Origin of the sequence: Bacillus rhizoplanae (assembly GCF_917563915.1) — a bacterium.
GTDB classification, from domain to species: Bacteria; Bacillota; Bacilli; order Bacillales; family Bacillaceae_G; genus Bacillus_A; species Bacillus_A rhizoplanae.
Genome location: NZ_CAKJTI010000015.1, coordinates 1 through 57,671, shown reverse-complemented (window position 1 = coordinate 57,671; position 57,671 = coordinate 1). Strand labels below are relative to the sequence as shown.

The following is a 57,671-nucleotide window of genomic DNA, read 5'->3' as shown; positions in this document are numbered from 1 at the left end:
GCTTCCTAATACAAGCACTAATTCTGTTAAGTCTTCTGGACCTTCTCCTTTTAGCGTATCAATTGCTTCCTTCACCTCAAGAGCATTACCAATCGCAAAGCCAAGTGGTTGTGACATATCTGAAATAACAGCCATTGTTTGACGGCCAACATTATTTCCGATTCGAACCATTGCATGTGCTAATTTTTTCGCCTCCTCTTCTGTTTTCATAAATGCTCCTGCTCCTGTCTTAACATCAAGAACAATTGCATCAGCTCCAGCTGCAATTTTTTTACTCATAATCGAACTTGCGATTAATGGAATCGAATTCACAGTTCCGGTAACATCACGTAGTGCATATATCTTTTTATCGGCAGGTGTTAAATTACCTGTTTGTCCAATAACTGCAACCTTATCACGATTCACTAAATCAATAAATTGCTCTTTCGTAATCTCAACATGGAATCCTTCAACTGCTTCTAATTTATCAATCGTACCACCTGTATGCCCTAGACCACGTCCAGACATTTTTGCAACTGGTACATCTAAAGCAGCTACTAATGGTCCTAAAACCAATGTTGTTGTATCACCAACACCGCCAGTTGAATGTTTATCTACTTTAACCCCTTCAATCTCTGATAAATCAATTGTCTCTCCAGAATTCACCATAGCCATTGTTAAATCAGCACGTTCACGATCAGACATATCTTGGAAAAAGATAGCCATTGCTAGTGCACTTACTTGATAATCAGGGATTGATCCATCTGTATATCCTTTAATAAAAAATTGAATTTCCTCTGTTGTTAGTTCTTTACCATCACGTTTTTTTGCAATAATATCTACCATTCTCATCCTAATCACCAATCCTTCTTATTTTATTTTGTAAAGGGTAAACTTATTAAACTCTTAATATATTAATCCAACTATTGTTGCGGATAAAAAGCTTACTAAAGTTGCTCCGAAAAGCAGTTTCAAACCAAATCTTGCTACCACATTTCCTTGTTTTTCATGTAAACTTTTAACAGCTCCAGCGATAATTCCGATTGAAGAGAAGTTTGCGAATGAAACTAGGAACACCGATATGATAGCAGTCGTTCTTCCTGAAAAATTAAAGTTTCCTTGTGCTAAATTTGTCATAGCTACAAACTCATTTGATACAAGTTTCGTCGCCATAATATTACCGGCATTAACAGCTTCATGCCAAGGAACCCCCATAATAAATGCAAATGGTGCAAATACATAACCAAGAATCTCTTGGAATGAGATACCAATTACTCCTTTAAAAATGGCATTAACAAAAGTGATTAAAGCAACAAATCCAATTAGCATAGCAGCTACTGTAATAGCAACTTTAAAACCATCTACTATATATTCCCCTAATACTTCAAAAAAGGTCTTTTTCTCTTCCTCTTGTACTTCTAAAATATCTTCTTCTTCCGTAACCTCATAAGGGTTAATAATAGAGGCAATAATAAACCCACCAAACAAGTTCAGCACTAAAGCGGTTACAACATATTCTGGCTTTAATAACACCATATATGATCCCACTATAGACATGGACACCGTCGACATTGCAGAAGCACACAGTGTATATAATCTTTTTTCACTTAATAAACCTAACTGTTTCTTAACCGAAATAAATACTTCTGACTGTCCTAAAATCGCTGAAGCTACAGCATTATACGATTCAAGTTTCCCCATTCCATTTATTTTACTTAAAGCTAAACCGATATATTTCACAATAAACGGCAATACCTTAATGTGCTGTAAAATACCGATTAATACTGATATAAAAATAATCGGCATTAATACTCCTAAAAAGAATGAAAACTCTTTTTGATTCGCCAAACCACCAAATACAAAATTAACACCATCAGCTGCGTACTTTAACAATTGTCCAAATCCATCTGCGATTCCAGTTATTAGTACGTTTCCTGCACTTGTATTTAATAGTACAAAACCTAGAATGAACTGTAATATAATCATCGTTATAATAGGACGATATTTGACTTTTCTTCTATTATTACTAGCAAGCCATGCAATGCCTAAAATCATTACAAGTCCTATAATACCTATTAAGTACTTCATGAAATTCTCCCTCCTTTTCGGTATCCGCTTACATATTGTTAAAATGTTAAAGCAATAGATACACCATGTTTTTTCAACAATTCGTATATCTATTGCTTACAACTTTTTATGAATTAATAGTTATCTGAAACGCCGTTTGTATCATTTAATACAATTGCAACACTAGCACTTGCACCGATTCTAGAAGCGCCAGCTTCAATCATTTTTTCTGCATCTTCACGTGTACGAACGCCACCTGATGCCTTCACACCAACGTTTTCTCCAACAGTGTTGCGCATTAATGCGATATCTTCAGCAGTTGCGCCGCCAGTTGAGAATCCAGTTGAAGTTTTTACAAAATCAGCACCAGCTTTTACAGATAATTCACAAGCACGAACTTTTTCTTCATCTGTTAATAAACAAGTTTCAATGATAACTTTTACAAGTGCTTTTCCTTTTGCAGCTTGTACAACTTCACGAATATCGTTTTCAACGAATTCATTATCTCCATCTTTTAAAGCACCAACATTGATTACCATGTCTACTTCAGTTGCACCTTTTGCAATTACATCTTTTGTTTCAAATACTTTTGTCTCAGTTGTATTTGCACCTAAAGGGAATCCGATTACTGTACAAACATCCACATCATGCCCTGCTAATTCTTCAGCAGCTAATTTTACCCATGTAGGATTAATACAAACAGAAGCGAAATTATATTTCTTTGCTTCTTCTAAGACTTTCATAACATCTTCTTTGGTAGTATTCGGTTTCAAAACTGTATGATCAATTAACTTTGCAATGTTCATTTTTTTCACTCCTCATATCTTTTAACAACTTCATTCTAACTCCTCTTTGAACAAATGTAAACACGCTTTTGAAATTTCGTTCATGATTCTATAAAAAAAGGATTGCTCTACTTACAATCTCTAGCTTTTATTCGTTATTGGATATAACTTAAAATAAAAAGATCTCTCAAATGAATCATTTTGAGAGATCCTCCTGTTCTTAATCTTTTTGATAATTTAGCAGCTCTTTGGCGGTATGCTGATCGATAATCAACACATTCGCATATCCACCTCTTAACGCACCATCAATTGCCTTTACTTTTCTAGAACCTCCTGCAACAAGAACAGAACGCTTCTTTAAACGCAACTCTTCTAAATCAATACCAATTGTGCGCTGATTAATTTCCTCACTGCAAATATTACCGTCTCTATTGAAGAAACGAGAACAAATGTCCCCAACAGCTTGTTCTTTCAATAAGCTCATTTCTTGTTCATTCAAGTAACCTAGTCGAAATAATAACGCCTCATCTCTAACAGTTCCAACTGTGAAAATGGCAATATTAGCTTGTTTTCCCATCTCAACAATATGATGAATATGCCTATCCTGCTCTACTAATTCTTTTGTAACTGCATTATCAAATATAACTGGAAGCGGTAGGTTTCGCGGTGTTGTTTGAAAGGCGTCCGCAAACAAGGCAATTGTTTCATTCGCATATGTATTTACACTTGAATGACTAATACCTCCTTTTAATTGGACAACTTCTACCCCTTTCACATGCTGCGGGACAATTTTTCTAGCGACTTCATACATCGTCGTTCCCCAACTCACACCAACAACATCACCATTTGTAACAGTCTTTTCCATATACTCAGCAGCATACTTACTAATATACTCCGTAATGGCCGTATATTCTGGTACTGGAGAAAATACGACATGCGCCTCTAATAAATTATATTTTTCTTTAAGTAGGTTTCCCACATTATCTAAATCAGCAAATGGATCAGCTATTTTAATTTGAACAAATCCTTTTTCTTTTGCATATTTTAACAATCTTGAGATAGTCGGCCTTGAGATATTCAATTTATTTGCAATCTCTTGTTGACTATAATCAGATTGGTAGTATAACCTTGCAACTTCAACGCTTAATTGTTGTTTTTCTTTATCCATATTCGTTATTTCTATACCCCTTCCAAACTTATTGTACCTTAATGGCATCATAACATTTCATGTTAGAAAATTCGACTATGTGAATTGGAAATAAACGTATTTCACAAAAACATTTTTTCTTAGTTACCTCATTACGTTTGTCTGTTGATGAAGTGACATGTCGGAATGAGATTCAACAAGATGAACATTTCTATCGTGATTAAGAAACTATGTGCTAGGATTACACCTAAAAAAAAGATAGCTGTTCTTTTTCAGAACAGCTATCTTTGTTGCTAATTCAAGCATCCATTCTCTTACGGATTTGTAGACCATAATCCAGCAGATTTAATGAATGTACGTTTATTTAATTTCAGCTGCGCTACAATAAATTCAGCAATATCTTCAGCCTGCATAACTCTATCTGGATTACCATCTGTCAAACCTAATTCTACTGCCATATCTGTTGCAACTGTACTTGGTGTTAATGCTGTAACACGAATATTATGTTTACGTACTTCTAGCGCTAACGATTCTGTTAAACCAAGAACACCAAATTTAGAAGCACTGTACGCGCTTGTTACTGGTGCTCCCTTTTGTCCAGCTGTTGATGAAATATTAATAATATCACCGGATTGCTGCTCAATCATTCCTGGTAACGCAGCACGCGTTACATAATATACGCCTATTAAGTTCACTTGAATGATTTTTTCCCATTCTGCAACATCTAGTTCTAGGAAATTGCCAAATTTAGAAATTCCGGCATTGTTAATTAAAATATCAATAGAACCTAAGCCATTTTTTAAGGTTTCAATTGCTTCACTTACTTCTTCATATGAAGATACATCAGCAGTAGCAATTACAGCTTTCACGCCTTCTGCCTCAACTTCTTTTGCAACAGCTTTTAAATTTTCTTCTGAACGTGCTAAAAGTCCTACATTCACGCCTTCTTTTGCTAAAGCAATTGCTACGGCACGGCCAATCCCTCTTCCAGCTCCTGTAATTAATGCATTTTTTCCTTGTATTAATTCTGCCAAATATAACACTCCTTATTCATTCTAAATTGCTAATTTCTTTATATCATGAATTTTATCTATATATTATTTAAAGTACAATACTGCACTTTAATGTGCGTAGGTTACCCATAAGTAACTATTAGATTCATTATCAGGTAAAAAGCCATTTTCTAGCGTATTAAGCACTATGCTCAATTTGCTCCTTCTTCTCTTTTTTCTTATACTGTTTCCAGTTCACCAGTTTCCTAACTGTTCCTAACATACCTGTTGGAAGACCTAATAAGACGATGATATACAATAAACCAAGAAAAATCGTCCATCGTTCAAAAATTGGGTAATGCGCAGCAAGCTCTGACAAATAGTATTTCAAAGATTCAATCATTCCTGCCCCTATTATCGCTCCTACTAATGTCCCAATGCCACCGATTGTCGTCATTAATAAAGCATTCAGCGTCATGTCAATTGAGAAAACGGTCGTATTTACAAAGCGAAGTGTAATAACAAATAATCCACCGCTCACAGATGCTACAACTCCAGCTACAACACTCGCAATTACTTTATAGTGAAGAATTTTATAACCAAGTGCTTCCACACGTTGTTCATTTTGCGAAATCGCTTTTAATACGTTTCCAATTGAAGATTTCGTAAACAGTTGCAGTAATAAAAAAATGATCACTAGACTTATTAATGTAATATAGTAAAATGTGAAACGATCTCGAAATATATCAGGTACACGGAACGTAAAACCATCCCCCCCATGCGTGACGGTTCGCCATTTTTCAGCTAGCACAAAGAATAATTGAGAAATGGCTAGTGTTAGCATCGCATAAAAGTGACTTTTTAATCGTAAGGAAAGCATACCAACTATATAACTAATGACCGCTGATAAAGTGACTGCTAATATAATCCCAATAAAAAAACTCGATATTGTTGCCTCTTGTCGATCTAATAGGAGTGCGACACAATAAGCACCAATTCCAAAGAACATACAATGTCCAAACGACACAATTCCCGTATAGCCTAATAGAATATCAAAACTCATTGCGAATATCGCGAAAATGAAAATTTGTGTAAACAAGATTAACATGCTCCTTGAATCGTTTATAAAAGGAAATATCATGAAACAGAAAAGAATTGCACCCCCAAAATATATGCTAGCCCGATTAGATGATGTGGTCATAACAATCTCACCCCTTTTCACCAACAAGTCCTGTTGGCTTAACTAATAAGACGAATAACAGCATCAACATGTTTATTGCAAGCGATAAATCTGGAAGATAATACGCTGTAAAAGCTCCTGCCAAGCCAACAATTAAGGATGCGATTACAGAACCTTGTACACTACCTAATCCACCAATGATTACAACGATAAAAGCTAAAATAGCATACTGCATCCCCATTTCTGCAAAAATAACCCCCGAATAAGGTGCGAGAAGAAAACCACCTAACGCCGCCATTCCAGCTCCTAATAAAAATACGAAAGAAAAGATAGCTTTCACATTAATTCCAAGCGCTTGAACCATCTCTTTATCCATTACTCCAGCACGAATCATAAGCCCAATTTTCGTTTTTCTAAGTAATAATACAAATCCAATGTAAACCAATAAGCCGATTAAAATAACAAATAAGCGATACTTAATTAATATGATGCCGTCAAATGTAAAACTTCCTTGTAACCACTTCGGTAACTTAGCTCCTATCGGATTCGGCCCCCAAAATACTTTTATACATTCACTAAGCACGAGCATACCACCAAGTGTAACCAAAAGCTGACGAACATGATTTCCATAAACAGGGCGGATTAGGAATCTTTCTAATATCCAACCAAGAAACATGCCCATCACAATAGCACCAAATAATGCAAACATATAACTACCTGTTACATTAAACAACCACACCCCAGTAAAAGCGCCCCATGCAAATAGCCCGCCATGAGCAAAATTAAGAACACTCATTAAACCGAAAATAAGTGTTAAGCCAGATGCTAATAAGAAAATAAGTACACCTGTCGAGACACCATTTACAAATAAATTAACAAACACATCCACGTTTTTCACCTCACCCATATCAAGGTTAAGAAATCCCTAAATATTTATGACATGTTTCCTTATCTTCTTTCAGTTCACTCATCGGACCATTATGTACAATTTTCCCATTGTCCATAATGTAAAAATAATCGCCAATTTGACTGGCCATCATAAAGTTTTGTTCGACAAGTAAAACAGTTGTTTTTTCCTTCATTTTTAAAATTGAGACTATCAACTTCTCAATCATGATTGGTGACAAGCCTTTACTAGGCTCATCAATAAGCAGTAGGCCTTCACTGTTAATGTAAGCTCTTGCGATAGCGAGCATTTGTTTTTGACCTCCACTTAACAATCCACTCTTTTTATGCCAAAATTGTTTTAAATCTGGAAAGAGATTCAACATCCAATCCACTTTTTCATCTGTTTCTTCATTTTTTTTCGTTTGAGCAAGTGCAAACGTTTCTTCAACCGTTAAGTCGTAAAATATCCCTTGATTTTCCGGCACATACCCTATACCTTTTCGAGAAATCATATGTGTTGATAGCCCATTTACTTTCTCGTCGCCAAAATAAACCGCTCCGTTAGAAATGGTATGAAACCCCATAATAGAACGCAGCGTTGTCGTTTTCCCTGCTCCATTTCTTCCAAATAAGACTGTAATGGTTCCTTCCTCCACCCCAAAAGAAACACCTTGTAAAATATGAAACTGATCTAAATACGTTTCTATATTATCCACTTTTAATAGTGTCACTATATAATCCTCCTAAATATGCAGTTTGCACACACTCATCCTTCATAATATCTTCTGGTAACCCTTCAGCTAATAACTCCCCCTGAAATAACACAACGAGATGATCAGATAAATGAAGAACCATATCCATTTTGTGCTCAATTAACACAATCGTATTTTCACGATCATCTTTTATATTTTCAATGACTTGGAGAATAGCAGGAACTTCTTCAATAGAAATACCCGCTGTCGGTTCATCCAACAACAACATATCTGTTTTAAGTGCTAAAAGCATTGCAAGTTCCAATTTTCGCTTTTCTCCGTGAGCTAAATCTTTTGCAAGTACTTCTTCCTTTTCATTCAGCAACACAACCTCGAGTAAATGGCGTGCTTCTTCTTGTTGCTGCTTATACTGAGATGGGCGCGGGAAGAAACTATAATAATCTTTCGCATAAGACTGTACACCAAGCCGAACATTTTCAAGAACCGTTAATTCTGGAAAAATGTTTGTAAGCTGAAAAGAACGTCCCATACCAAGACGCGTTCGATCTGGAATCGATAACTTTGTAATGTCACGTTCCTTAAAATAAATCTCTCCTTTGGTCGGAGAAAGTTGACCACTTAACAAATTAAAAAGGGTGGTTTTCCCTGCTCCATTTGGCCCGATAATGGAAATAAACTTTCCTTTTGGTATTATCAAATTTACATCTTTAATAACATGATGTTCTCCAAACGAGACACAAAGATCGCGAGTCTCTAACAATTTCTCCACACTATGTCCTCCTCACAAAGGATTCCTTTTTGAACTCCCCCCACTTAATATCCTTACGGGTTGCTTGAAGTGGGAGATTCCTACGAACACCAAAGTATCCTTTGGTGTTCGTAGTAGGCTAGCCCCGTAGTTCCTACGGTTAGAAGTCTTATGGCTTCGTTTTTAAGATTTTGTCCTACGTTAATATCCCTATCGTGATGTATGCCACAAGAAGGGTAATCCCACTCACGAAGGTTCAGATTTTTAACGTCTTTGTTTTGATAGCCACAACACGAACACAGTTGAGAACTAGCAAATATTTTAGATACAGTAACTACTTCTTTTCCATACCATTTCGCTTTGTATTCCAACATTATTCTGAATTGCGCCCAAGATACTTCACTAATCGCTTTTGCTAACTTGTGATTTTTTAACATGTTCGATACTTGCAAATCTTCAATACCAATGATGTCGTGGTTTTTGACAATTTCAGTAGAGATTTTTTGCAAGTAGTCTGTTCTTGCGTTGGTAATTCGTTCGTGAATACGAGCGACCTTGATACGTTGCTTATTCCAATTCGAAGAACCATTCACACGCTTGGAAAGGATACATTGTACGTTCGCTAATTTTTCTTCAAGCTTACGAAACCATTTTGGATTAGAGAATACTTCTCCTGTACTCAAAATAGCAAAATTTTTTAATCCAACATCAACACCAACAGAAGAACCTGTTTTTTCTAATGGTTGCACTTCTGTTTCAACAAGAATCGAAACAAAGTATTTCCCACTTGGATTGCGTCTAACGGTAGCGTTTAAAATACGCCCTTCTACTTCTCTTGATTTTGCAATACGAACAAAGCCAAGTTTCGGTAATTTTATTTTGTTGCCTACAACCGCAATATTTCCGTTTGTGTATTTTGTTGTATAGGATTGAACCTTATTCTTTTTAGACTTAAAGCGAGGTGCATCATTTTGTTTTTTGAAAAAACGAGTGAATGCATCAGCAAGGCCCTTAAGTGTAGCTTGCAAGGAAATGCTATCTACCTCTTTCAGCCATACGAATTCCTTTTTTAGTTGTGTTAGTTCCGCTGAACAAGAATTATATGTCAATCCTTTACCTGTTTCTTTGTATGTGTCATTCCAACGTGCCAAAAAGCGATTGAATACGAAGCGAGAACAACCAATCGTCTTAGCGATTAAGATTTCTTGTTCTTTGTTTGGGTACATTCGAAATTTATATGCCTTATTTATTATCATTTGATTTTTCACCCCCTTTTTTTGATGTCTAAGTTATTTTGGAAGAGCTGACTTCAATGGAAAAGGTATCTGTTGTACTACTCGTTCCAAAAGGATTATTGGAACGAGTAGACAAATACAAAGAAGAAAAGGGGTTCGGTACTCGTACCCAAACTATTTTTCATTTATTACAAGTAGCACTCGAAAAGTCAGATAGTTAACATGGCTTATGCCACGCCCTATCTGAAGCCAATTCATTTCCCACCTACTCACTAGGCTATGCCCTTCACGTTCCTTGAGGTGGGAGTCTTCTTGACTAAAACGATAAAGTGAAATTTTTATCATTGGGAGTTTTCTTCATTCCCTATTAATCACTAGTCCCCACCTTTCGTTTTTGTTTTTTTCTGAATATCGAGAAAAACACCTTGATGTTCATTGTAATATAAAATAAATATTTCGATTTTTCAGATTATTAATTACGAATTGGTGGTTCTATTTCTGTCATTTTTAACTCCCGCTCTAAAATTGGAACAGGATAATCAACCCCATCTTGTTTTTTCAACGTAATCGAATAAAGCGTTTGTAAAGCTTGATGATCTTTCGCACGGAATTTCATTGTTCCTTTTGGTGTTTCAAATTCCATTCCTTCCATCTTTTTAATGAGTGTATCAGCATCAGTATCACCTTTCGTTTTCTTTAAGGCTTCAACGATTGAAATAGCGGCTGACATCCCACCAGCTGTAAACAAGTCTGGAACAGCACCGTTAAATCGTTTTTTATGTTCTTCTACTAACCAATCATTCACTTTATTTTTTGGAAGCGTATGATAATACACTGAAAATCCTTGCATGCCAACTAACGCATCCATCGTTTTTAACGCTGGAATATCAGGTGCACCCGTTGAAATTTTAATACCTTGCTGCTCCACATTCATATCTTTCAATTGCTTCCATGGTGAATTTGCACCTGCCCAAACAATAAATAAATAATCTGGTTTTGAGCTTATAATATTTTGTATATTTGCCGTAAAATCAGTAGAATTCGCATCAGCATATTGCTCATTTACAATGTTTGCGCCTAACTTCTTTGCTGCATCTTTAAATGCCGCAATCCCTTCTCTTCCGAATGCATTGTCTTGAGCTAGCGTAGCAATCTTCACATCTTTCTTAGCAATTGATGCTGCACCAGCAATTGCATCTTGAGATGAATTTCGTCCCGTTCTAAAAATATATTTATTCCAGTTCTTCCCTGTAATACTATCTGCTACAGCTGGCTCAACAACCATTATTTTTTCATATTCTTCAGCTAATGGTAAAACTGCTAACGTATCACTTGAACTAGATGAACCTACTAAAAAGTCTACTTTCTCTTCTTCTAATAGTTTCGTAGCCTTCTTAACAGCTACATCTGCTTTTGTTTCCGTATCTTCTACAACAAACTTAATCTTTTTCCCTTCCACTTTTCCTGTTCCACCTGTTGCATAATCTAGACCGAGCTCAAATCCATTTACTGTTTGTTTGCCATACGATTCAAGCGGTCCAGTTAATGAAGCAAGAACACCTACCTTAACTGTATCCTCATTACTTGTACTTGCTTTTTTTCCAGAGCACCCAACTGATACGAACAATGAACCAAGTATACAACTTGTGCACACCATTTTTAGCCACTTACGTTTTTTCACTGACATCATGATTCCTCCCCTATCATTTATCTTCTTAGAGAATTGAATACACTGAGGTGAACTATCCGTAATAATGACACTTTTCAATATCAACCGCTACAATGAAATAAATTTTCTTGAAGTACCTCTAATTTCTCTAACTTTCCCCAAATCCCTTCCAGTTTATTTGTAAATATTTACTAATAACATATTCATTTCTTAAATTAAGGCTATGTTAATGTAGTGTAGTGCTATCCTAAGGGGAAGTAAAAAAATCCCTCTTGGTAATAGCACTATTTTTATACCGTAAACAGTTGTTTTTTATCTTTTAAAACACTTACAGGAAATTAGTATTTTTTAAGTCTTAATCTACCTCTGTTTCAATTAATTTGTTGAGTAACAATAAAATTGTTTAATTACAAATAAAATCGTTATATTTACAATAAAAATGTTTAAAAACGCCAGTCATGTTATTCCGTTAAAGGGCCAGATTGTGAAATAACTATTTAGTAAAGGTAGCATCTGCGAATTGTGCCACCATATGTCCAAGAATGAATATAGCCCACAGGTAAACTGGTTCGTATATTCGGCTAAAAAAAAGTTTTCATAAATTAAGTTTTTTTGTCACAATTGAAACCCTCTATCCGTCTTGATTAATGAAAAGAATAGGAGGGATTTAAATGAATAAATTTGATGTCGCCATTATTGGTGGTGGGTTTGCTGGATTAACAGCTGCTCTTTTTCTAGCCAAGGAAGGTAAGAAGGTAGTGGTGCTTGAGAAATCAGATCGATACGGAGGACGGTCGATGACCATTAATAAAAATGGTGTTCTCATGAACCTAGGTGCACATGCCCTTTATAAAGGCGGTGAAGCAATGAAGATATTTGATGAACTCGGGATTGCAATCAAGGGAAATGAACCGTCTACGGGTGCACATGTTATTTGGAAAAATGAGGTTTATCAAGTACCGATGGGTTTACGTTCCTTATTTTCGAAGCAATTTCTTAATGGTTTAGGAAAGGTCCGTCTTGCAAAGCTTATGTTTCATCTCAATAAAATGGATGTGAATTCGGTTTCAAATGAAAGCGTGCAAGCTTGGGCAGAAAGGGAAATCATTGATCCAATGGTACGCCACTTCTTTTATGCATTATGTAGATTAACCACTCTAACATATGCTCCAAGTATACAGCTAGCTCGTCCAGTTGTAAGGCAGATCCAGAGGGGGATGAAAGAAGGTGTTCTCTATGTCGACCATGGTTGGGAATCTATTGTAACCGAATTAAGGTCTAAAGCTGTTAGTTTCGGTGTTAAACTTCTTGAATCTATGAATGTGAATAGTATTGACCACAATGGCCAAGTTGAACGAGTGAGTTGTACGAATGGAGAATCGTTTGATGTAGAAAGTGTGATTATTGCAACACCTCCTAACGAAGCATGTCGTCTTGTACCCCATGTTGAAAAAACCTCGCTGTATCGTTGGAAAGAGGAAGCAATTCCTGTAACCGCATCCTGCTACGATTTAGGATTAAAAACGTTGCCTAATATAAATCATCAATTTGTGCTGGGGCTTGACCAACCAGTCGCCTTTACAAATCAATCTAGGGCAGCGAAGCTGAGTAATAACGGAACATCTGTAGTTAGCTTGGTTAAATATCATGATTTGAATAGAATTTCGATAGATTCTCAAACAGATAAACAACAATTAGAACATACAATGGATTTGCTTCATCCAGGCTGGCAAAAAGAAGTGGTCGAACAGCAATATTTACCTAAAATAACCGTTGTGCATAATTTTCCTCATACCGGTAGAACGGAAAAACCAGGTCCAGCAGTTCCAGAAATAAAGGGCCTTTATATAGCAGGAGATTGGGCAGGAGACGAGGAATTATTGGTCGATGCAGCTGTTGCAAGCGCGAAACGTGCAGCATTACACATATTGAAAAAAGATTGGGTGTTAGTATGAATCAAGAGAAAAAGAAGATGGAATTAGAACAAATTTATCAAGATTACAAGCCACTACTTTTTTCTCTAGCATATCGAATGCTAGGAAGTGTGATGGATGCAGAAGATATTGTTCATGAATCATTCGTTACTTTTGCAAAACTTAAAGATTCCAAGTCCATTACAAGCGTAAAAGCCTATTTGTGTAAAATTACGACCAATTGTTGTATTGATCACTTAAGGTCTGCTGCCCACAAGAGAGAAACTTATGTGGGCACATGGCTTCCTGAACCGATTGTGGAAGATTACCTTGATGATCCGGCTAATTCATATTTTATGAAGGAATCTTTATCCACCGCCTATATAATGTTGTTGCAACAGTTATCTGAAGTTGAAAGAGCGGTGTTTCTTTTACGAGAAGTCTTTCAATACGAATATGATGAGATTGCCTCTATGGTGGATAAAAGCAGCACAAACTGTCGGCAAATATTTCATAGAGCAAAGAAAGGCCTTGTATATGAACCGAATGTTTACCAACAAGATTATCAGCATTTTAGTAACTATGTAGAAAGGTTCACTGCGGCATTGCAAAACGGTGAAATTTCAGAAATGATTCAAATGCTGCAGAAAGACGCAATCTTTTATGCAGATGGTGGCGGGAAAGTTACAACTACACTTAAACCTATTTATACTGCGGATCGAATTACACGCCTATTCTTGAATGTAATTAAGAGGTTACCTGAAGGTGCAATGTTCAAATTTAAAAAGGTTAACGGTGGACCAGGGGTTGTTATTATGATTAACGGTTACCTAGCCTACGTAGTTTCATTTGAGTTTAAAGAAGGGAAAATCAATTCCATTTACATGGTGGCGAATCCTGATAAGCTTAGCCGTTTAAACAAAAATATCTAAGGGGTTATCCAAAACATCAATAAAAAATGATGTTGGGTCAACCTTGTAGTCTACTTACTTCATGATTTCGGGAGACCAAATAGCTACTATCAGATGCAAAGTGTGTTCAAAACCTTATAATGTACCAAATCCAGCAAAATTGGCATTAGCAGTAAGATCCTTATTCAATTAAAGGTTGCTATTGTTTAAGGTCAAAGGTAGAAAATGATCAAACTTTTTTATAAAACCTAAACTTAAATATGCTAGAGAAGAATCCATTTTGATCAATCTTTTTTTCAAAACGGATTCTTCTTATTTACCATAAAATACGGGTTTGTGAGATATTTTTGATTGAGCTTTATTCTAAAGCAACACTTATTTTTAAGGTCCTCGATGCTTCACATCTGCGGATACGCCTCCTGCTATGGGCTATGTCCTCCTCCAAAACCAATTAACCCCTTATATAATCCCTCTGTTTTATACTCTTTCGCGTATAGTATGTAGTCTTTTATTTTTAACTAATTTATTCTGAAAAGACTACGGAAAATATCTCTGTTGATATTTGAATAAACCAAACGATTGTTCTATAACGATAAAAAAGGACGAGAGCAGGTGACATCGAATGGCATTGAAAGAAATTACTAAAGAGATTGAAAAACTTAGCACAGTCGTCTTAAAGGCTGGATTAACCGTTTCAATGACGTAGCTACTAAATACCTCGACCATTATTTGAGTTGGTTTCAATTTTTGGATGTTATCAACCATCGTAATGATAATACTACGGTAAGTAAAATGATTATTGATAATTGCCTACACCTAACAAATGTCACATATAATAGCCTAAGATTATCAGAACAAAAGATGTAAAATTTTACGAAACGAATTTATGCTTAGAAACGTAAATATATAAATAAATAAATGACTGGAGAGGGGGAAACTAAATGTTAAAGTTATTTCTTATTGTTGGTGTCATTGGAATTATCATTTCTGGTATTTTTATTGGAGCTTGGACGGATGGACAACAACAAAGAGCTAATTTTCATTCTGAAACAGAAGACCATAGAAATTTCAGAACAAAAATAGCAATGATTTCTGGTTTGGTTGGATTAATTTCTTTAGGGGTTGCTGGATTAATATACTTTTTACAAACAAAAATGGACCTTTAAAAGAGGTCCTTTATTTCTTACAAAAAATCAACACTATTATTTAACATAGCCTAAATAAAAAAAGGAATGACTAAAAAATAAGTCCTTCCCTCTCTATTACAATATTCATCTGAAAACAACCGTACACAAACCTTACAACTCAACTTGTTCCAAACTCTCTAGTTCCTTCTTCAGTTTCGCTTTATCTAAATTCTCTCCAATAATTACAAGGTTTGTAGGGAAACCAAAATCCTGCTCCAATAAAGATGGCACACCAAATGAGTATTGCAGCAAAGTTGGGTATTTATCACCATGAAATTTCACAAACCCTTTTACACGATAAATTCCCTCAGGTAAATTAGAAAGCCACTCGTACAATTCGCCCTGATCAATTGATTTTTTAAATGGATAGGTCATAGTTTGAATATGTAAATGCTGGTTCACATGTAATTTTTCATGATTTTGATTACTTGCTAGCTTTACATCTTCGAAATCCTCTAAAGATATATTACAATACTGTGTTTCGTATAATTTTGCATGTCTATTTATTAACGCCACTTCCTCAACAACCTGTTTCTTTTCTTCGTCTCTCAGCAAATCTGATTTATTGATAAGAATATGACTTCCATACTTCATCTGTTCGTTTAAAAGTTGTTGCACGCTTTTACTTAATATTTCCCGATTTAACCACCTGATTGCATCTAATACAACAATAATTGACTTCACCTCAATATAAGGAGCTAAAATAGGTGAGAGACAAGCGTCTAATACTTCAATCGGATGCGCAACTCCCGTTGTTTCTATATAAACTACATCAGGTCTCTCCTCCTGATATAAGGAATGTAGCTGAATTTCTAATTCATCTTTCATCGTACAGCAAATACAGCCTTTTAAAAGTTCTCTTAAAATATTTTCTCGTCCTACAATATCTGTATCTACGGAGTATTCACCTATTTCATTCATTAATACTGCCACTTTTCGATTTTTCTTCTTTTCCGCTAATAATAGATTTTGAAGCAGCGTTGATTTCCCGCTCCCTAAAAAACCACCTAAAATATGAATTTCTACTTTGTTCATATTATCAACCATCCATTTCTTTGTTTCTGACTACACTTGCAGCTACTTTTACAACGCCACCACAAAACGTAATTATTACGATTCATATTCATTATTCTAGTGAATTCAATTTTATTTGTAAACAAAACACGATTATTTGGGTAGCAGATTATGCCTATTCGAAGCCTATTACATTTAACGATAAACTTATTTATCATTAAATGTAATAGGCCGCTTTTAATAAAACGACCTTTTTACTAAGATTTATTGAATTCCCCCATTTACTGCACGTCATATCCTTGATCTTCAATAGCTTCTTTCATTTTTTCTACATCTACTTTTGCTTCATCATATTTTACATTTACAGTTCCCTCTTGCAGGTTAACTTCTACATTTTGTACTCCCGCTAACTCTGTAAGTGCATTTGTTACTGCCATTTTGCAATGATTACATGTCATTCCTTGTACGTTTAATGTGATAGTCATATTAAATTCCTCCATACTAATTTATATTTTAACGCGTTTCAAACGAAGTGCGTTCGTCACAACAGATACAGAGCTAAATGCCATCGCCGCTCCAGCTACCCAAGGCTCTAATAATCCAAACGCCGCTACAGGAATGCCGATTGCATTATAGAATAAAGCCCAAAACAAGTTTTGACGAATATTTTTCATCGTCTTACGACTTAACTCAATTGCTTTTGGTATATGTGATAAGTCACCACCAACTAACGTAACATCTGCAGTTTCAATTGCTACATCTGCACCTGTTCCAATTGCCATACCAATATCAGATTTTGCAAGAGCCGGTGCATCATTAATACCATCACCTACCATTGCTACTCTCTTTCCTTGTTTTTGTAAATCCGCTACAATTTTAGCCTTATCCTCTGGTAAAACTTCGGCAAATACATGGTCAATATGAACTTGCTTTGCAATCGCTTCAGCTGTACGTTTATTATCACCTGTTACCATGTATATTTCAATTCCCATTTGCTTGAGTGTTTGAATTGCATCCTTCGAACTTTCCTTTACAGTATCAGCAACAGCGATTATTCCAGCCATTTCCCCATCAATTGCGACAAGCATCGCTGTTTTACCTTGATACTCTAGTTCTTTCATAACCTCTTCATGCTGTGAAATTTCTACAGATTGTTCATTCATCAATTTACGTGTTCCAACAAGAACTTTTTTGTTTTCAATATCCGCTTCAAGCCCCTGGCCTGGAATTGCTGCAAAGTGCTGTAACTCTTTCAAATTTATCTCATGTTGTTTTCCATATTCAACAATCGCATGGGCTAACGGATGTTCAGAAGCACTTTCAGCTGAAATCGCATAATCCAGCATACCTTCTTGAAATTCTAATACATCGGTAACTTCTGGTTTCCCTTTTGTTACGGTTCCTGTTTTATCCAGCAACACTGCATTGATTTTATGCGTCCCTTCTAGATATTCACCTCCTTTAAAGAGAATACCCTTTTCTGCTCCTTTTCCCGTACCAACCATAATCGAAGTTGGTGTAGCCAAACCTAGTGCACACGGACATGCAATGACAAGAATCGCAATTCCTACTTCCAATGCTTTTGGTAAATCTCCTGGTGTTATAAAGAAATACCATACAATAAAGGCAACTAAAGCAATCGCTACAACAATAGGAACAAAAATACCCGAAATGATATCTGCTAATCTCTGAATAGGTGCTTTAGATCCTTGCGCTTCTTCAACAATTTTAATAATGCCCGCTAACGCTGTGTCTTTTCCAACTTTTTCAGCTTGAATGGTCAGCATCCCATTTGCATTAATCGTCGCACCAATAACAGAATCTCCTTCTTTTTTATCCACCGGAATAGATTCTCCAGTAATCATAGATTCATCAACAGAAGATGCCCCTGAAATCACGATACCATCCACCGGTATTTTTTCACCGGGTTTTACAATCATGATATCTCCAATCACAACTTCTTCTAACGGCACTCGCACCTCTTGACCATTACGAACAACAAGCGCATCTTTCGCCTGTAAACTTAACAATTTTGAAATTGCTTCTGTTGTACGCCCTTTTGCCATTGTTTCAAAGTACTTTCCGACCAAAATTAACGTAATTAAAACCGCGCTTGTTTCAAAATATAAATCAGGAGTGTATGCAGGATTTCCTAACGTTTTCAAAGTTTCATATAAACTATAAAAATAAGCTGCTGATGTTCCTAATACAACTAAAACGTCCATATTCGCACTTTTATTTCGAAGAGCCCGATAAGCACCTATATAGAAGTGTCCTCCAATATAAAACTGAACTGGTGTTGCTAATAAAAGTTGAAGCCAAGGATTCATAAGAATATGCGGTATTGGTACTCCTGTATCAAACGGCATATGTCCAAGCATTGTATAGAGTAAAGGTAAGGACAAAATAATAGAAATCATAAGTTGACGCTTTTTCTCCTTAATAACTTCCTCTTTTCTTTCTGAACGATCTACCTCTTCGTTACGGATTTGTCCCTTATATCCTATTTTCTTTATCTTTTCAAGAATGTTTTCTGTAGATACTAACCCTTCGTTATACTCTACAACAGCACTGTTTGTAGCTAAATTAACCGTTGCATTCGAAATACCTTCCATTTTATTTAGCACTTTTTCAATTCGATTCGCACAGGCTGCGCATGTCATCCCTTCGATATCTAAAGTAACTTTTTCTGCTGATACGCCATATCCTAACTTCTCAATTTTCTCTTTTATATTCGAAATTTCTTGCTGAGAAGAATCATATTTGATACTTGCTTTTTCCATTGCTAAGTTTACGTTAGCTTCTACCCCATCCATTTTATTTAACACTTTTTCAATCCGATTGGCACAAGCTGCACATGTCATTCCTGTCACTCCAAGCGTAACATGTTTTTGTTTATCCATCCTATACCCCTCCTATTTTGAAAACTGCTTAATAACGCTCATTAATTCTTGAATCGATTCATCCCCGTTTCCCTCACGAACCGCCTTTGCTACACAATGTTTAGTATGACGCTCCAATAAAGAAAAGCCTACCTTATTTAAAGCTGCGTTAATCGCTGAAATTTGAATTAAAATATCAACACAATATCGGTTATCTTCTACCATCTTTTGAACACCACGTACTTGCCCTTCAATACGCTTTAAACGTTTTATAACACTTTGAATTTCCTCTTCTGTTCGAGGAACCATTTTTTGATTTATTTCATTATCTTTACAATGATCCATCAATATCACCTCGGTTATTGTAATTGTTAATCTTTATATACATTATACGGGTATGGGGTATATATTGCAACTGTTTATATACCTATTTTTTGAAATTTTTTCAAAGAAAATACATACAAGCAAACACGCGCTTGTATGCATTTTTATCGACACAACTATTTTCATTACCTTTCTTAAATTATGCAGATATTTTGCAGATTTATATACGCATAAAAGCTCTGGATTTGTACATATGATGAAGTGAATGAAAGGACAGGGAGGTATCACTATGTCAACTTATACGTTAACTACCCTAACACTTTGTTTTATCTTAGTTATTGTTGCAGCATACATTTCTAAATCTAAAGGTACCCTAATGGAGTATATGGTATTTGTGATGTCTTTTAGCATGAGCATAGGATTAAGCATAGGACTTTATTTTGGTATTATCTTTAAAGGTAACTTGTTATCTTCTACTTTGCTTTCTATTTTGATTAGTGGCATAATTGGGCTTTTAATTGGGCTCCGCTTTCATCTATATTCTGCTTTAGAAGGCATGTTCTCCGGATTGATGGCAGGTATGATGGGGGCTATGATTACGGAAATGTTAAATGCGCAACAAGCACACAGTATACTTCTTATTAGTATTTTGCTTACAATCACTATTACTACGTCATGTATTATTCAATTCTTATCAGAAACTTATTCTTCTTATATTCACCGCCGATTTCTATTTTTACTTTCAGTTAGCATCGGAATTCTTCTAACCGTTTTCATAACGTTCCCAGAACATACTTCACCAAATTCTTCACAATATGAGCAACATATACATAAAAACTAGTACTTACAAACGATTAACGCTCCTGTTTACTTCTCCATAATTTCTTGATAATCATCTATTATACTTAGGGCGTTAACCATATATTAGAAAGGAGAATATACCTTTGCGAAAAATTCTAATCAGCAGTTTAGCTATTACATCCATCTTTACAGTAGCAGCCTGTTCTAATGGACAAGAAACATCACTTAATAAAGAAAAAGTTTCCCAATCCCAACAAACTTCTGGTCAAAAAAATAAAGAAACATCTAATACTGTTCCTCAAGATTTCTATAAAGAAATTTCATCTGGAAAAATCGAACATATTCATGGTATTGGATATCCTGGAAACTTACCAGGAATTTCAATTGCAACTCACAATGGGATAAAAGTTTATCAAAATGGAAAATGGCTAGAAACAATTAATCAAAAACATGATTATATGGGATTCCAAGCTACAAAGAATGGATTCTTTGCGAGTGGTCATCCTGAACAAGCCTCAAATTTAAAAAATCCTTTAGGTTTAACTAAAAGTACTGATGGTGGAAAAACTCTTGAAACGTTAGCGTTTTATGGAGAATCTGATTTTCATAATCTTGCTGTAGGATATAATAACGAAACCGTCTATGTGTATAATGAAAGCCCGAATTCTAAACTAAAAAGTGGATTTTATTTTAGTACAGATAACGGAAGTACATGGAAACAAAGCAAGTTAGATGGGCTCTCAAGTGTAATTAGTTCATTTGCTATACATCCTGATAAATCTAGCGTTGTTTCTATGAGCACAAAAAATGGAATTTATTTATCTACTGACTACGGTAATACCTTTAAATTGTTCTCTAAATCACAAGAAACAACTGCATTAACATTTGGAAATGAGGATATTATTTACTCTTATATCACAGATCAAAAACAACAAGGGCTAACTAAACAATCACTGGCTACTAATCAAAGTACAGACTTACAAACTCCACCTTTAGATTCTAAAGATCAAATTATGTATATTTCACAAAACCCTCAAAATCCATCTGAAATAGTTTTTGCTACGATTAAGGCAAATGTATTTCTTACTACTGATGACGGGAAAACGTGGAAACAGATCACTAAAAATGGCACATTAGTATTTAACTAATCTAAAGTGCTAAAACAAAATGAAATAACACTTTTATTTCTCAAATATAATTTAGAAAGGAAAATAAAACGTGTTTTCAACAATTAGTGAATGGAGTTATCAACTAATGTCCCCCTTTATGGACATCGCAAATTCTACTAGATCAATACCTATTTTATTTGCGTTCTTATTAGGATTAGTAGGTACCCTTGCCCCCTGTCAATTAACAGGAAACATTAGCGCTATGACAATCTATGGAAATCAATCCTTACAACAAGGAATTTCATGGAAACATATATTATTATTTCTTCTAGGAAAAATAGTGGCTTTTACATCACTTGGCTTATTCGTATGGGTATTAGGAAAAGAAGCTCAACAAACATTAACTTTATATTTTCCTTGGTTACGTAAAACTATAGGTCCTTTGCTAATGTTCATTGGGCTCATATTGATAGGTGTTATAAAGATAAAAGGTTCTTTCTCTTTTCCTTCCAAAACTATAAATAAACCAAAAGAACTCGGTTCATTTTTTATGGGATTTTTCTTTTCTCTAGCATTCTGTCCTACTATGTTTGTTCTATTTTTTGGAACACTTATCCCCTTATCTTTATCATCTAAGTACGGGTATTGGTTTCCAACATTTTTCGCGGCAGGAACTGCTATTCCTATTATTGTATTAGTAGTTATTATTTCATATCTTGGACTAGATGGTACATTAATCAAAAAAAGCCGAAAAACTGGAAAAACGATTCAAACCTTAGCGGGTATCCTTATGATTTTGATAGGACTCTATGATTCTTTTCTTTATTTGGGATAATAACATCACAAAATAAGATTCGCTTTTGTACATATTTAACTAAACAATGATTATTTTATAAGATTTAACTATAAAAAGGTAAGCTCATCTTGGTCATACGAAGGGTTTACCTTTTTATATTATTTGCTTATCATTATTTTTTATCAGCACACTATTTTTATAAAAACTTTGTGTACTGTTAACTCTTTATCAAACATCTTTAATTTTCCATTAAACACTCTCTCCTTTTCAAACTAGATATAATAATAGAAAAACATTAAGAGATAATTAAGTAATAATATCCATATTTTATTATACTACAGACATTATTTAATACAGATAATTACATATAAATGATAAAGAAAAAGACTCCATTATATTATATAATCAATAAATTAGAGTCTTCTCTTACATAAGAGTAGTATATCTATAACTTAAAATCCTTTCATTTACACTTTTAAAATGATTATTTATACTTAATAAATAATCATTTGTAAGACACAATGATTGGATCAAAGTCTCTTGTTATTGATACTATATAATTATTGTTGCACAAAACTTTTTATAAAATCTTCATTGGGAGCTGGTGCAGTAATACGATTTACTTCTTCTCCATTTTTTAATACCACAAGCGTAGGTATACTCATTACACTAAATTTTTGTGCTAAATCAATTTCTTTGTCAACGTTAACGTCAAAAAATACTATTTGATCACTTAGTTGTTCTGAAACCTCCTCAACAATTGGAGCTAATTGTCTACACCCAGGACACCAATCTGCCGTAAATTTTAATACAATGGATTCGCTTCTTTCTTTTACTAGTTGTTCAAGTTCATTTAAATTGATTTCTTTCAACATATATAATCCCTCCGTAAAAATAAAAATGTAAGTTTTTCACTCTAATCATTTAATCAACAATTTGACTTTTCAAATTATCTAATCCAAAACGATTAATAAATTTGAAGAAAGGTTCTCTCTTTTTTCCATGTTCAGCATAAATATCAATGATTTTTTCTACCACTTCATAAAGTTTTTCAGGAATTAACTGCTCCATAAATAACGTACCCACTTGTGCATCCATCCCTTTTGCTTTACCACCAAAATATAGATTGTATCCGTTTCTTATTTTCATAATTCCAATATCATTAACAAGGGGTTCACCACATCCAATTGGACATCCAGTGTATGCAGGTCGAACTGTAAAAGGTACCGACTTCCCAGCTATCCTCTTATTTAATTCAATTGCAACTGGCATACCTTCTTCTTCTGCACCTTTACAAAAGTTACAGGTTCTTAAACTTTTTACAAAATTCCCTATCGGGTAACAGGACAAACCAACTTCCTTAAATTTTTCTTCCACTAGTCCTAACTTACTTTTAGGTACTTCGATGTACAGCTGTTGGAAGGTTGTTAATTCTATCTCATCACCATCATTCATATACTCAGCAATTACAGAAAGTTGTTTGGCATTTAATTTTGCACCAAATGATATTCCACCGTTTACGGCTAATTTGACCATTGTTTCTTTTGGTTCCATTCTAGGCTTCACATCCTTTTTTCTATTTCATATTTGTTTACAATCTAATTATACTATACCCTCGTTAGGTATAATATAGGCTGTTGTTTTATATTTTTAAGTTTATAATGATAAAAAACAACTTCAGTCGTTTTTATATCTTCACTTTCTAATGCTAAGTAAAGTTTTTATTTCACTTTGATTCCTTTCAAAACCGATAATTACTTTTGGTTTACTCATAAATCCTAATAAAGATTTCTTTTTAAACACGAAAGCTAGAACAATTCTTTTGCCAGTTACAGCTATCAGTTCTTCTTCTTTAAATGATTGCTTACTGAGATCATATTCTCAGAAAGAAACTCTTTTGCAGCTTTACAGTCTGAACAAGTAGGCCTAGTATAAAGTTCAAGTTGCGTATTTCTCATTACTAATCATCCTCCATTGAGCGATTTTCTAAAACAATTTGTTATAATCAAACCTTTCATATATTTATTAAGGTTACTTTTCTTGTCTTATAAATTAAGTTTCTAGCTCTAAAATAATATGAAAAGCCATGCAGAAAACTTGCGTGGCTTTTCGTTTCTTATTTTACTTCTATAACATATGGGTAGGCATTTACTTGCCCTCCAAACTTGAATTCAGCCCAAAGTTTATATACACCTGGCTTGTTAAATTGAGTTTCAAACACTGTTTTATCATTTGAAATCGGATGAACATGGATAAATTTTTCACCTTTTTCATCTAGGATGACCACATGCCCTAAAGCTCCTAGATATGGTTCTGGTTTATTATTTTTCACATCAAAGTTAAGTTTAATTTCTTTGTTCACTTCAAATTCTCTAGTTGTTAATTCAATTGCTTGATTGTTTATTGTCTTTGTAAAATCTGTATCGACAACTAAGTCATTTACATGCTGTTCCTTATGCGCTTCACCTACATGTAACTGAATAGGCTCTACTACATAATTTAAATCTTTCGGTTTTATATCAACGAATACTTTATAAGAATTGTCGGGCAAATTGAACTTCTGTGAATATACTCCTTTGTTCTTTTCTTCCGGATGTAAATGATGATATTCTTTTAAGTCTGAACTAACTACAATTAAATGCATGAGCTTTTCATGAGAAACTTCCAGTTCAGGAGCATTATTATTTTTGTCTTTTAATTCAATTGTAATTTCTCCATTAGCATATGACACTTTTGGTGTAACCTCGCTTACTTCATTTGCCCCATGATTTGTATGTTCATTATGACTCTTGTCTGCATTCTGATTGTCAACTTTATGATTTATGTGTTCATCTTTTTTTGGATTCACACTGGCATACACACTGTATCCCGCGATAACTACTCCAAGATACACAATACCCGAAATTGCCCAAATCATTATGCTACGTTTCATACGTACTCCCTCCTTCCTATTATTAAGCTTTTAACTTAATTCTCTGTAATCTTAATGCGTTAAGAACAACTGATACAGAACTAAACGCCATCGCTGCACCGGCTAACCATGGAGCTAAGAAACCGGCTGCCGCTATTGGAACACCTATACAGTTATACGCAAGGGCCCAGAAAAGATTTTGTTTAATATTTCTAATCGTCATTTTACTCATATAAATAGCATCTGCAATACTATTTAAATCGCCTCGGATAAGAGTAATATCTGCAGCTTCCATCGCTACATCAGTACCTGTTCCAATCGCCATACCAATATCAGCTGTTGCTAATGCAGGAGCATCGTTAATTCCATCCCCAACCATGGCTACTTTTTTACCGGATTGTTGAAGCTTTTTCACTTCTTCTGCTTTACCTTCTGGTAAAACTTCAGCGATAACATGCTTAATACCAACTTGATCGGCGATAGCCTTCGCTGTTTGGGTATTATCGCCTGTTATCATAACTACATCTAATCCCATCTTTTGTAAACGAGAAATCGCTTCTTTTGATGTATCCTTAACTGTATCTGCTACTGCCACAATACCTGCATATTGATGATCAATGGCAACTAGCATAGCTGTTTTACCCTGCTTTTCTAAATTCTCCATTTTAGATAATTCATTTTGTACATCAATGTTATTTTTCGCCATCAGTCTACGTGTACCAATTAATAACTCTTTACCGTTAACTGTTGATTGTATTCCAAAACCAGGAATTGCTTCAAAAGTATCGGAAGATCCTAACACAATCCCTTTTTCTTTAATACCTTCGACGATTGCTTCGGCAAGTGGGTGTTCTGAGTTTTTCTCAGCGGCACCAACCAGTTGTAGAAACTCAGTTTTATCGATACCTTCTGCTAAAATAACATCTGTTAAAGTTGGTTTACCATTTGTAACCGTACCTGTTTTATCAAGAATAATTGTATCTAATCGATGTGTCGTTTCAAGGTGCTCTCCACCTTTAAATAAAATACCGAATTCTGCCGCACGACCTGATCCAGCCATAATAGAAGTTGGCGTTGCAAGACCAAGTGCACAAGGACAAGCGATAACTAAAACGGCAATAAATTTTTCAAGAGCAACTGCAAATTCTCCTGGACTAACAGCAAAATACCAAACAAGGAAAGTTACTATAGCTATCCCAACGACAATCGGAACAAATATACCTGAGATAACATCAGCTAAACGTTGAATTGGTGCTTTTGAGCCTTGTGCTTCTTCAACGACCTTAATAATTTGAGCTAACGCTGTATCTTTTCCAACTTTTGTTGCTTTTATTTTTAAGAAACCATTTTTGTTAATAGTTGAACCAATGACAGTGTCTCCAACTGCTTTGTCAACCGGAATACTTTCACCAGTTAGCATGGATTCATCAAGTGCTGATCTTCCTTCAACAATTTCACCGTCAACCGGTACTTTTTCACCTGGCTTCACATAAACAATATCGCCTGCCAATACTTCTTCAATTGGAATGACCATCTCTTGGTCATTGCGAACAACCGTTGCATTTTTCGCCTGCAATCCCATCAATTTCTTGATTGCTTCAGATGAACGACCTTTCGCCTTCGCTTCAAACAGTTTACCTAATATAATTAATGTAATAAGAACAGCGCTTGTTTCGTAATATAGATCTACCATATGAGCATTTGAACCAATCGACATGAAACTTAAATAAAGACTATAGAAATAAGCAGCTGAAGTACCTAGCGCAACAAGTACATCCATATTTGCACTCTTATTTCTTAATGCTTTAAAAGCTCCAACGTAAAATTGTTTCCCAACAATAAATTGAACTGGTGTTGCGAGAGCTAATTGTACCCATGGATTCATAAACATATCCGGTAACCAAATAAAACGTGTAAATTCAAAATGACTCACCATTGCCCATAACAGTGGGACTGATAAGATGAGAGAGAAAATAAGCTTTCCTTGTTGCTTTTCAATTTCTTTTTGACGATGGTCTACTTGTTCTCCCATTTTTTCTTGCTTTTGTTCAAGTGCATAGCCAAGCTTTTTGATTGCCTCTTTCATGTCAGGAATAGAAACTTGATTAGAGTTATATTCCACAAGAACTGATTCTAACGCAAAGTTAACGGTTGCTTTTTCAACCCCATCTAACTTGTTTAAACGTTTTTCAATTTTATTTGCACAGGCTGCACATGTCATTCCAGTAATATCAAATTCAACTTTATCGCTTACAATGTTATACCCTAAAGATTGGACTTTTTCTTTAAATTCCTTTATGTCCGTTTTATCCGGATCATATTTGATTTGTGTTTTTTCAAGCGCGAAATTAACATTTGCATCTTCTACGCCCTCAATTTTTTTTAGCCCTTTTTCAATTCTGTTTGCACAAGCTGCGCATGTCATTCCTGATATTTGGAGAGTGGTCTCTTTTTGTCTATTCATTTCATTCACCCCTGTCATATACCCACTAGGGGTATATTTTTCGTGAAAGAAATCGTACCATTATAGTACGATCCCGATTATACATAATAATTTATTATTGAACTTCGTAACCTTGGTCTTCAATTACAGCTAAAATATCTTTCAGAGTAACGACCGAAGAATCAAATTTTACTTCTACACTCCCTTTATCTAAATGAACCTTTACATTTTCAACACCATTTAAAGCTCCAACATTCCCTTCGATAGAGTTTACACAGTGACCACAAGACATACCTTCAACTTGTAATGTTACGTTTTCCATTATAATTCCTCCTTGGAGTAGTTAAGATTTTGATTATAAACCAATATTACTATACCCCCCTATGGTAATCAATAGGCATTTAATAATTTATTTTGTTATTTTAGAAATTGTTTTTAAAAGCTCATTTATTATTTCTGGATCATCTCGCTTCAATCTTTCAATCACACATGTATTTATATGACTTTCTAATAACAAACGTGAAACTGAACTTAATGCAGCTTGTGCTGCAGATATTTGGTGTAAAATATCATCACAATAAGTTTTTTTCATAATCATATTTTTATGCCTTTCACTTGCCCTTCAATCCTATTTATTCTATTAATTAAATTGTTTTGAATTTCTTCTGGATAATTTCCATCCATATTTCTTGTATTACAACATGTTTCCTTAGCGTTCATAAACACCTCTCCTATTTACTTGATTTTTTATTTTGCTCTTTTTTATTGATACTCATAAACATAAATTGACATATTGTACTAACTAGAAACTAATGTCTTTCTAACACGAATTTACTATACCCCCATTAGGTATTTCAACATAAAAAAACAAACCAGTTAATAAACCGGCTTGCTATACTACATTATGATTTTGAGAAACGTTCAAACACTGCCATTAACTCTTCGATTGATTCCTCACCATTCCCATTTTTTATCGCATTGGATACACAGTGACTGGTATGATTTTTTAGTAAACTCATACCGACCTTTTTCATAGCAGCATTAATTGCTGAAATCTGTACTAAAATATCCACACAGTAACGGTCATTTTCAACCATTTTTTGAATTCCTCGAACTTGTCCTTCAATTCGTTTAAGTCTATTAATTATTTGTTCTTGTTCTTTTTGTGATCTATGCATAGACCTTTCTTCATTTTCATCATGATTCATTTTATCACCTTCTTATTACCTATTCTTACCCAGATTTAACAACACCTAACCTAGGTATATCGATTATAGCATCACATGTATACCCAAGGGTATTCTCTATATGCTGAGTAAAATCACTTTATGATTTAATTTGCCTCTTTTTTTTGGTGGAGAAGGAATTATTTCTGAGAATGATCGTGAGAAACAAAAGAAAAGTATTAAATATAATCACTTAGTCACAAACTGTCTCATTTTTTATAACGTTTTCTCAATTTCTAAAATCCTTTATGAATATGAAAAACAAAAAGATGGATTTAATAAAGAATTAATTTGTTATTTAAGTCCCTACATTACAGCACATGTAAATCATTTTGGAAAATATCATATTGATTCCAACCGAAAACCATCTGAACTACCATTTGGATTACCACTTTCTTCAAAAAATGCTGTATTTGCTTAAATAACACCTAATAAAAACCGTAGGAATCAATAATTCCTACGGTTTATTTATTAAGCTCTAATATTTAAAATGTAGTTAAATAAGGTTTACTTATTTTGTACTAGGGGTCACAACATCATCCTGAGAAAATTGTCCGCTAAGGACTACAAAACCTTATCGTGACAGCATTTTTAAAGAATAAATACACGTTCAGAAAGATAAAAATCAAAGATTAATTGAACATTGATTAGTCTTAAAAAAATAGAAACCTGCTTTACCTAAAATTGACTTTACATAAGTTTAGCTTGATAGGTATGGGGCGATACCCATTTATCGTTTTATTGTTTCCTTTTGACAATTCCTCAATTTTTTTCTTGAAGAGAAGCGAAATTGTCTTTAGAGTGTTTTTTGTGTTTTGAGCTGCAACAACCTCTCTGTTGACCTTTATGCCCTCCGTGCATTCCTTTCATACAAAAGAACATCATAAGTGGACATAATAAAAGCAATAGAACGTTTAACCATTGCATTATAATACCCTCCTAAGGAATAGTGTGTATGCCATGTTTGTTTTTTTACAGGAATCTCTTCCTGTGATTTAAGTATAAGAAATAAATTTCAAGATCTTATGCAGATTAGGTAGAGTCACAAAAAATTCAATTTGTAAAATAAGGAACAGGTGAAAAGGAGATAATCAAAAAGCCCCTAATATACGAAGTTTGTTTTCCTTTATGCAAATTAAAGAAACGTACATCTAAGAAAACTTAATTTTTCATCTAAATAATAACGTTGATAGACAAAACCCCAACGATTCTTTCGTTAGGGTTTTGCCACTATACTTACTTTAACTTTTGTTTAATACGATCATATTCTTCAATGCTAATTTCGCCTTTTGCCAATCTTTTGTCTAAAACTTCTACTGCGCTATATCCGACACTCTTTTGATGCCAACTCTTGATAAGGCTATTGATTCCTACAAACAGAAGAACTAAAATCAGAATCCAGAATAGAGCCATACCGCCCATCATCATCCATCCACCTCCAGAAAAACAGTTGAAACTTCCATCCATCATGTTCCCATTCATCATAGTAACCAACCTCCCTTTCTTTACATAAGAATAATATAAAATTTTGCATTTTTTTTGCATTTCTTTTGTATTTATTTTGTATTTCTTCAAATTTCACAAGGTTCTATGGTAACTATATAACTAGTTCAGAAAAGGTAGCGACAAAACCAAAGTCACTTCGATCACTTTGATTTTGTTGCTACCTTTTACATAGATCGAATATGTTCTCAGCTATTAGACGTAAGAAAAAGGCTCATTTCCATACGATAGCTGAAGAAAAATATTTTCTAAAATTAAGACAGTACACAAGTAAGAAATAAAAATATTTTTTCATACAGCAAATTAATAAAGCAGCTATCTCTATGAAGTGACCCCAAAAAGTTAGACTGGTTATTTCATTAGGCAGCTTTTAGGGCATGAGCTCGGTATTGTACCGGGCTCATGCCTTTTAATTTTGCCTTAATTCGCTTGTGGTTGTAATAATCGATATATTTTTTAAGTTCTTGTTTAAAGTGTTCTATGTTCTCAAAATCGTTTAGGTAAAGAAATTCAGATTTCATGATACCAAAGAAATTTTCAATGACTGCATTATCGTAACAGTTACCTTTACGAGACATACTTTGAGTGATCCTACGTTCTTTTAGGGCATGACGATACTTCTGCATCTGATAATGCCACCCTTGATCAGAATGAAGAAGGAGTTCATCTTCTTCTGTTAATCTTTCAAAGGACTTCTCCAGCATCTTCGATACAAGCGAATAGGTTGGTCTTGAACCGATTGTATAGGCAATAATCTCTCCGTTAAATAAATCTAACATCGGGGATACATACAGCTTCTCACCAAATAATTTAAATTCTGTTATGTCCGTGACCCATTTCTCGTTCGGCTTTTCAGCTGTAAAGTTGCGTTCTAAAATATTTGGCGCAACTTTACCTATTTTCCCTTTATAAGAACGGTATTTCTTCATACGAACTAGACTTTTTAAACCTAATTCTTTCATGATTCGCTGAACTTTTTTATGATTGACTTTGTGTCCTTGATTCGTTAATTCATCGCGAATACGACGGTATCCATAGTGACCTTCGTGCTCGTCATAAATCGTTTGAATTAAGATTTTTAATTCCTCATCTTTATCCGGGCGATCGAAGTTTTTTACCCAGTAGTAGTATGTGCTACGTGGGATTTCTGCTAATTTCAGAAGTGCTTTCACCGGGAATTCGTTCCTTAGTTCATAGATTACTTGCGATTTATCTTGTTTGGTAATTTTTCCTTGTTTTGAACTAAGGCATTCAACTTTTTTAAATAAGCATTCTTCATACGTAAACGCTCTATCTCAGCTTGTAATGCCTCAACTGATCCTTCAGCTGGTGTTTGATTTTGGGTTGATTTTTGATTTTTTTTAGTCATGGATGGACGCCCCTTTTTCTTTGATTCAAGGGCGTCTATTCCTTGTGTACGTAGTTGAATACGCCATTTTCTAATAATTCCAGGTGAAGAAATATTAAAAATAACGGCTGCTTCATTTGGAGACGTCCCATTTTCATTCATATAATTGAGTACGTCCAGTTTATCCTGCATGGAATAAGATGTATAGCTTTTTCTAAATGCATCTATGCCATGATATTCAAATTGCTTAACCCACATTCGAACGACTTCATAATTTGCCCCGAATGATTCCGCAATATCTTGTATACTTTCAGTTCCACTTTGATAACGGACTACAGCATTTATTTTCTGTTCTGAAGTAAATTTAGTCATAAAAAAACTGCACCTCCAATTGTTAGACTGTGTCTAACAATTGGGGTGCAGTTCACTAAGATAACTGCTTTACGTTATTTTATAACAAGTTATATGAACTCAGCATCACTCTGGCATATTAGGAATATTAGGGTTTGGAACATAATCAGATTTATAATCTTCATATTTCACTTCTGTGACCATCCCGGCAGATGCATGATGCAAATCATGACAATGGAACATCCATTCGCCTGGATTATTTGCTACAAATGCTACCTCATATTCTTCTCCTGGTTTCAAGTTTAATGTATCCTTTACAATCGGAGAACCTTCTATTGGTTTTCCATTTTTACTTAATACTTGGAAGAAATGCCCGTGCAAATGCATCGGATGATCATCCATTTTAGAACGATTTACTAATTTTACTTTTACTAAATCGCCTTTTTTCACTTGAATTGGATCAATATTAGGAAATGTTTTTCCGTTAATTGTATATACCATTCCATTGCCATTCATTTCTGTATTCAAATCCATTGTATATGTGGCATTATATTGCTGATCTAATGTGAAGCTTCCTAATTTCTTAGAACCATATTTCGTCATATCTAATGTTGGAAGTTTTTCTTTTTCATTCGCTTTATCTTTCATATCTTTGCTGCCATCATACTCAATAACAGCTTTCATTCCTTTTACACCTTTTCCTTCTCCATGGTCCTCAACATACCATTTCCCAGGATTATTCGCTGTAAACTCGACATCATAACGTTCACCCGGTGCGATTGAAATCACTTCGTCTTTTACAACCTTTGGATCATTTATTGGCTGGCCATCTGTTGCAATTACTTTTATATCATGACCATGAACATGGATATTGTGTGATAAGTAACCAGCATTGATAAATCGAAGTCGAACTTTATCTCCTTTTTTTACTTTCAACGGCTCTATTAAATCCCCGCTTTTCCCATTGATTGTGAATAGATCATACATACTCATATTATGACCTTCCATATTCATATTTCCATGATCCATGCCTTTCATATTACCGGAGTCTTTTTTATCGCCTCCCATGTCCATACCAGAATGATCCATACCGTTCATATCATCATGCTTTTCCATATTTCCATGATCCATACTAGACTTATCACCATCTACTTTTTCTGTTTTCCCTTTTGTCATTTCCTTAATTTGTTTATCAATTTCTTTTTTATCAGTTACCCATTCATCTAACATTAATGTGTAATCTTTATCATACTTTTCATCTGTATCTTCTACAACAAGAGAACCATACAGCCCTCGATCTAGCTGATTAACAGAATCTTGATGTGAATGATACCAATACGTTCCTGGTACGTTTGCTTCAAATTCATACGTAAAACTTTTCCCCGGTTCAATTGCATCTTGTGTTACTCCTGGAATTCCATCCATATTGTTTGGAACAGGATATCCATGCCAATGAATAGATACTGGTACAGATAGTTCATTTTTTAATGTAACCTTAACTTTGTCACCTTTCTTCACACGAATCTCTGGTCCAGGGGACGAGCCATTAAATGTCCATACTGGAACAACAACACCATTACTTAATTTTTGTTTCTCTTCTTTGGCCACTAATGTGACTTCAGGTCCTTTTATCACTTGTAACGGTTTTGTTGCTGTTTCAGCCTGTGTGGTCTTTTTATCGTTCATATTTTTATGATCACTTGCTGTATTTGTAGTTGCAGAACATGCAGCAATTAAAGAAATTGCTACGATTGAAATCCCCGTTAATACCGTTCTCTTCATAAAAAATCCCTCCCCCAATTTGTTCGTAATTATTATATAGAACAATTATCAAGAAATTATGGAGAGACAAAAACGAGAAAACACATAGCGCCCTGCACAATTTCTTCAATATCTTTTAGTAAAATATCTTATATTTAGGTATCATTTAATTAAGGAGGGCCTATATGATTAACATTCTATTAGTAGATGATGAACCGCGTATGTTAGATTTACTTTCATTATATTTAGCCCCTAAGGGGTATCACTGTACAAAAGCAACTTCTGGCAAAGAAGCGATTTCTTTATTAGAAGAAAAAGAATTTCGATTAATTTTACTAGACATTATGATGCCCGAAATGGATGGTTGGGAAACTTGCGTGAGAATTCGTGAGTTCAATAGCGTACCTATCATCATGTTAACAGCTCGTGATGATACACAAGACGTTGTACAAGGATTAAAAAGAGGAGCTGACGATTATATCACGAAACCGTTTCATGAAGAAGAATTATTAGCTCGCATAGAGGCCGTGCTACGCAGAACAAAGCAGCATCATAAAGTAGAATATAAAGGATTGGTGTGGGATGAAGCAAAACATACTGCTTCTGTGCATGGAAATGAACTGTTATTAACCCCAATTGAATTTTCGCTACTCGGTTTATTTTTAAATAATGTAAATTACGTATTTAGTCGTGAGCAACTTATTGAACGTATTTGGGGACATACATCAGAAACAGAGGATCGAACTGTAGATTCGCATATTCGTAACTTGCGCGAAAAATTACGAAAATCTTTATTTCCAATTCATGATCACCTTAAGACTATATATGGAATCGGATATCGCTGGGCAAGTGAAGAGAAAGATATATGATATTACTAAACAACAAGGATCGTGAAGGTTTATGAAACGTATCTCAGTAAAATTTGGATTTTATTTTTTTATTTGTACTTTTCTAATTGAAAGTATATTGTTTCTTCTACTGTATTACAGCTTGGTCAATACGAGAGTTCAGGAAGAAGTAAAATCTCTCCTTACTAGAGGAAATAATCATCGTGATGTACTGGAGAAATACTTCGATGATCAAACTATATCTCACGTGGCTCTCATGGAATCGGAAGCAGAAACTAAGGTTGTCATTACTTCGAAAAATGGAGAAATTCTTGCAAAATCAAGTAATGTAGATCATTCTATGGAAAAACATTTACATACAAAAATGCCTCCTGTTAATAAAAATGGCACAGTTGTGGAAGATCATTGGAAAACATCTAATTATATTTGTACAATTAGTCCCATTCAAGTTGGTAGTGATACGAAAGGATATGTATACATGTTTTTAGGTACTGACTCTATTAAACAAATGATTCAGCGTTTAACATACCAATTTATAGTTATTGGTGCCATTACCTTTATCCTTACTGTTATTACCATGTTCTTATTATCAAAACTTCTTACTAATCCTTTAATTAAAATGAAAAAAGCAACAGAAAAAATGAGTAAAGGGGATTTATCCGTATCTTTAAATATTAATAGAAATGATGAAGTAGGAGAACTAGCGCAGTCTATCCAAAAACTTGCAGATGATTTAAATTATTTAAAAAAGGAACGAGGAGAATTTCTAGCTAGCGTTGCGCACGAACTTCGAACACCATTAACATATGTTAGAGGATACGCTGATATTCTTATTAAAAATCAGATTGCTGCACAAGATCAAAATCATTATTTATCTATTATTAAAGAAGAAGCTGATCATGTAACACGGCTTGTTCAAGATTTATTTGAATTAGCTAAAATGGAAAAACACAATTTTGTTATTAATACAAAGCAGACTAATCTATATGATTTATTAAAAAACATATTAACAAAAATCCAACCAGCTTATACCGATAAAAATATTCGTATTATTTCCTCGTGTCCAGAAGACGTTGTTCTTCTACTCGACGAACAACGTTTTGAACAAGTTATTCTCAATCTGTTAAACAATGCATATTCTCACTCTGACATAAATTCTAAAGTATTTGTTACAGTTACAGAGAACAAGGAAATCGTTAAGATTAGAGTAAAAGATGAAGGAGAAGGTATCCCTGAACAAGATCTATCTCATATTTTCGAGCGGTTTTATAGAGTCGATAAATCCCGAACTCGCGCAACAGGCGGAAGCGGTTTAGGTCTTGCAATTGTAAAAGAAATTATTGAATTACATGGAGGCAATATTTCTGTAGAGAGTGAATTAGGTCATGGGACTATTTTTACTATCTATTTAAAAAAATGAAATATGTTGCTTAAAAATTAACTCGTCAACTATTTGGCGAGTTTTTAATTATAATGAGAATTTTCTTATATATTTCTCATATTTTCATCATTCCCCTTTCATTCCATTCTCACATCTAGGATTTACACTAGGACTTACTAAAGATATAGCGAGGTGATAAAACATTCAGATTTTGACTCTATCAAAAGTAATTCTAGATTCATTTTTTCTTGAAACATAATGAATCATAGATGGAGGTGAACACATGAAAAAGAAAAAGAACAAATGCAAAAAGCTGCGCTGGCTAAAATGGATTTTAATCCTTCCCCTGTTTCTTACTTTACTATTCTTCGGACTACATAGTGTGAAGTCAGAAAAATGGGATCATGAGAAGCATAGAAAAGCTGAATATGCCGTTGCCTCCCATAAAGAAGGACAAGCTTTCTTTACGGAGAAAGGGCGCTTTGCTGACTCTGAAAGACATGCTCATCATGAAAAGCATCATGAAAAAGAGTTTGATGATGTATTCTTTGCACCATTCCTATTAGAACTTGGCTTTGTTCTTTTCGGTTGGTTAATTCTTTGCAAATCTGAAGGAAATATGGCTAAAAAGTGGACAGGAGTGCTACTCCTTGTTATCGGTTTATTCCCGCTCATTCCAATACTTGCACTTGCCGCAGCTATTACTTGGGCGTATAGAAAATTCAAACAGAAAAGAACGATAGCAAATGAGCATATAGATATTCACACATATAATTTTTCAACAATGCAAAAACAAATAGACATTTTAGATCAATGGGAACGTAATATTCGTAAGGAGGAGAACTAAACAATGGGTATCCTAAAACGCATTAAAAATATTGTAATGGCAGATGTACACCAAACGTTGGATAAGCTAGAAAGCCCTATTAGCATGCTGAAGCAATACTTGAGAGAGACAGAAGAACAAATTACAAAAGCACAAAAAGCACTGGCTCACCAATTATATTTAGAAAAGAAATATGAAGCATTAATTTTGGAAGCTGATGCTCTTATCGCAAAAAGAACTCGTCAAGCTGAACTTGCGGTATCTCGCGAGGAAGATAACATGGCTCAGCTAGCTTTACAAGATAAAATCACAAATGAAAAGAAAGCTGCATTATATCGTGAACAGTACGAAATAACAAAGCAACAAACCGCTGCATTATATGAGCAAATTGACAAACTGCAAGAGAAATATCAAGAATTACAATATAAAGAACTTGTTCTTGTTTCCCGATTAAATGCGGCGCAAGCCATAAAAAATAGTAACTCAGCACTTGCTTCTTTCCATACAGAAAATGCAGTGAAAGGCTTTGCACGTGTCGAAACTTACGTGCAAAAACTAGAAGCAGAAGCAGCTGCTAGTAACTATTTTTATCAGTTAAACGCTCCTAATCAAGCACAAATTTTAGACCAAAATCTACAAGAAGAAGTACAACAAGCATTAGCAAAATTAAAAGAAAATAAATAGTTTCTTTTCCTATTAACTATTATGTAATATAAAAAAGCCCTTATGAAATGGGCTTTTTTATATGTAAAATTTTTCGCAAACAAATGAAAGTAGCTGAATTGTTACTCATAAAAAATCGTTTCTGATCCTTATTCCACAAAAACCTCCTTTTCTCAAATTTGTTCACAGATCTTTGTTAGCTTCATTTAGAAAGCTCATTTCATTCACATAGGAATACTGCCGTTTTCTAAAAAGTGTATTAATTTAGTAAAAAGTCATCTATATTTAACACTACCCTTTGTATGTCATCTACTAAAGGAGAATGGCCAGCATTTAGGACTTTATAAGTCAAATCAATGTCATGTTCCTTCATGTCATTAATAATTTCTAATGTCATCGATTCTGATGTCATTAGATCATTTTTTCCCCATAATACAAGTACTGGGGCAATAATATGATTTAATTCTCCCGTACCTTCAATAATCCCATTTGAAACCGAACTAATATTAAATCTATTGGCTGCATCAGCTACATCAATTATATTTTGCTGACGTAGTGCCCCCTCTAAATATTTCTCAAATCTTGCTTTTTCTGGTTTATTAACAGGATATACTAGTTGATTCATAGCTCCTTTAAAGAATTCTTTTTCCCCATTAATTTGTGCATTTAACATTCTATTAATAATAGGATCAGAAGCAATTTCTGCTCTAGAATGAAGTCTTTCACCATTAGAATTATAAGCCGGATACCCACGTGTTGACATAGAAGCCAGTAAAATTAGTTTTTTTACTTTGGAAGGGAAATTAGCTGCAAATTGCATTGCCACTCCACCGCCATTTGACCAACCTATTAAATGAAAAGTTTTTAAATTTAATTCGTCACAGAACAACTTTATATCCATGGCAAAATCATTAAAAGTTTTTATAGGTTTATTATAAGTAGATTTTCCGTAACCACGTAAATCAAGTGCATATATTGTATAATTAAGAGGTAAGTGCTCCATTAGTAAATCCCACTGATCTGAAGATGCTAAATTTCCATGAAGTAAAAGAAGAATATTTTCTCCGCCATCCCTTTTTCTATAAAAAAGTGTCTCTCCATTACTCAATGTAATCTCCATATTCTTCACTCCCCTATTTTCCCTTTAATATATTCTACTTTTTCTACAACTAACCTGCTTTGATAGTTTCTGTAGTCTATTAAGAATAATAAGGAGGAAAATATAAAGACTACATACTACACGTGTAAGTACTACAAAAGGGGAGTATCTAACATAAAATTGAATGAAAGAGTAATAATTATGCATGCGTATTGGATCGAGAGGGTGCTGTAGCTTTGAAATAAAGTTTGATCAAAAATACCTCGCAATCCCAAGTTTTACGATAAATAAAAAGAATCCATTTTGAAAAAAGATTGATCAAAATGGATTCTTCTCTAGCAGATTTAAGTTTGGTTTTTACAAAAAAGTTTGATCCTTTCTACCTATGTTGTTCCACAATCGCGCCCAATTATGGAATAGTAAAAAAGTTAATATATTCCTAAAGCTGAAAAAACAAATAGAAATCTAACAAATAAATAGCTACAATTTCAATACCTATTCCTAAAAAGAATAAGAATATCCTTCTTACTAACATCTTTTTTTTACCGAAAATAGACATCCACAAACAAAATAAACCTAAAAACATTAATAAAATTGAGAATAAAACCATCACCATTTTTACATCCTCATTTCCCATTGTAAAGTTCGAGTCCTAAATAAAATAATAAAAATTAGTTCAACTTTCACTTGGTAAATTACCCCTCTTCTTAACCTATAACTACAGATAGGAACAATCATTTCAAAATTCTGTGATTTTAGCAATCCATAATTCCCGACAATATAGCCCGATAAAGAAAGACGTCTTCTTATTTAAGAATGGCGCCCGATTGTGGAAAATCACCAAGCTTCTATTAGCTGGTTAGTTGAAGAAGAATTTGTTCCACAACTCTTAAGTTATGATACTTAAAAGTTAAATTCACCTCCTACAATCCCTTCAAAGCCGTCAATCTCCATCTTTTGAATTCCCTGACCATTGCTAATCCTAAGCCAAACAACTATACCACCTCTAGCAAAATAATTAACATATCATATTCAGGAAAGGTTAGTTAGCTAATAGCATATGTTTTATTGAAAGGGTGTGATTGAATTATGGATCGGCAGAAATGGGGCGTTGGAGTATTAGTATTCGTTGGCTGCATGTTTCTTGGTGGAGGAGTGGGATCTTTGTTAGGAAGTTCCCAAATTGGATGGCTGATAGGAATGGGTGTTGGATTTCTTGGGATGGCTTTAACGAGACTGATTAGAAAATAATAGAACAGGTGTTCTTATTCCGGTAAATAAGGCAATATGCATTTAAGTAATTACTTACATACTAGCCCTGTAACATGTAGCAATCGTACTCATACAAAGTCACTCTCTAACAGAAAGTGGCTCTTTTTGTTTTCGGCTCTGTTAAATTTCATTGTTGATTTTTAGTCAAATAAAAAGCCGATGTTTTACATAACGGGTTCTCTTTTGGAGTACAAAATTAGAAATCACACAACTTTTGACAACACAAATCACAACATAATAGACCATCAATTGACACAAAGATTCGCTTGAAAGCGGGATTTTTTGCTTACTCAATTTGTAGCTTTGAAATAAAATTTGATCAAAAATACCTCGCAATCCTAAGTTTTACGATAAATAAAAAGAATCCATTTTGAAAAAAGATTGATCAAAATGGATTCTTCTCTAGCAGATTTAAGTTTGGTTTTTATAAAAGAGTTTGATCCTTTCTACCTATGTTGTTTCACAATCGCGCCCGATGCTTGAATAAGCATTTTACTTATTTTAGCTGGAACATGCTTATTTTCTAATTTATACTTCATCTTTACTATTAATATAAGAATGTCTAAAAAACAAAAATAAAGGTAGAGCTAAAGATAATCCAACTGTAAACAGAGATAAAAGACAAATCCATTTTTCTTTAATGTTATACTTTCGTGATTCATTGAACATAAATACCAAGAAAACAACACATGAGATAAAAAAATCAACTGCAAAAAAGGCCGATATCGTGTTAGTAAATAATAATTCTATTAATAAACCTAAATCAAGTCCATTATCCCTGAGGAACTGAATAAAAAAATAATACGGAAAAACAGTACCAATTAGCCCTAAAATTAAATATAATTTTTTCACTGGATAATTTCCCCTTTTTTAACAAAGTTACTATTAGATTACCATAACTAATTCTAAGATCGTGTTAAGTGACAAAAAAGTTGTTTAATTTACAATAAAGTCGCTTAAAAAATAATAAAGTTGTTTAATTCTTATTGGACTAACAGGCAGGTTAGTTGAAGAGTGTTAGTTAACTTGTGTTCAACAATTGGGCCAGATTGTTGAGTATCCCTCTCAAAGAGAGTTAGTTATTTATGTTAAAATATTGCGAGTGAAATCAGGTTCTTAACGATTTTATCAAGTATCAAGCAAAATAATTCAGAAACGAAGAAGGGACAGTACTAACATGGAAAACATATCAAATGTAGATAAATTGGAATCAATAAAATCTTTACAATCGACAATCAGTAAACTCGAAAATGCCTTGTCACAGATGACTCAGAAAGGTGCAAATACTACCTTAGTAAAGAAACGACTCAAAGCTGTTTGCATCGGCTTAGCAATGCTAGAAAACGTTTGGAACCAAAGACCACATCATTACACCCAGGAAGATTTAACAGAAGCTCGCAATGTTCTTATTGGTTTGCTTCCATCAATTGAGAACATTTATGTTAAGTCAAAGGCTGGTAGTCCCCAAAGAACGCTTTTAGAAAGAAGAATAAAAGCGTTGAAACTAGCTATTCAAGTGATTGACAATCTTTCTAATAAATAACTTATCTAACTCAATAGAGTAACGGGTGCTTTAGTTTCAATAAGAGAACTGAATTTTAGATAATTCCGGTTTATCTTTTTTATAAATGGTTCATCTGTGTTTTAAATCAATAGTGTGGTTACTTACAACTATAGTGGGATCGATTTTTTTTGTGTACCTATTAAAAAGGGCTGTCCCATAAGTCAGTGTAACTAACTTACGGGACAGCCCCTTTATATCATAAAAGTACGATTATGCTTTTGACACGTTCTTCTTTGTAATTTTTCTAATTATATAGACGGCTAGTATGACAAGCGCGCCAATCATAATATACTTCACATACGGACCAGACACTTGATTAGCTTGTTCCCATCGGCTTCCTAATACATTACCTAAGTAAATAAAAAGCATACTCCACGGAACAATTGCAACCACTGTGTAAATCGTGAACTTTGTTGCAGACATTTTTGCGATTCCCGCTGGAATAGAAATAGCATGTCTTACTACTGGAACAAATCTTGCAGAAAAAATTACACCTGGTCCATATTTGTGGAACCATCGTTCAGCCATTTCTAAATGTTTAGGACGAATTAACAAATATTTTCCGTATTTTAATAAAAAAGGGCGGCCAGCATAATATCCTAACCAGTATAGGAATAATTGAGCAATTGTACCTCCAATCGTTCCCGCAAGAACAGCCCCCCAAAATGTCATCTGTCCTTGTGATACAAGAAATCCTGCGTACGATAGAACAACTTCACTCGGAATCACCTCAATCATAAGCGCTAGCATGACACCACCATAACCGAGCTTAGCCAAAAACAAAGAAATTGCATGAATTACTGCTTGCATTATCAAAACCTCCAAAAAATTACTGCCTTTGGACATTCTAACAATGAAAACTGAATAAAAGATGAAAACAAGATTAAAATCACATTAGAAATGGGAAATGTTTTACATTTTCAAAATATACACTTGATTTTCTATCTAACTCTTCTTATCAAAGTTGTCATTGTTAATATACATAACCATTTCAAAACACTCTATTTACTCAATCTTTACATAAATACTTAACTTACAAATCCATTATATGCATGAATAAACTAGCACAATTTTTTCCTAATGCAATATAATTTGCACAAAGGAAAAATTTATGTTCAAATAAAAGAAATATAATTTGTGTATTTTGATTTAATAAAATAAATAACTATCATAAAAACAAATTGCATCAAGATAACAAACAAAAGGGGAAACAAACATGACAGAAAATATAAAAGAACGAGAACACCTTCCACCAAATAATAGGACAATGCAATCAGCACAGTTAGCTTTAAGCGGTGAAACAAAAGGACTGAAACGACTATTACCATTTTTGGGACCCGCTTTTATTGCATCTGTAGCTTATATTGACCCAGGTAATTTCGCTACGAATATTGCAGCCGGATCTCAGTACGGTTATTTACTACTTTGGGTCATCCTTGTTTCAAATTTAATGGCTGTATTAATTCAATCCTTGTCAGCTAAATTAGGAATTGCAACCGGAAAAAACCTTCCGGAAGTTGCTCGGGAGCATTTTCCAAAACCTGTTTCTATCGGTTTATGGATACAAGGTGAATTAGTAATTATGGCGACTGATCTCGCTGAATTTATCGGTGCTGCCTTAGGGTTATATTTACTATTTGGCATTCCACTGTTGCCTGCAGCGTTAATTACAGCAGTAGGCTCATTCATTATTCTAGAGTTTCAACGCAGAGGTTTTCGTCCGTTAGAAGCGGTCATTACTGGTATGGTCTTTATTGTCGTTATTGCTTTTGGCGTGCAAGTATTTTATGCAAAGCCAGAACTAAGTCCTCTTCTATCAGGACTTTTCACTCCTAAATTTCAAGGTGTAAATAGTATTTTACTTGCAGCAGGAATTTTAGGTGCAACAGTTATGCCACACGCGATTTATTTACATTCTGCTTTAACACAGCGCCGCGTAGTAGGAACGACAGATGAACAACGAAAAAAGATTTTCCGCTTTGAATTTATCGATATTGTAATTGCAATGATCATTGCCGGAGCAATTAATGCAAGTATGTTAATTGTAGCAGCTGCTCTGTTCTTTAAAAACGGACTACATGTCGAAGATTTAGATGTCGCTTTTCACGGATTTGAACACTTAGTCGGACCTGCAGCAGCAACTCTTTTCGGGATTGGTTTACTAACCGCCGGCTTATCTAGTTCTTCCGTGGGTACGATGTCTGGGGATATTATTATGCAAGGATTCATCCGTATGCATATTCCTTTATATTTGCGACGATTTATTACAATGATTCCGCCGCTTGTTATTATTGCATTAGGTGTGAATCCAACTCACGCCCTCGTAATGAGTCAAGTCGTTTTATCATTTGGAATTGCATTTGCATTAGTTCCGCTCATTGTTTTCACAAGTAAAAAGAGCATTATGGGTGGTTTAGTGAATCACCGACTTACAACAGCTATTGCATGGTTGATTGCCGTATTAATTATCGCCTTAAATATATTCTTGTTGTATCAAACATTTATTGGTTAATAAGAAAGAGAATGTCTTATACAAATCTGAATGCATTGGATTTGTAAGACATTCTCTTTTTATTTTGCTCCAGTATGTACAAGACAAACGCATTTATTAAATCCGTTTTGTATATCAGATTTAATCTAAAAATCAAGTTACATAATATTCAGATATCAACTATACTGGGATAGTATGGAAATTTCTTGTTTTCAGGGGGATATGAATATATGAATGATATTACTTTAGCTATTATATTAGGTATTGTAGAAGGTCTAACTGAATTTGCTCCCGTTTCGTCCACAGGACATTTAATTTTAGTAGGGCATTTACTTGGATTTGAAGGTACGACTCGTGCTAAGACATTTGAAGTTGTGATTCAGCTCGGATCTATTCTTGCAGTAGTCGTTGTCTTTTGGAAACGTCTGCTCAATATCATAGGAATAGGTAATTCTATTAAATCGACAAGTGCTGCAAAGTCGCATCTCAATATGCTGCATGTGTTGATTGGGATTCTTCCTTTTATGATTGGCGGACTTCTATTTCATGACTTTATCAAAAATGTTTTATTTTCGCCAAAGACAGTCGTAATCGGCCTAGTAGCTGGCGGGATTTTAATGATCATTACTGATTTAGTACATAAAAATCGTTCTACAACTTCAAATCTTGATTCAGTTACTTATAAACAAGCTTTATACATGGGATTATTTCAATGTTTTGCTCTTATTCCAGGCTTCTCTAGAATGGGAGCAACTTTATCGGGCGGCTTATTAATTGGAATGAATCATAAAACAGCCTCTGAACTTAGCTTTATTATGGCTGTACCTATCATGTTCGCAGCATCAGGCAAAGATTTATTCGATAGTTGGAGCTATCTCACTGCTAATGATCTCCCTTTATTTATTACGGGATTTTTAACAGCCTTTATCGTGGCATTGATTGCAATTAAATTTTTCCTTTCACTTATTTCAAAAATAAAATTAATTCCGTTCGCAATTTATCGTTTTGTGTTAGCAATTATGTTTTGGGTTTTTATTTTGTAAAATATAAAACAAAGAACCTTTACGTTAACGTAAAGGTTCTTCGACATTTAATTACTTTAAAGATGTTACTTCTTATTACATAACTAGTCCTCGTTTATAACGGCTCGCTTCAAAAATAATACGCTCTTCATCTAACGTTTTACATTCACCGTTCCAGACAATATGTTTCCCATTAATCACAACATCTGAAACATCTTTCCCACTCGCTGCATATACAAGGTGTGACAACACTTCTTCCGCTGGTTGTAAATGTGGCTTATTAGACGGATCAATTGTAATAAAGTCAGCACACTTTCCTGCTTCAAGTGAACCTGTTTGTTTCATCCCAATTACGACTGCTGCACCTTTTGTTGCTAATGAGAGAACTGTTTCCACTGGTAATACTGTTGCATCTTTATGAATACCCTTTTGCAATAAAGCCGTAATGCGCATTTCTTCAAACATGTCTAAATTGTTATTAGAAGCAACACTATCTGTTGCAATTCCGACTTTTATTCCACTCTCTAACATCGCTCGAACATCTGCTATACCCGATCCTAATTTTAAATTACTAATCGGATTATGAGCAACGCGAACATCGTTTTCCGTTAAGAAAGTACGTTCATTTTCATTCAGCACAACACCATGTGCAATTACTGTTGGTCTCTGGAACAAACCGCAATCTGCTACATACTCTACTGGACGTTTTCCGTATTGTGCTTCAATATCCTGAACTTCACGCTCTGTTTCGGAAAGATGAATATGAACCATCGTCTTATTTTCCGCTGCTATTCGTGCACACTCTTCTAGCATTTCTGTAGAACATGCATATGGACTATGAGGAGCGACCATCGTCGTTAACATACCATCTTTATTGTAATAACGTTTTACATACTTCTCCGCTTCATGAATTGCCTTCTTTTCATCTTCTTTCGTTCCGAAGCTAAATAATGTTCGAGAAACAGCAGCGCGCATTCCGCTTTTACGAACAGCTTCCATAATAGAATCTTGATCTACTCCAATTGGATTAAACATATCCGAAAATGCTGTCGTCCCGCTCTTCACCATTTCAAGTAAACCAAGCTCTGTGCTAGCAACAGCAAGCTCTGGCGTAAATTGGCTTTCAAGCGGCCAAATTCTCGTTTCAAGCCATGGCTTCAGGAGCATGTCGTCACCTATTCCACGTAAAATACTCATCAAGACATGCGTATGCGTATTCACCAAACCTGGTAAGACCCACTTTCCATGAAGATCAATAACTTGATCCACTTGTTTCTCACTAGATAATTCTCCTGATTGCACTTCTATAATTTGACCATCTTCTACAATGATATATCCATTTTTCAATACTTCATTCTTTTCATTTAAAGTCACGATTGTGGCGCTTACATAAGCTGTTTTCAAAAACACTTCCCCTTTCGACTCTTTTTGATATAAACATTCCACCAATAAGTTACTACTATAATAGTAACTTATTGGTCATCAAGAGTCAAAAGATAATTATCACGAAATAACTTCCTTTATGTGAATACAAACTTTTTGTTTTAAAGCATCATATTGTATTTCATTTGTATCAGCAAATGCTTCTTTTCTATTAGAAGGAATGTCCATATATGTTATTTCTTCTAAAAATTGCGAGGCTGTAAAATCATATCTTTTACCGTTAATAATGTTATAAAAGTGCCAGCCTTCTGAAGCTTTTGTCTTCATGATTTTCCCTTCAAACAAATCTTGGATTACTAATGCTGTTACACCACATTGCCCTTTCGCTAGATTATCCGGAGTCCATTTTGAACTTGATTCTATTGACCAAGATTGAAATAAAATATCTCTCATTTTTTCTATTTTCGTATACATCGCACTTATCATCTCCTAACTGAATTCAAAATATCCAATGAGAATTAATTTACAAATCATACCGCAAAAGCGGCAGTATGCGATTTTTAAAAACAGTAGAAGGTATTTCTCCTATTTGTTTCGCTCCCATTTTTACGTAATACCCTTTTGCGTTCGGATCACTATCAATCGTAAAACTCTTAATTTCTAATTCCTCTGCTTTTTGAACAACACTTTCCCAAAGAATTCTTCCATAGCCTTTCCCTTTGTAATTTGGGTGTAGGTATAGAAAATCAAGGCTGTCTACTTCTTTTCTTTGGAATGAAAAAAATCCGATTATTTCTTGTTTTTCTTCTAAAATATACACATAATTATTCTTAATATATTGTTCCGTAATTGTTAAGTCTTCCTTACATGCTAATATGAATTCTTCACTATAATTCCAGGTTGCTTTTGAAGCTAGCGCGAGATTACTTAGCTCTTTTGCTTCTTCTAATAATGCTTTTCTAACAATCATTCATTTCTCTCCCTTTTCTCCTTTATACATACAACTAAGAAATATACATGTAATTTATTACGATGAAAATTCTTTTATTTCTGAATATTAATTGTACTATAATTTTCCATTTCCGAAAAATAAACCTCACCTATAGAAAAAGGAGAGGCTTTCATCTTACACAATATGCTCGTTTAACCAAGAAATCACATCTTGAAATACTTCCTGTCTGTTCACTTCGTGAAACATTTCATGCCTTCCATTCTCATATAAACGAATTGTTACATCTTTAACACCGCATTTTTTATACATATCATATACTTCTTGTACACCTTTTCCCATGTTTCCAACCGGATCACGGTCTCCCGAAAAAATATAAATAGGAAGCTCTTTTGGTGTTTTCTTATATTCTTCAAGTTTATTCACCATCAGTACACCGTTAAATAATTCACGGTAAAAGCTCGTTGTACAAATAAATCCACATTGTGAATCTTCTATGTATCTATCAACTTGATTCGTATCCGAAGACAGCCAATCAAACTTCGTACGGTTTGGCTTAAAGTGTGAGTTAAAATTACCAAATGATAAGAAGTTCAGCATTGGACTTTTCGTTTTTGCTCCGCGAAGTTTCATTTCAATCGTTGCCACTTTATGACCAATGACTCCTAAAAGCCCCGGATTCCCTCCTGTTCCAGAAATAAGGAACCCATTATATAACTCACCGCGAAGCTGCACAGCACGTCTTGATAAAAAAGATCCCATACTATGTCCTAATAAGAAAAGTGGACAGGTGTGTTCCTTACGAATAAGCTCTGAAACAAAGACTACGTCAGAAACAGCTTGATTCCAGCCTATATTCGGCTCGAAATGACCATACTCTTCTTCCTGCTTTACTGTTTTTCCATGCCCGCGATGATCATGAGCATATACTCCGTATCCAGCTTCCAATAACGCTTCAATACATTCTATATAGGAACCAGCATGTTCCGCCATACCATGCGCAATTTGAATAATCCCACGAGGCTCACTTTCTGGTAACCATTGACGTAAATAAATTTCCGATCCATCCAATGTCATAACGAAGCTTTCCTGTATGTTCATTTTGACAGCCCCCAAATCTATAATCTACTTCACAACAATACGAATCTATATCTTTATAAAATGTACTACTATTCATTTTTTTCTTACTATAAATTATATGTAAAAGCTTTCCTTATTACAAATTATGATATTTTAATTTCTGCCATTGCATTCTTGACGAAACGAAGTTAAAGTTATATAGTTACTTACATAAAGTAATTAAATTATTGGAGGTAAAATAATTATGATGCCATCATTATTTTTAGCACATGGTTCTCCTATGCTAGCCATTCAAGATACCGACTATACAAAATTTTTACAAACACTTGGTAAAACATATAAACCAAAAGCAATTGTCATTTTTACGGCTCATTGGGAAAGTGAAATTTTAACTATTTCTTCTTCAGACAATGCCTATGAAACGATTTATGATTTTGGCGGCTTTCCTCCTGAATTATATGAAATAAACTACGTTGCAAAAGGTTCGTCAGCTATTGCAGCAATGCTAGAAGAGAAATTTAAAAACCGAGGGATTGCGGTTCAAAAAGATACAACGCGCGGATTAGATCATGGCTCTTGGACACTTCTATACCGTATGTATCCGCAGGCTGATATACCTGTCGTTCAAATTTCAGTAAATCCCTTCCTTCCTGCAAAAGAACAATATGAAATTGGAAAAGCCATTCAAGAACTTGGAAAAGAAGATATTTTAGTCATTGGCAGCGGTGTTACGGTGCACAATTTACGGATGTTAAAATGGGAACAAACTACGCCTGAATCATGGGCTGTTGAATTTGATGAATGGCTCATTGATCAAATTCAGAACAACAATACAGACGCCCTATTCAACTGGGAAGTTGAAGCTCCTCATGCACGTTTAGCTGTTCCAAGAGCAGAACACTTTGTTCCTCTTTTCATTGCAATGGGAAGCGGCAAGGCAGAACCAAAAGTAATTCATCGTAGCTATGAATTTGGAACATTAAGCTATCTTTGTTTACAATTTTAATTCTTAATAATATGAAACCAAAGAAGTCCAGCAATTCACTACTGGACTTCTTCTTTATTTTCTAACAGAAACCTCTTTATCAAAGCGAACAAATTTACTCTGCACTTTCATTCCAGCTGTTTGATATACACGAGGTGCACCTGTAATATTCTCAGAATCTACATTTAAATGAACTTTTGTAATCCCGTCTTGATACAATTGACCAAATGCATGATGTAATAGCGCTAATCCCAATCCTTGTTTACGCTTAGAACGACGTACACCTAAGTGAGTAATTTCAGCTTTATTGTCAACACCTTTTTTACTAAAGATAAAACCAACCACTTCATCTCCATTCATCGCTAGTGACCATAATATTACTCCTCGTTAACGCAGGATAAATGTTGCACCATAAACACTTGCTCATTCGCAACTGTAAATCCCGCTTCTTTTAAAATACGAACAATCACTTCATTAGAAGCGGGCAGATTCATAGTCATCTTGTTCAACTTCCCTTGTAAAGGAGAAAAAACTTCACGTAATCCGAATCGAACAATATCCTCCTGATCTATACGCTTTGTATCTACATAACTTTGATACAATACAGTTGCTTGTTGTTTTCCTGTCTGATCAAGTACTTTTTTATAAAGAAAATACGCTAATTCTTCATTTGTATCATCATACACAGTTAATAATTCCCCATCTTTTCTTACACTCATCCATTCTGTCTGCCAAGGCTTTATTTCTTCATTTGATATTTGAATAGTATGTATATCCTGTGCTATAACTCTTTTTACATGGTATGTATTACTCTGTTGCAACTGAAAAGCACTATCTTCTAATATTTCTGTATGCTGTAACATCAAAAGTTGATCAATTACTTCATAACCCATCTTTTTATAAAGATGAATCGCGGAATCATTTTTACTGATTGCCTCCAGCATCGCAATATCTACTCCTTCTTTTTCATACAATTCTAACGAAGCTCTTACTAATGCTCTACCTACTCCTCGATTGCGAAATTCGGAAATAACACCTGTTCCACCGTTCCATGCAATTTTTTTACCATGTATGATTCTAATTCCATTTAAAATAATGCCAACTGGCTCACCGTTATTAAACGCTACAAGTGAAAATGATGGTGACAATTCCTCCATTGCCATTCTTGCTAAAAAAGCATCCATTGTCATTTTAATTTCGATGAAATACCCTTCGAATCCAGCGTTCCACAAATTTGTAGCTTCTTCGAATGATAATACGCTTAACGATTTTATTTCATACATTTCATCCTAACTCCCTTCCCTAAATAACTATTATCACACTAAAGCATCTTCCTGCTTTTTATTAAAAATAATGTGTATACCCATACATAATCGAGACAAGCACCGCCGTTACAAATATACCCGGCAATAAATTAGCTACCTTAATTTTGATAACCTCAAGTAAATTTAATCCAATGGCAAAAATCATAATCCCGCCTGTTGCTGTCATTTCCACAATAAAATTATTCATTAATGTTTCCGGTACAAACCGATCAATTTGCGTTGCAAAAATTGCAATCAGCCCTTCATATAAAGTAACAGGAATAGCCGAAAATAATACACCCATTCCTAATGTTGTCGTTAAAATAAGTGAAATAAAACCGTCTATAATCGCTTTCGTATATAAAACATTATGATTTCCACGAATACCACTATCTAAAGCACCAATAATCCCCATTGCTCCCATTACAAATATTAATGTTGCAGTTACAAACCCTAGCGATATACTCCCTTTTCCACCTGATCCTATCTTTTTCTCTAGCCAATCTCCTAAATTTTTTAATTTCTCTTCTAACATAAGCAATTCCCCGATTACTGCTCCAATGACAAGACTTAAAATGACAATTAAAAAATTTTCACTTTTCAACCCCATTTGCAAACCAAGCACCGTTACTGCTAAAGCAATTGCATGCATAACAGTCGATTTCACATTTTCCGAAATGCCACTAAAAATTCTACCTAATAATGTCCCTGCAATAATACATAGTCCATTTACTAAAGCACCAAGTAAAACCATTCTCTCCCACCTATTCTTTCCATATATAAAATTATAAGTAGAATTATAGACTATTTTTTAAAAATTTAATATTTTCAATTTTCACGTTGTCCTAATCAAGCTACTCATGTTACCTTATTATTGAAAATCATCATAAATATATATCAGAATATAAATCTAAATTAACATTCAATATATTTATATTATTAACTCATAAGGAAGGGATTTTTATGAAAATTCAAAAAATAATATTACTAAAACGCACCATACTGTTAGCCATCCTTTTTACCCCTATAATCTTATTGATTAACTATGTACTAAATTCAGAAACGAAAAATGAACAAAACACAGCAGTAAAAAATAAGCAAACAGAAAAGGCAAAAGGAAAAGAACTAACAAATAAACCGAAAGAAGATCCTGAAATTACACTTACATTCTCGGGTGATACAATGTTTGATTGGCAATTACGCCCTGTTATTCAAAGTAAAGGTGCTGATTATCCATTTCAGCATGTAAAACCGGAAATAGAAAAAGCGGACTACTCATTTGTAAATCTAGAATCTGCGTTTACAACTCGCGAGAAAAAATATCCTGGCCAACTATTTTGGATTAAAAGCGATCCCTCCACATTACAAGCTATTAAAAATACAGGCTATGACATTGTTAATATCGGAAATAACCATACACTCGATTATTTCCAAGACGGCTTATTGGATACAATTTTCCATGTAGAAAAAATAGGCCTTCCCTATATCGGTGCAGGAAAAAATGCATCAGATGCGTATACAGCGAGAGAAGTTACAATTAAGGGTAAAAAATTTAAGTTTATCTCGTTTGTCCGTTTTATGCCTGATTCTGCATGGGTAGCTACAAATGATAAACCCGGCGTTGCAAATGGCTACGATTTAAACTTAGTTACAAAAACGATTAAAGAACAAAAGAAAGATGCCGATTATATGATTGTGTATATGCATTGGGGTGTCGAAAAAACAAATCGTCCAGCTGACTATCAAAAAGAATATGTACAAAAAATGATAGAAGCAGGTGCAAATGCTATTGTCGGAAGTCACCCTCACTGGTTACAAGGCTTTGAATATTACAACAAAGTTCCCGTTGCATACTCACTTGGAAACTTCCTCTTCCCTGACTATGTAACAGGACATAGTGCAGAAACTGGTGTACTAACAATTAAATTTAAAGGAAAAGACGTACAAATGTCATTTAATCCTTATATGATTCGTAATAACCAAGTTACACCGCTTCAAGATACAGAAAAACAAAACATGCTGCAATACTTGCAATCTATTTCCAATGATGTACAAATTGATACAGATGGAAACATTATTGATAAACGGACACAATAGATTGATACGAATCAATTAATTTTTTATCGTATCTGGCGATTCATCCCCCACCTCAAGCGCGAAGCGATAGGTGGGGGATGAATCGCATTTTTGTTGTTTTTTTTAAGTATACAAATAGAAACGTACGTTCTTTTTTGATATACTTTGTGTATACAAAACAAGAAAGGAGCGTGTCCAATGAAAAAAGCATATTTTTCAATTCGTATCTATAAGAATGCACTGAATCCGAAGTATGTTGAAGCTATTGGCCATGCTCTTTTCGTATTTAATCGTGCGAAGCATTTCGCTTTTCAAACGCAAGTGTTAAAAAAACGTTCTGGCACCTCCAGACGTTCTGATAGTATGCAAATTACTGTAAAATCACGATTTAGTCTGAATGATTATTATGCAAATAGTGCTGTGCAGGAAGCCAATGCACTGTTTTCTTCTCAGACAGAATTGAAGAAATTGTATATCGAAAATAAAAATGAACAGATTAAAGCTGTAAAAAAGAAGATTAAGAAAACCAAGTCAGATTTGACAGTGCTAAATAAAATGAAAACATCTTTTATCAAAGGGAAGCCAAAGTTCAATAAAACGTCCAAAGAACAACAAATGGGACGATATTTTATTGTGCAGTTTAAAAAGAGAACGGATATTTACTATCACGCCTATCAATTTGAGCATGAATATTTAAATGTGCGTATTCAAACACTTCGTTCTCGTTTAGGTAGCCTTGAATTTCGGTTGGATAGACTACAAAAATTACTTCATAGTTTAAAAAACAATGTTTCTTCTGTTGTATTTGGGAGTAAAAAACTATTCAAAGCACAACATACTGTAGATACTTATGCTCAAAATCATACACTTTGGGTTCAGGATTTTGAAAAGGCTCGTTACAATCAAATGTTGATTTCAGCTCGAAAAGACGCGAAATCAGGAAACTTTGTATTTACATACAATACAGAATCACAATCTTTACACTTTACAACACCAAACGGTATTGCAGTTGAAATTCCGAACCTTACATTTCCGTATGGACAAGAACAAGTGAATGCAGCTGTTCAAAACCAATGGAATTGCAAAGATAAAAAGAATACAGGAAAACCAATCAGTTGGGCAATTGAAGACCACAGGGATTACTACATTTTTAAATGTTTAATAGATATTGAAGAGAACCAAACTAAAAACTTCAACAAATCCGATGGTGTCATTGGAGTAGACTGTAATTTTGACCACTTTGCTTGGGCAAACATCAATAAACAAGGACAACTCATAAAAACGGGTGTATTATCCTTTGATATTTTAGATAAAACATCAGAACAAATTACTAAAATTATGGAAGCAGAAGCCATTGCATTAGTTGATATTGCTGTAAAAGCAAACAAGCCAATTGTTGTAGAAAAATTAAACACAACAAAAGCAAAGGTTAAGAATCCTTATGGCAACAAAAAAGCAAACATGATGATGAGCATGTTTGCTTACAAAAAGATGATTTCAGCTATTAAAAGCCGTGCTGAGAAGATGCGTGTAGCAGTATTTGAGATAAATCCAGCGTACACTTCTCAAATTGGTAAAATCAAATATATGAAACGTTTTGGTATCAGCATTCACCAAACAGCTTCTTATGTCATTGCTAGAAGAGCAATGGGATTTAAAGAAAAACTTCCACCAATTTTGTATTCACTATTACCAGAGAAGATGGTAGGTCTGCATCATTGGGTGCAATGGAAGTGGCTGTCTGGTATCCTGTCTGATTTGCGTGTTCACACATTCTATCAGATGGAGCTTTCGAACCATAACAAGATTCGTTCTGTGAACGAACTTTTTCCTTCAGGGGCTCTTACAGACTTGGAAGTAAAAGGTTTGTCTAAGTTTGAAAGTAGAAAAACCATACCTTGTTGAATGGGTATGGTCTGCTAAGCATTTTGTCTTAGTTGTCCTTTTGGGGAATCCCCTTCCTCAAAAATCCGTTAGGATTTTAGGTGGGGGTAGTTCAATTTTCTTCCAGACTTTTCTCTTGCTATGATAAACAACATATACGATACTATATAAAACATATCAATTTAGGGGGATTACATGCAATGGAAGAAAAACAATTTGAACTTGCAACTTTTGCTGGTGGTTGCTTTTGGTGTATGGTAAAGCCATTTGATGAACTTCCTGGTATACATAAAGTCATTTCAGGTTATGCAGGAGGGCATGTTGAAAATCCAACATATGAAGATGTAAAATCTGGAGAATCTGGACATTTAGAAGTCGTTCAAATTACATTTGATCCTTCTATTTTTCCATATCAGAAATTATTAGATCTATATTGGCCGCAAATTGATCCAACTGATGATGGCGGACAGTTTTTTGATCGTGGTCCATCTTATCGTACAGCCATTTTTTATCACAATGAAGCGCAAAAAGAACTTGCTGAAAAATCAAAACAAACATTAGCAGAAAGTGGTATATTTAAAGATCCAATTGTAACAGACATTCGCCCAGCTGCTTCATTTTACGAGGCGGAAGAATACCATCAACATTTTTATAAAAAAAATCCTGACAAATATGCGAAGGAACAGAAAGAATCTGGTCGTGAAGACTTTATCAAGGAAAATTGGCAGAAAAAATAATAAATGGACGTGTTTTTAAGACCGATGAAAAGTTGTTTCATCGGTCTTTTTATATTTCAATATAATAATTGTCCTCTTACTTATTCACTTCATTTTTCAGCTGTAAAGCAATTAAGCTAGCAAAATCATGCACAAGTGTTGCTGCTAAAAGAGAAGTAATTTGAGCTTGATCATATGGCGGCAATACTTCTACTAAGTCGAAACCGATATAATTAAATCCACTTAATGAACGCACCATGTTTAATGTCTCGCGACTGTTAAATCCCCCCACTTCTAACGTACCTGTACCAGGTGCACAAGATGGATCTACAAAATCAATGTCAAAGGTTAAGAAACATGGTGTATCGCCAATCGTTGCTCGCATTTGCTCAAGAACGCTTTCAAAACCACGATCACATAATTCAGCTGTTGTAATGACGTTATAACCTAAATCATTACTAGCTTCTATATCACCAGGATGATTTAATGTTCCCCGGATACCAATTTGGAATACTTTTTCAGGTTGTAGTAACCCTTCTTCATGTGCACGAATAAATGGGGAACCGTGCCAATATTTCTCTTCATAATATGTATCCCATGTGTCTGTGTGGGAGTCGAAGTGAATCATTGCGACAGGTCCATGAACTTTCGCTGCTGCACGAAGACTTGCTAATGTAACTGAGTGATCCCCTCCAAGACCTATCGGAATAATTCCTTGTTGCATTAATCCCAAAACAGTTTCTTCAATTACATCATAGCTACGATGAATATTGTGCGGGATCACAGACACATCACCAATATCAATTGCATTTGTATCATCAAACGGATAAACATGGTGAATCGGATGATATGGGAACAAAGTCATAGATGCTTGACGAATTGCTTGCGGAGCAAAACGCGCACCAACGCGAAAAGAAGCAGCCGTATCAAACGGCATTCCTAGAATTGCAATCTTTGCTTGCTCATTACTTGATGGTAATCTCATAAATGAACCTGTCGTACAAAACTCTGGTTTTACATCTGGCGTTAGTGGATATTTCATAGGTCATTTCCCCTTTATCAACATAATTTTCACATTCAAAAAACTTTCCTGAATCTTTTTTATTAAAATGCAAAAATCATGCCATGCAAAAAATGATCCTTTCCCTACTGTTCATCTTTTCTCATCTATGCAAAATTGAATAACCCATGCTTTACAGCATAAAGTGAAGCTTTAATCAGTGGGGGATTCTTCATCCCCCACTGATTATCAGCCCTCACCAATCGGGCTTTTACGGGCAGTTTATCTCCCACCTTACTTCTTTGCTTTCACTGAATTTTGAGGTGGGAGTATTACTGCCCGCGAATAGCGGGATAAAAAGGATGATAAAAGATCACCCTTTTCTGTACTTATTTTTTTACTATAAGTTATTTTCTCAATCTCTCAATAAAATCATATAACTTATCCAGTGAAGTCATATTCTGATTACACGCTATGCTATCTTGGCAAATATAGTTTCCTTTTTTAACAAAAGTACCTGGTACATCCCCTTTTATTTCAACTAGAAACATACCTACTTCTTCATGACCATGGCACAATGCACAAATACCTTTTTTGTTTATACTTTGGAATGTGCCTTGTAAACCAACAAACTTATTTTTATTCTTTGCTATAATAAACTTTCTACTTGTGCCTTTATCAATCCAACCTAGATAAGACATCTCTTTCATATTTATTCCTTCCATTTCAGGAAGCTTCAATTTTTTAGCTTTAGGAAATAATTTTTTTAACGTTTGCGTCGTAACTTCCTGAAACGGAATGACATACGGATTTAACTTGAATAAAAACGCTTCCGTGTCTTCCCTATTTTCAACCGTTAAAATCATATCAATTAATTCTTTTTGTTCATCAGTAAGATTTTCAAAAACATGTAACACCTTTTCTATCGCAAGAGACTTTAAAGCAGCAATAACACCTCTATCGTTTGCTGTTGCATGTCCATTTACTAGAATATGAGCTTGTGATTTTATAAAATTATATTGATCACTTCTAATAAAAGCTTCCATTTTTATCACTCCATACAAAATTGTTTATCTATTTTATATTTTATACAACAAATTTGCTTTATAAAATGTAGAAGATAATTTAGAAACAAATTCTACCTAAAAAGCACTGAGTATTTTATATAAAATATGAAGTGAACCCAAAAAGTTAGACGCATATTTTAAGCAGCTAATGAGGAATGAGTTCTGTATTGTACAGGGC

Annotated in this window: 59 protein-coding genes and 2 pseudogenes (1 of these 61 running past the window's edge); 21 read left to right on the top strand and 40 right to left on the bottom strand. The window is 34.4% G+C overall.

Annotated features, from left to right (window positions below):
• The 10 genes from LRP84_RS14430 to tnpB all read right to left on the bottom strand — a co-directional run.
• Positions 1-831 carry the 5' portion of a pyrimidine-nucleoside phosphorylase gene (locus tag LRP84_RS14430; protein ID WP_230575720.1) on the bottom strand. Its footprint begins 471 nt before the window's first position, so only the first 831 of its 1,302 coding nucleotides appear in the window; its start codon is at positions 829-831; its stop codon lies off the left edge, out of view.
• Between the two features lie 54 nt (positions 832-885).
• Positions 886-2,067 (bottom strand): NupC/NupG family nucleoside CNT transporter, encoded by a 1,182-nt coding sequence (locus LRP84_RS14425; RefSeq protein WP_230575719.1) that lies wholly within the window; start codon positions 2,065-2,067, stop codon positions 886-888.
• A gap of 113 nt (positions 2,068-2,180) precedes the next feature.
• Entirely contained in the window at positions 2,181-2,852 is a 672-nt protein-coding gene (gene deoC / locus LRP84_RS14420) for a deoxyribose-phosphate aldolase (RefSeq protein ID WP_230575718.1), read from the bottom strand.
• 199 nt (positions 2,853-3,051) lie between these two features.
• Positions 3,052-3,999, bottom strand: coding sequence for a DNA-binding transcriptional repressor DeoR (gene deoR, locus LRP84_RS14415; RefSeq protein WP_230575717.1), 948 nt, complete (start codon positions 3,997-3,999; stop codon positions 3,052-3,054).
• 293 nt (positions 4,000-4,292) lie between these two features.
• On the bottom strand, positions 4,293-5,012 hold the full coding sequence (locus LRP84_RS14410) for a 3-ketoacyl-ACP reductase (protein ID WP_230575716.1): 720 nt from the start codon (positions 5,010-5,012) through the stop codon (positions 4,293-4,295).
• A gap of 157 nt (positions 5,013-5,169) precedes the next feature.
• On the bottom strand, positions 5,170-6,171 hold the full coding sequence (locus LRP84_RS14405; RefSeq protein WP_437438787.1) for a branched-chain amino acid ABC transporter permease: 1,002 nt from the start codon (positions 6,169-6,171) through the stop codon (positions 5,170-5,172).
• A gap of 7 nt (positions 6,172-6,178) precedes the next feature.
• A complete protein-coding gene (locus LRP84_RS14400) occupies positions 6,179-7,039 on the bottom strand; it encodes a branched-chain amino acid ABC transporter permease (RefSeq protein ID WP_230575715.1) in 861 nt (286 codons plus the stop codon).
• A 25-nt stretch (positions 7,040-7,064) separates the two neighbouring features.
• A complete protein-coding gene (locus LRP84_RS14395) occupies positions 7,065-7,769 on the bottom strand; it encodes a branched-chain amino acid ABC transporter ATP-binding protein (RefSeq protein ID WP_230575714.1) in 705 nt (234 codons plus the stop codon).
• A complete protein-coding gene (locus LRP84_RS14390) occupies positions 7,747-8,520 on the bottom strand; it encodes an ABC transporter ATP-binding protein (RefSeq protein WP_230575713.1) in 774 nt (257 codons plus the stop codon). The genes LRP84_RS14395 and LRP84_RS14390 overlap by 23 nt, the downstream gene beginning before the upstream one ends.
• 80 nt (positions 8,521-8,600) lie before the next feature.
• Complete coding sequence (gene tnpB, locus LRP84_RS14385) at positions 8,601-9,755, bottom strand: IS200/IS605 family element RNA-guided endonuclease TnpB (RefSeq protein WP_230575712.1); 1,155 nt, start codon at positions 9,753-9,755, stop codon at positions 8,601-8,603.
• A 56-nt stretch (positions 9,756-9,811) separates the two neighbouring features.
• On the opposite strand from tnpB, the gene LRP84_RS14380 reads away from it, so the two are divergent.
• A complete protein-coding gene (locus tag LRP84_RS14380; protein WP_230575711.1) occupies positions 9,812-9,955 on the top strand; it encodes a hypothetical protein in 144 nt (47 codons plus the stop codon).
• 251 nt (positions 9,956-10,206) lie between these two features.
• On the opposite strand, the gene LRP84_RS14375 is transcribed toward LRP84_RS14380, so the two are convergent.
• Positions 10,207-11,421 (bottom strand): substrate-binding domain-containing protein, encoded by a 1,215-nt coding sequence (locus LRP84_RS14375; protein WP_230575710.1) that lies wholly within the window; start codon positions 11,419-11,421, stop codon positions 10,207-10,209.
• 653 nt (positions 11,422-12,074) lie between these two features.
• Between LRP84_RS14375 and LRP84_RS14370 the strand changes: the two genes are divergently transcribed.
• The 4 genes and pseudogenes from LRP84_RS14370 to LRP84_RS14355 all read left to right on the top strand — a co-directional run bounded on the left by LRP84_RS14370 (position 12,075) and on the right by LRP84_RS14355 (position 15,393).
• Entirely contained in the window at positions 12,075-13,358 is a 1,284-nt protein-coding gene (locus LRP84_RS14370; RefSeq protein WP_230575709.1) for a phytoene desaturase family protein, read from the top strand.
• A gap of 17 nt (positions 13,359-13,375) precedes the next feature.
• Positions 13,376-14,248 (top strand): RNA polymerase sigma-70 factor, encoded by an 873-nt coding sequence (locus LRP84_RS14365; RefSeq protein WP_230575708.1) that lies wholly within the window; start codon positions 13,376-13,378, stop codon positions 14,246-14,248.
• A gap of 642 nt (positions 14,249-14,890) precedes the next feature.
• Positions 14,891-15,094 (top strand): annotated as a pseudogene (locus tag LRP84_RS14360) (IS1595 family transposase); the annotation flags it as partial.
• A gap of 74 nt (positions 15,095-15,168) precedes the next feature.
• Positions 15,169-15,393 carry a DUF5316 family protein gene (locus LRP84_RS14355; protein ID WP_230575707.1) on the top strand — a complete coding sequence of 75 codons (225 nt, stop codon included), beginning with the start codon at positions 15,169-15,171 and terminating at the stop codon, positions 15,391-15,393.
• Positions 15,394-15,525: 132 nt separating this feature from the next.
• Here the strand turns inward: LRP84_RS14355 and LRP84_RS14350 are convergent, their stop codons facing one another.
• The 4 genes from LRP84_RS14350 to LRP84_RS14335 all read right to left on the bottom strand — a co-directional run bounded on the left by LRP84_RS14350 (position 15,526) and on the right by LRP84_RS14335 (position 19,655).
• A complete protein-coding gene (locus tag LRP84_RS14350) occupies positions 15,526-16,449 on the bottom strand; it encodes a CobW family GTP-binding protein (protein ID WP_230575706.1) in 924 nt (307 codons plus the stop codon).
• Between the two features lie 260 nt (positions 16,450-16,709).
• Positions 16,710-16,913: a copper chaperone CopZ gene (gene copZ / locus LRP84_RS14345; protein WP_098309950.1), complete on the bottom strand. Its 204-nt coding sequence runs from the start codon at positions 16,911-16,913 to the stop codon at positions 16,710-16,712.
• Positions 16,914-16,934: 21 nt separating this feature from the next.
• Complete coding sequence (locus LRP84_RS14340; protein ID WP_230575705.1) at positions 16,935-19,331, bottom strand: heavy metal translocating P-type ATPase; 2,397 nt, start codon at positions 19,329-19,331, stop codon at positions 16,935-16,937.
• Between the two features lie 12 nt (positions 19,332-19,343).
• Positions 19,344-19,655 (bottom strand): metal-sensing transcriptional repressor, encoded by a 312-nt coding sequence (locus LRP84_RS14335; RefSeq protein WP_230575704.1) that lies wholly within the window; start codon positions 19,653-19,655, stop codon positions 19,344-19,346.
• A gap of 268 nt (positions 19,656-19,923) precedes the next feature.
• Between LRP84_RS14335 and LRP84_RS14330 the strand changes: the two genes are divergently transcribed.
• From LRP84_RS14330 to LRP84_RS14320, 3 genes are all read left to right on the top strand, one after another.
• The gene (locus LRP84_RS14330) at positions 19,924-20,475 is read left to right on the top strand and encodes a hypothetical protein (RefSeq protein WP_230575703.1); all 552 of its coding nucleotides are present in this window, start codon (positions 19,924-19,926) and stop codon (positions 20,473-20,475) included.
• A 103-nt stretch (positions 20,476-20,578) separates the two neighbouring features.
• Positions 20,579-21,583: a F510_1955 family glycosylhydrolase gene (locus LRP84_RS14325; RefSeq protein ID WP_230575702.1), complete on the top strand. Its 1,005-nt coding sequence runs from the start codon at positions 20,579-20,581 to the stop codon at positions 21,581-21,583.
• Positions 21,584-21,653: 70 nt separating this feature from the next.
• The gene (locus tag LRP84_RS14320; RefSeq protein ID WP_230575701.1) at positions 21,654-22,379 is read left to right on the top strand and encodes an urease accessory protein UreH domain-containing protein; all 726 of its coding nucleotides are present in this window, start codon (positions 21,654-21,656) and stop codon (positions 22,377-22,379) included.
• Positions 22,380-22,900: 521 nt separating this feature from the next.
• On the opposite strand, the gene LRP84_RS14315 is transcribed toward LRP84_RS14320, so the two are convergent.
• From LRP84_RS14315 to LRP84_RS14280, 9 genes are all read right to left on the bottom strand, one after another.
• Positions 22,901-23,215 (bottom strand): thioredoxin family protein, encoded by a 315-nt coding sequence (locus LRP84_RS14315; protein ID WP_230575700.1) that lies wholly within the window; start codon positions 23,213-23,215, stop codon positions 22,901-22,903.
• A gap of 49 nt (positions 23,216-23,264) precedes the next feature.
• Positions 23,265-23,894: an NAD(P)/FAD-dependent oxidoreductase gene (locus LRP84_RS14310; protein ID WP_230575699.1), complete on the bottom strand. Its 630-nt coding sequence runs from the start codon at positions 23,892-23,894 to the stop codon at positions 23,265-23,267.
• Between the two features lie 284 nt (positions 23,895-24,178).
• Positions 24,179-24,298, bottom strand: coding sequence for a glutaredoxin domain-containing protein (locus LRP84_RS14305; protein WP_230575698.1), 120 nt, complete (start codon positions 24,296-24,298; stop codon positions 24,179-24,181).
• Positions 24,299-24,456: 158 nt separating this feature from the next.
• On the bottom strand, positions 24,457-25,272 hold the full coding sequence (locus LRP84_RS14300; protein WP_230575697.1) for a DUF8832 domain-containing protein: 816 nt from the start codon (positions 25,270-25,272) through the stop codon (positions 24,457-24,459).
• Between the two features lie 22 nt (positions 25,273-25,294).
• Positions 25,295-27,715 carry a heavy metal translocating P-type ATPase gene (locus LRP84_RS14295; protein ID WP_230575696.1) on the bottom strand — a complete coding sequence of 807 codons (2,421 nt, stop codon included), beginning with the start codon at positions 27,713-27,715 and terminating at the stop codon, positions 25,295-25,297.
• A gap of 94 nt (positions 27,716-27,809) precedes the next feature.
• Complete coding sequence (gene copZ, locus LRP84_RS14290) at positions 27,810-28,016, bottom strand: copper chaperone CopZ (protein WP_042978776.1); 207 nt, start codon at positions 28,014-28,016, stop codon at positions 27,810-27,812.
• Between the two features lie 87 nt (positions 28,017-28,103).
• Positions 28,104-28,292, bottom strand: a complete 189-nt coding sequence (locus LRP84_RS14285) for a metal-sensing transcriptional repressor (protein ID WP_230575695.1) — start codon at positions 28,290-28,292, stop codon at positions 28,104-28,106.
• Positions 28,289-28,414: a metal-sensitive transcriptional regulator gene (locus LRP84_RS22460; RefSeq protein ID WP_302850597.1), complete on the bottom strand. Its 126-nt coding sequence runs from the start codon at positions 28,412-28,414 to the stop codon at positions 28,289-28,291. Before LRP84_RS22460 ends, LRP84_RS14285 begins: the two co-directional genes overlap by 4 nt.
• A 182-nt stretch (positions 28,415-28,596) precedes the next feature.
• Positions 28,597-28,902: a metal-sensing transcriptional repressor gene (locus LRP84_RS14280; RefSeq protein ID WP_230575694.1), complete on the bottom strand. Its 306-nt coding sequence runs from the start codon at positions 28,900-28,902 to the stop codon at positions 28,597-28,599.
• Between the two features lie 130 nt (positions 28,903-29,032).
• Between LRP84_RS14280 and LRP84_RS14275 the strand changes: the two genes are divergently transcribed.
• Positions 29,033-29,341, top strand: a complete 309-nt coding sequence (locus LRP84_RS14275; RefSeq protein ID WP_230575693.1) for a Tn3 family transposase — start codon at positions 29,033-29,035, stop codon at positions 29,339-29,341.
• Positions 29,342-29,682: 341 nt separating this feature from the next.
• Here LRP84_RS14275 and LRP84_RS14270 read toward each other — a convergent pair whose 3' ends face one another.
• From LRP84_RS14270 to LRP84_RS14255, 4 genes are all read right to left on the bottom strand, one after another.
• Entirely contained in the window at positions 29,683-29,847 is a 165-nt protein-coding gene (locus LRP84_RS14270; protein WP_230575692.1) for a DUF2933 domain-containing protein, read from the bottom strand.
• A gap of 309 nt (positions 29,848-30,156) precedes the next feature.
• On the bottom strand, positions 30,157-30,405 hold the full coding sequence (locus tag LRP84_RS14265; protein ID WP_230575691.1) for an SHOCT domain-containing protein: 249 nt from the start codon (positions 30,403-30,405) through the stop codon (positions 30,157-30,159).
• A 377-nt stretch (positions 30,406-30,782) separates the two neighbouring features.
• Positions 30,783-32,143, bottom strand: a protein-coding gene (locus LRP84_RS14260; RefSeq protein ID WP_230575690.1) for an IS3 family transposase whose coding sequence is annotated in 2 segments (ribosomal slippage) — positions 30,783-31,687 and positions 31,687-32,143 — 1,362 coding nt in all. Because the reading frame shifts where the segments join, the coding sequence is not laid out codon by codon here.
• 105 nt (positions 32,144-32,248) lie between these two features.
• Positions 32,249-33,904, bottom strand: a complete 1,656-nt coding sequence (locus LRP84_RS14255; RefSeq protein ID WP_230575689.1) for a multicopper oxidase family protein — start codon at positions 33,902-33,904, stop codon at positions 32,249-32,251.
• Between the two features lie 164 nt (positions 33,905-34,068).
• Between LRP84_RS14255 and LRP84_RS14250 the strand changes: the two genes are divergently transcribed.
• The 4 genes from LRP84_RS14250 to LRP84_RS14235 all read left to right on the top strand — a co-directional run bounded on the left by LRP84_RS14250 (position 34,069) and on the right by LRP84_RS14235 (position 37,622).
• Positions 34,069-34,752 carry a response regulator transcription factor gene (locus LRP84_RS14250; RefSeq protein ID WP_230575688.1) on the top strand — a complete coding sequence of 228 codons (684 nt, stop codon included), beginning with the start codon at positions 34,069-34,071 and terminating at the stop codon, positions 34,750-34,752.
• A 31-nt stretch (positions 34,753-34,783) separates the two neighbouring features.
• Positions 34,784-36,151, top strand: coding sequence for a sensor histidine kinase (locus LRP84_RS14245; RefSeq protein WP_230575687.1), 1,368 nt, complete (start codon positions 34,784-34,786; stop codon positions 36,149-36,151).
• A 244-nt stretch (positions 36,152-36,395) separates the two neighbouring features.
• Entirely contained in the window at positions 36,396-36,959 is a 564-nt protein-coding gene (locus LRP84_RS14240; RefSeq protein ID WP_230575686.1) for a hypothetical protein, read from the top strand.
• A 3-nt stretch (positions 36,960-36,962) separates the two neighbouring features.
• Positions 36,963-37,622 carry a PspA/IM30 family protein gene (locus tag LRP84_RS14235; RefSeq protein WP_230575685.1) on the top strand — a complete coding sequence of 220 codons (660 nt, stop codon included), beginning with the start codon at positions 36,963-36,965 and terminating at the stop codon, positions 37,620-37,622.
• A gap of 238 nt (positions 37,623-37,860) precedes the next feature.
• Here LRP84_RS14235 and phaZ read toward each other — a convergent pair whose 3' ends face one another.
• Complete coding sequence (gene phaZ, locus LRP84_RS14230; RefSeq protein ID WP_230575684.1) at positions 37,861-38,721, bottom strand: intracellular short-chain-length polyhydroxyalkanoate depolymerase; 861 nt, start codon at positions 38,719-38,721, stop codon at positions 37,861-37,863.
• A 1,068-nt stretch (positions 38,722-39,789) separates the two neighbouring features.
• Between phaZ and LRP84_RS14225 the strand changes: the two genes are divergently transcribed.
• Complete coding sequence (locus tag LRP84_RS14225) at positions 39,790-39,951, top strand: hypothetical protein (RefSeq protein ID WP_230575683.1); 162 nt, start codon at positions 39,790-39,792, stop codon at positions 39,949-39,951.
• Between the two features lie 549 nt (positions 39,952-40,500).
• On the opposite strand, the gene LRP84_RS14220 is transcribed toward LRP84_RS14225, so the two are convergent.
• The gene (locus LRP84_RS14220) at positions 40,501-40,824 is read right to left on the bottom strand and encodes a DUF2834 domain-containing protein (protein ID WP_230575682.1); all 324 of its coding nucleotides are present in this window, start codon (positions 40,822-40,824) and stop codon (positions 40,501-40,503) included.
• Positions 40,825-41,149: 325 nt separating this feature from the next.
• Here LRP84_RS14220 and LRP84_RS14215 point away from each other — a divergent pair, with 325 nt between their 5' ends.
• Complete coding sequence (locus tag LRP84_RS14215; RefSeq protein ID WP_230575681.1) at positions 41,150-41,515, top strand: hypothetical protein; 366 nt, start codon at positions 41,150-41,152, stop codon at positions 41,513-41,515.
• A 231-nt stretch (positions 41,516-41,746) separates the two neighbouring features.
• Here the strand turns inward: LRP84_RS14215 and uptA are convergent, their stop codons facing one another.
• Positions 41,747-42,349, bottom strand: a complete 603-nt coding sequence (gene uptA, locus LRP84_RS14210; RefSeq protein ID WP_230575734.1) for an undecaprenyl phosphate transporter UptA — start codon at positions 42,347-42,349, stop codon at positions 41,747-41,749.
• 403 nt (positions 42,350-42,752) lie between these two features.
• On the opposite strand from uptA, the gene LRP84_RS14205 reads away from it, so the two are divergent.
• A complete protein-coding gene (locus LRP84_RS14205; protein ID WP_302850596.1) occupies positions 42,753-44,048 on the top strand; it encodes an Nramp family divalent metal transporter in 1,296 nt (431 codons plus the stop codon).
• Positions 44,049-44,257: 209 nt separating this feature from the next.
• Complete coding sequence (gene bacA, locus LRP84_RS14200; RefSeq protein ID WP_230575680.1) at positions 44,258-45,070, top strand: undecaprenyl-diphosphate phosphatase; 813 nt, start codon at positions 44,258-44,260, stop codon at positions 45,068-45,070.
• Between the two features lie 75 nt (positions 45,071-45,145).
• Here bacA and LRP84_RS14195 read toward each other — a convergent pair whose 3' ends face one another.
• From LRP84_RS14195 to LRP84_RS14180, 4 genes are all read right to left on the bottom strand, one after another.
• Positions 45,146-46,453, bottom strand: coding sequence for a bifunctional S-methyl-5'-thioadenosine deaminase/S-adenosylhomocysteine deaminase (locus LRP84_RS14195; protein ID WP_230575679.1), 1,308 nt, complete (start codon positions 46,451-46,453; stop codon positions 45,146-45,148).
• Positions 46,454-46,552: 99 nt separating this feature from the next.
• Positions 46,553-46,906, bottom strand: a complete 354-nt coding sequence (locus tag LRP84_RS14190) for a YunG family protein (protein WP_230575678.1) — start codon at positions 46,904-46,906, stop codon at positions 46,553-46,555.
• Between the two features lie 49 nt (positions 46,907-46,955).
• Positions 46,956-47,402 (bottom strand): GNAT family N-acetyltransferase, encoded by a 447-nt coding sequence (locus tag LRP84_RS14185; RefSeq protein WP_230575677.1) that lies wholly within the window; start codon positions 47,400-47,402, stop codon positions 46,956-46,958.
• A gap of 156 nt (positions 47,403-47,558) precedes the next feature.
• Positions 47,559-48,482 carry an alpha/beta fold hydrolase gene (locus LRP84_RS14180; protein ID WP_230575676.1) on the bottom strand — a complete coding sequence of 308 codons (924 nt, stop codon included), beginning with the start codon at positions 48,480-48,482 and terminating at the stop codon, positions 47,559-47,561.
• A 223-nt stretch (positions 48,483-48,705) separates the two neighbouring features.
• On the opposite strand from LRP84_RS14180, the gene LRP84_RS14175 reads away from it, so the two are divergent.
• Positions 48,706-49,467, top strand: a complete 762-nt coding sequence (locus LRP84_RS14175; protein ID WP_230575675.1) for a DODA-type extradiol aromatic ring-opening family dioxygenase — start codon at positions 48,706-48,708, stop codon at positions 49,465-49,467.
• 38 nt (positions 49,468-49,505) lie between these two features.
• On the opposite strand, the pseudogene LRP84_RS14170 reads toward LRP84_RS14175, so the two are convergent.
• The 3 genes and pseudogenes from LRP84_RS14170 to LRP84_RS14160 form a co-directional block, all read right to left on the bottom strand.
• Positions 49,506-49,821, bottom strand: a pseudogene (locus LRP84_RS14170) (GNAT family N-acetyltransferase); the annotation flags it as partial.
• A 2-nt stretch (positions 49,822-49,823) separates the two neighbouring features.
• Positions 49,824-50,729 (bottom strand): GNAT family N-acetyltransferase, encoded by a 906-nt coding sequence (locus LRP84_RS14165; RefSeq protein WP_230575674.1) that lies wholly within the window; start codon positions 50,727-50,729, stop codon positions 49,824-49,826.
• Positions 50,730-50,790: 61 nt separating this feature from the next.
• A complete protein-coding gene (locus LRP84_RS14160) occupies positions 50,791-51,504 on the bottom strand; it encodes a DUF554 domain-containing protein (RefSeq protein WP_230575673.1) in 714 nt (237 codons plus the stop codon).
• A gap of 209 nt (positions 51,505-51,713) precedes the next feature.
• Between LRP84_RS14160 and LRP84_RS14155 the strand changes: the two genes are divergently transcribed.
• From LRP84_RS14155 to msrA, 3 genes are all read left to right on the top strand, one after another.
• A complete protein-coding gene (locus LRP84_RS14155) occupies positions 51,714-52,847 on the top strand; it encodes a CapA family protein (protein WP_230575672.1) in 1,134 nt (377 codons plus the stop codon).
• Between the two features lie 177 nt (positions 52,848-53,024).
• Positions 53,025-54,731, top strand: a complete 1,707-nt coding sequence (locus LRP84_RS14150; protein ID WP_230575671.1) for an IS200/IS605 family accessory protein TnpB-related protein — start codon at positions 53,025-53,027, stop codon at positions 54,729-54,731.
• A 179-nt stretch (positions 54,732-54,910) separates the two neighbouring features.
• Complete coding sequence (msrA, locus tag LRP84_RS14145; RefSeq protein ID WP_230575670.1) at positions 54,911-55,447, top strand: peptide-methionine (S)-S-oxide reductase MsrA; 537 nt, start codon at positions 54,911-54,913, stop codon at positions 55,445-55,447.
• Between the two features lie 76 nt (positions 55,448-55,523).
• On the opposite strand, the gene speB is transcribed toward msrA, so the two are convergent.
• Together speB and LRP84_RS14135 are read right to left on the bottom strand one after the other, a co-directional pair.
• The gene (gene speB / locus LRP84_RS14140) at positions 55,524-56,468 is read right to left on the bottom strand and encodes an agmatinase (RefSeq protein WP_230575669.1); all 945 of its coding nucleotides are present in this window, start codon (positions 56,466-56,468) and stop codon (positions 55,524-55,526) included.
• Between the two features lie 365 nt (positions 56,469-56,833).
• A complete protein-coding gene (locus LRP84_RS14135) occupies positions 56,834-57,472 on the bottom strand; it encodes a FusB/FusC family EF-G-binding protein (RefSeq protein ID WP_230575668.1) in 639 nt (212 codons plus the stop codon).
• Positions 57,473-57,671: the final 199 nt, after the last annotated feature.

What these genes read in the sequence shown, in the direction of transcription:
- LRP84_RS14280 (WP_230575694.1), bottom strand. Translation starts at nt 28,902, where the DNA reads ATGAATCATGATGAAAATGAAGAAAGGTCTATGCATAGATCACAAAAA.
- LRP84_RS14135 (WP_230575668.1), bottom strand. Translation starts at nt 57,472, where the DNA reads ATGGAAGCTTTTATTAGAAGTGATCAATATAATTTTATAAAATCACAA.
- LRP84_RS14215 (WP_230575681.1), top strand. Translation starts at nt 41,150, where the DNA reads ATGGAAAACATATCAAATGTAGATAAATTGGAATCAATAAAATCTTTA.
- LRP84_RS14255 (WP_230575689.1), bottom strand. Translation starts at nt 33,904, where the DNA reads ATGAAGAGAACGGTATTAACGGGGATTTCAATCGTAGCAATTTCTTTA.
- LRP84_RS14165 (WP_230575674.1), bottom strand. Translation starts at nt 50,729, where the DNA reads ATGTATGAAATAAAATCGTTAAGCGTATTATCATTCGAAGAAGCTACA.
- LRP84_RS14380 (WP_230575711.1), top strand. Translation starts at nt 9,812, where the DNA reads ATGGAAAAGGTATCTGTTGTACTACTCGTTCCAAAAGGATTATTGGAA.
- deoR (WP_230575717.1), bottom strand. Translation starts at nt 3,999, where the DNA reads ATGGATAAAGAAAAACAACAATTAAGCGTTGAAGTTGCAAGGTTATAC.
- LRP84_RS14250 (WP_230575688.1), top strand. Translation starts at nt 34,069, where the DNA reads ATGATTAACATTCTATTAGTAGATGATGAACCGCGTATGTTAGATTTA.
- LRP84_RS14305 (WP_230575698.1), bottom strand. Translation starts at nt 24,298, where the DNA reads ATGAGAAATACGCAACTTGAACTTTATACTAGGCCTACTTGTTCAGAC.
- LRP84_RS14350 (WP_230575706.1), bottom strand. Translation starts at nt 16,449, where the DNA reads ATGAACAAAGTAGAAATTCATATTTTAGGTGGTTTTTTAGGGAGCGGG.
- LRP84_RS14160 (WP_230575673.1), bottom strand. Translation starts at nt 51,504, where the DNA reads ATGGTTTTACTTGGTGCTTTAGTAAATGGACTATGTATTATTGCAGGG.
- tnpB (WP_230575712.1), bottom strand. Translation starts at nt 9,755, where the DNA reads ATGATAATAAATAAGGCATATAAATTTCGAATGTACCCAAACAAAGAA.
- LRP84_RS14425 (WP_230575719.1), bottom strand. Translation starts at nt 2,067, where the DNA reads ATGAAGTACTTAATAGGTATTATAGGACTTGTAATGATTTTAGGCATT.
- LRP84_RS14330 (WP_230575703.1), top strand. Translation starts at nt 19,924, where the DNA reads ATGTCAACTTATACGTTAACTACCCTAACACTTTGTTTTATCTTAGTT.
- LRP84_RS14285 (WP_230575695.1), bottom strand. Translation starts at nt 28,292, where the DNA reads ATGATTATGAAAAAAACTTATTGTGATGATATTTTACACCAAATATCT.
- LRP84_RS14175 (WP_230575675.1), top strand. Translation starts at nt 48,706, where the DNA reads ATGATGCCATCATTATTTTTAGCACATGGTTCTCCTATGCTAGCCATT.
- phaZ (WP_230575684.1), bottom strand. Translation starts at nt 38,721, where the DNA reads ATGGAGATTACATTGAGTAATGGAGAGACACTTTTTTATAGAAAAAGG.
- LRP84_RS14375 (WP_230575710.1), bottom strand. Translation starts at nt 11,421, where the DNA reads ATGTCAGTGAAAAAACGTAAGTGGCTAAAAATGGTGTGCACAAGTTGT.
- LRP84_RS14335 (WP_230575704.1), bottom strand. Translation starts at nt 19,655, where the DNA reads ATGGATCATTGTAAAGATAATGAAATAAATCAAAAAATGGTTCCTCGA.
- LRP84_RS14270 (WP_230575692.1), bottom strand. Translation starts at nt 29,847, where the DNA reads ATGCAATGGTTAAACGTTCTATTGCTTTTATTATGTCCACTTATGATG.
- LRP84_RS22460 (WP_302850597.1), bottom strand. Translation starts at nt 28,414, where the DNA reads ATGAACGCTAAGGAAACATGTTGTAATACAAGAAATATGGATGGAAAT.
- LRP84_RS14265 (WP_230575691.1), bottom strand. Translation starts at nt 30,405, where the DNA reads ATGATGAATGGGAACATGATGGATGGAAGTTTCAACTGTTTTTCTGGA.
- LRP84_RS14405 (WP_437438787.1), bottom strand. Translation starts at nt 6,171, where the DNA reads ATGACCACATCATCTAATCGGGCTAGCATATATTTTGGGGGTGCAATT.
- LRP84_RS14295 (WP_230575696.1), bottom strand. Translation starts at nt 27,715, where the DNA reads ATGAATAGACAAAAAGAGACCACTCTCCAAATATCAGGAATGACATGC.
- copZ (WP_042978776.1), bottom strand. Translation starts at nt 28,016, where the DNA reads ATGGAAAACGTAACATTACAAGTTGAAGGTATGTCTTGTGGTCACTGT.
- LRP84_RS14235 (WP_230575685.1), top strand. Translation starts at nt 36,963, where the DNA reads ATGGGTATCCTAAAACGCATTAAAAATATTGTAATGGCAGATGTACAC.
- deoC (WP_230575718.1), bottom strand. Translation starts at nt 2,852, where the DNA reads ATGAACATTGCAAAGTTAATTGATCATACAGTTTTGAAACCGAATACT.
- LRP84_RS14240 (WP_230575686.1), top strand. Translation starts at nt 36,396, where the DNA reads ATGAAAAAGAAAAAGAACAAATGCAAAAAGCTGCGCTGGCTAAAATGG.
- LRP84_RS14365 (WP_230575708.1), top strand. Translation starts at nt 13,376, where the DNA reads ATGGAATTAGAACAAATTTATCAAGATTACAAGCCACTACTTTTTTCT.
- LRP84_RS14310 (WP_230575699.1), bottom strand. Translation starts at nt 23,894, where the DNA reads ATGGAACCAAAAGAAACAATGGTCAAATTAGCCGTAAACGGTGGAATA.
- LRP84_RS14340 (WP_230575705.1), bottom strand. Translation starts at nt 19,331, where the DNA reads ATGGATAAACAAAAACATGTTACGCTTGGAGTGACAGGAATGACATGT.
- LRP84_RS14245 (WP_230575687.1), top strand. Translation starts at nt 34,784, where the DNA reads ATGAAACGTATCTCAGTAAAATTTGGATTTTATTTTTTTATTTGTACT.
- LRP84_RS14370 (WP_230575709.1), top strand. Translation starts at nt 12,075, where the DNA reads ATGAATAAATTTGATGTCGCCATTATTGGTGGTGGGTTTGCTGGATTA.
- speB (WP_230575669.1), bottom strand. Translation starts at nt 56,468, where the DNA reads ATGAAATATCCACTAACGCCAGATGTAAAACCAGAGTTTTGTACGACA.
- LRP84_RS14155 (WP_230575672.1), top strand. Translation starts at nt 51,714, where the DNA reads ATGAAAATTCAAAAAATAATATTACTAAAACGCACCATACTGTTAGCC.
- LRP84_RS14190 (WP_230575678.1), bottom strand. Translation starts at nt 46,906, where the DNA reads ATGTATACGAAAATAGAAAAAATGAGAGATATTTTATTTCAATCTTGG.
- bacA (WP_230575680.1), top strand. Translation starts at nt 44,258, where the DNA reads ATGAATGATATTACTTTAGCTATTATATTAGGTATTGTAGAAGGTCTA.
- LRP84_RS14225 (WP_230575683.1), top strand. Translation starts at nt 39,790, where the DNA reads ATGGATCGGCAGAAATGGGGCGTTGGAGTATTAGTATTCGTTGGCTGC.
- LRP84_RS14185 (WP_230575677.1), bottom strand. Translation starts at nt 47,402, where the DNA reads ATGATTGTTAGAAAAGCATTATTAGAAGAAGCAAAAGAGCTAAGTAAT.
- LRP84_RS14355 (WP_230575707.1), top strand. Translation starts at nt 15,169, where the DNA reads ATGTTAAAGTTATTTCTTATTGTTGGTGTCATTGGAATTATCATTTCT.
- LRP84_RS14300 (WP_230575697.1), bottom strand. Translation starts at nt 25,272, where the DNA reads ATGAAACGTAGCATAATGATTTGGGCAATTTCGGGTATTGTGTATCTT.
- LRP84_RS14180 (WP_230575676.1), bottom strand. Translation starts at nt 48,482, where the DNA reads ATGAACATACAGGAAAGCTTCGTTATGACATTGGATGGATCGGAAATT.
- LRP84_RS14315 (WP_230575700.1), bottom strand. Translation starts at nt 23,215, where the DNA reads ATGTTGAAAGAAATCAATTTAAATGAACTTGAACAACTAGTAAAAGAA.
- copZ (WP_098309950.1), bottom strand. Translation starts at nt 16,913, where the DNA reads ATGACTATCACATTAAACGTACAAGGAATGACATGTAATCATTGCAAA.
- LRP84_RS14205 (WP_302850596.1), top strand. Translation starts at nt 42,753, where the DNA reads ATGACAGAAAATATAAAAGAACGAGAACACCTTCCACCAAATAATAGG.
- msrA (WP_230575670.1), top strand. Translation starts at nt 54,911, where the DNA reads ATGGAAGAAAAACAATTTGAACTTGCAACTTTTGCTGGTGGTTGCTTT.
- LRP84_RS14150 (WP_230575671.1), top strand. Translation starts at nt 53,025, where the DNA reads ATGAAAAAAGCATATTTTTCAATTCGTATCTATAAGAATGCACTGAAT.